The organism is Rhizobium sp. 768_B6_N1_8 (assembly GCF_051811225.1).
Classification (GTDB): Bacteria; Pseudomonadota; Alphaproteobacteria; order Rhizobiales; family Rhizobiaceae; genus Rhizobium.
In genome coordinates this window covers 4206817-4264487 of sequence record NZ_JBPWPV010000001.1, presented here as the reverse complement: position 1 = coordinate 4264487, position 57671 = coordinate 4206817, and the positions used below count along the sequence as shown (strand labels likewise).

Here is a 57671-nt window from a genome sequence, read left to right as displayed (position 1 = left end):
ATTGTCGAGGAAAACATCTATGTGATGCTGCTGACCCACGGTCATTTCCAGCAGTTCATCGAGGGCGATATCGCCGATACGACGAAGGGCAAGGAAGTGCTGACCTGCCTTTCGGCCGGTAGCCGCGACGAGGTGGATGATTACCTCAAGAAGGCGCTGGCAGTGGGCGGCAAGCCCTGGAAGCCGATCCTCGATATGGGGCCGATGTATGGATGCAGCTTCCAGGACCTCGACGGCCATGTCTGGGAAATCATGTACATGGACATGTCTGCTGCCGGTTGAGCCGGTCTTTTCAAAGGTCTTTCGCGGACTCCGGCGTCTGGAACCGGATTGTCGGGGTCCGCTTTCCTCACTTTTCCTTGATTCGCCCGCGCCGCGTCATGCGGCATAGAGTGCCGCTCAGCTGGGGATCGTGCCGATCAATGGCGACAAGGAAGAGTTACATGTCTTGCAAATCCTATACCAGAATATTGACGGCGCTTGCCGCCAGCGGCTTCGTCGTGCTTAGCCTTTCGCAGGCGGCGATTGCTCAGGAAAACCAGCGCGTGCGCGTTCGTGGCACGATCGAGAGTCTCAACGGCGACACGCTAACCGTCAAGACCCGCGAGGGCAGCGATGCGACGGTGGCGCTCAAGTCCGGCTGGAAGGTCTCGGGTATCAGGAATGCTTCTGTCGATGATATCAAGGTCGGCGATTTCGTTGGTGTCGCCTCCTTGCCGAAGGGCACAGGTCCCGATGGCGCGATCGAGGTGCTGATCTTCCCGGCCGCGATGAAGGGCACCGGCGAAGGCAGCCGTCCGTGGGACGTGCAGCCGAACAGTTCGATGACGAATGCGACCGTCAGCAATGCGGTCAAGGCTGTCGACGGCCACACGATCACGCTCACCTATCAGGGCAAGGAAAAGACCATCTCGATTGCCGAGGGCACGCCGATCGTTACCTTTGCGCCGGCAACGAAAGATGATCTGAAGCCGGGCGCCGGCGTTATCGTCATGGCGGAAAGGGCAGCCGACGGCAGTATCTCGGCCGCTCAGGTCGCCGTCGGCATCAACGGCGTGATGCCGCCGATGTAAGCTCTCCTGGAGCAATTTCAGCCAAACCGCCGCACACTTCTTCTACTGGAATTGATCAGAGCGCCGGGGCACGAGCTGTCGCGGCGCTTGATCCTGCGACGGATGCTACCGGTTCTTCATCGGATTTCGAAGGCAGCGCCAGCAGATGCAGTATGCGCGGATGCAGCGCTTCCAGATAGGTCTCCGAGCGGCCGATATAGATCATGCCGGTGTCCGGCATCGTGGTAAGCAGCTTCGTCATAGTGCGCTGCCATTCCGGCTCCATGCCTTCGAGCACTTCGTCGAAGACGGCCCAGCGCGGCTTGACGAGGAGCAGGCGGGCAAAGCCGATAGCCTTCTGTTCATCGGCATCGAGAAGCTTGTCCCAGCGCGCGCGGCTATCGAGGCGGGCGACCAGGGAATGCAAGCCGGCAGCCTCAAGTGCGGCTTCGATGGCCGCGGTGTCATAGGCTTCGGGTTTTTGGGGGAATGCGATCGCCTCGCGCAGCGTTCCACCCGGCACATAGGCAACCTGGGGGATGAACAGGATGTCGTCAATCGGCGGCAGGCCTATTGTGCCTTTGCCGCAGGGCCAGAGGCCGGCCATGGCCTGGAAGAGCAGGCGGCGGTTCACGCTGTGATCGCCGTTGATCATGACCTTTTCGCCGGCCCTGATCGTCACATCCGTTTCGCGCATCTGGAAGCCGCCGCAATCGTCGATATCCTCGCCAAGCTTGGCAACGATGACGATATCCTTCAGCGTCAGCCTGTCGGGCGCGGTTTCCTCGTAGACGATTGCGTCCTTCAAATCGAAGTCATCATCCATCTCCTGAAGCGCCTGGCGGAAATCGGTGACGCGCATCAGCGTGGCGCGCCATTCGGCAATCGGGCCGAAGTTGGCGACATACCAGCGCAGCGCCGTATTGACCTGGTTGAAGGCGCCGACCGACATCATCAGCTGGCCGAATGTGAGGCCGCCGGAGAAATAGGCGGGGGCTGCAACAATGATCGGGATAACGATAACCAGCCAGCCATAACCCGCCGAGACCCAGGTCAGGTTGGTATTGGCCATGGCGAGCCGCTTGATGACGGTAAGGACGTTGCTGATATCGCCGTTGATGCGTTTGCGCTCGTTCTCTTCGCCACGCGCCACTGTTATCGCCGGCATATTCTCGTTGGCATGCATTAGCGCAAAGCGCAGTTCGGCTTCCTTCGAGAATCGGTCGGCATTGAGCTTGACGAGCTTGCGGCCAACGACCTGGCTCAATAGCGAGGCCGATGCGGCGTAGAAGATCGCCGCCCAGACCATGTAGCCGGGGATGGTGAAGCTGTGGCCGCTGATATGGAAGATGAAACCGCTCGAAAGCTCCCACAAGACGCCGATGAAGCTGACGAGCAGAATGGTCGATTGCAGGAGGCCGAGAGCGAGGTTGGTGGTGCTTTCGGCAAGATTGCGGGAATCTTCGTGAAGACGCTGGTCCGGGTTAACGCCGAGGATGCCGATGGTGGAGAGCTTGAGGGCGCGCTTGCGCTCCAGCCACTGATCGACGAGATCGCGTGAGAGGCCTTCGCGCATGTAGAGGGCGGTCATCTGGTTCAGCCATGCCTGCAACACGTTGAGCAGCAACAGCGCACCGGCGATCATCGCGAAGACTTCGAGCTGGCGGAAGAACTCGCCGAGATCACGACGCTCGAGGGAATCGTAGAAAGGGGCGTTCCATTCGTTGAGGATCACCTGTCCATAGGCGGTCATCAGGATGATGACGACAAGCAGGATCGCAAGTCCCACGACCTTGCCGCGAACCTGCGAATTCCAGAATGCGGAGAACATCACTCCAAGCCGATATGTCAGGCTGAGATCATACCCCACCCGGTCCTGACTCTGGATGCCCTTCCCCCCTTTGACGTCATTTTTCATTATTTTTTCCAAAATCGCCCATCACACCATTAATAACATGGGGGCGTTACTGGTCCATCAACAGATTCCACCACCCATAAAGAAAGCGTGATGGCTTGTGCAGCTGTCTCTATTGACAGTTGATTCGCAGCGCGACTGGCGCTAATTAGGATGCCTCGTGGTGATTTGGCCGGCCGGCTTGCAGCCACGTTAAATAAATCGCTAAAGGGCCGCGTGCGGACCGGTAGCGATTCTTTCGCCGCCGGTTTTTTATTTTGATCGAGTTGACCGCAATGCCCATCAAGATCCCCGATACGCTGCCTGCCTTCGAAACCCTCGTGAACGAGGGCGTGCGGGTGATGACCGAAACGGTGGCGATCCGCCAGGATATCCGCCCCTTGCACATCGGGCTGCTCAACCTCATGCCGAACAAGATCAAGACAGAAGTGCAGATGGCGCGCCTGGTGGGCGCTTCGCCGCTGCAGGTGGAATTCTCGCTGATCCGTGTCGGCAACCACAAAGCTAAGAACACGTCTGAAGAACATCTGCTCGCCTTCTACCAGACCTGGGAGGAAGTGAAGCACCGCAAGTTCGACGGCTTCATCATCACGGGCGCGCCGATCGAGACGCTGCCTTACGAGGACGTTACCTATTGGAAGGAAATGCAGCAGATTTTCGACTGGACGCAGACAAACGTCCATTCGACCATGAATGTCTGCTGGGGTGCGATGGCGGGGATTTATCATTTCCACGGCGTGCCGAAGTATGAACTGAAGGAAAAGGCCTTCGGCGTTTACCGCCACCGTAATCTCAAACCCTCTTCCGTTTATCTCAACGGTTTCTCTGATAATTTCGAGGTTCCGGTGTCGCGCTGGACCGAGGTGCGCCGGGCCGACATCGAGAAGGTCGACGGCCTCGAGATCCTAATGGAATCGAGTGAGATGGGCGTCTGTCTCGTCCACGAGCCGAAGGGTCGGCGGCTTTATATCTTCAACCATGTCGAATATGATTCCACATCTCTTTCGGACGAATATTTCCGCGACGTGAATGCTGGCGTGCCGATCAAGATGCCGCACAACTACTTCCCGCATAACGATCCGGCGCTTGCGCCGCAGAACCGCTGGCGCAGCCATGCGCATCTGCTTTTCGGCAACTGGATCAATGAGATCTACCAGACGACGCCCTACGATATCGAAGAGATCGGCTCGGACATCTGAGCGCCACCGGTCCAGTTTAGAAATGATCCGGTCGCATTTCTGCGACGGCATTTTGTTTTCCGGCCCTGCCCGGTTGCGGTTTGCGGCGAATGGGGGCAGGTTCCGGTTCCTGAATTCTAGGGATGGAGTAAGCGTCGATCATGACGGACAAGTTGGAACGGGAAGTTTTCGGACAGACGAAGGACGGGGAGACCGTCCATCGCGTCGTCATCCGCGGCGGCGGACTGACGGTCAAGGTATTGAGCTGGGGCGCAGTAATCCAGGATATCAGCCTCGAGGGCCATAATGCCCCGCTGGTGCTCGGCTTCGAGGATTTAGGCAGCTACCTCGCGCATTCGCCTTTCTTCGGCGCGACACCGGGACGCTGTGCCAACCGCATCGGCGACGGCAAGTTCACGCTCGACGGCAAGGACTACCAGCTCGAACTGAACGAGAAGGGTGTCACGCATCTTCATGGCGGCAGTAACAATATCGGTACACTCGTTTGGACGATCGTCGAGCACGAGACCGACCGTGTCGTGCTGAAGATCGTCGATCCCGATGGCCGCGCCGGTTATCCCGGCAACTGCACGATCCAGGCGACCTATCGCGTGCATGGCAATGGCGAGCTTTCCGTCAACTACGAGACGACGACGGACCAGCCGACGATCGCCAATGTCTGCCAGCACTCCTATTTCAATCTCGATGGCCGGGAGGATGCGCTGGCGCACGACATCATGATCGCTGCCGACCACTATCTGCCGACCAATGAGAAGCAGATACCGACCGGCGAGATCCGCTCTATCGAAGGCACCGCGTTCGATTTCCGCGCGATGGCGCCGATGAAGCGTTTCGCCGGTCAGGAGCAGGCGCTCTACGATCATAATTTTTGCTTCTCGAGCGAGCGCACGGCCAAGCGCTCCGTCGTACTTGCCCGCAGCCTGCATTCCGGCGTCTCGCTGGAAGTGCGCACGACCGAGCCTGGCGTACAGTTCTATGCCGGCTTCAAGCTCGGCGTGCCGGTGCCGGGTCTCGGTGGCCGCAAGTATGCGCCATTCGCAGGCTTCTGCCTGGAAACGCAGATCTGGCCCGACGCCATCAATCATGCAGGCTTTCCGAACGCGGTTCTGCGTCCAGGGGAGGTGCTGCGGCAGGAAACGGATTACATCTTCACGAAGAACTGAGATCACCCATCCGTCAGGATCAATGAAAACCCTCGCGGTGTCCCGCGAGGGTTTTTCTTTTTGGTGAAGCGAATCCGACTTGCCGATTGGTTCTAAATAGGTTCTATTATGCGTCCATGGATAGAACCAGTCTGATAGCGGAACTGAATGGTCGTGGGCTGCGCGATGAGGCGGCAACGGGGCCGCTTTACAAGCGGCTGGCGCAGGCGCTCACGGGCCTCATTCAGGAAGGTCTGCTGAAGCCCGGAACAACGCTGCCCGGCGAACGCGATCTGGCGGAAGCCCTGAAGCTTGGTCGCGTGACGGTTCGGACAGCCTATCGCGATCTCATGACATCGGGTGCGCTGGAATCGCGCCACGGCAGCGGCACCTTCGTTTCAAGCAAGGTGGAGCGCATGGAGCAGTCGCTATGGCGGCTTTCCTCCTTCTCGGCGGACATGCGCTCGCGCGGACGCTCGCCGGCGGCGAAGATCCTGTCGCGTACCATCAACAATCCGTCTCCCGAAGAATCCTTCCTGCTCGGCCTCGGTGTCGATGAGCCCGTGCTGCGGCTCGACCGCCTTCGTCTGGCTGACGGGCTGCCCCTCGCCATCGAACGCGCGGTCGTGCCGGTCAAGTTTCTCGGCGAGGATGCCGGCGGTGAAGGCTCGCTCTATGATGCGCTCGCCCAGAGCGGCCACAAGCCGGTGCGCGCCATGCAGCGGCTGACCGCCGTCACGCTCGATCCTTCATCGGCGGCTATCCTCGATGTCAAGGCCGGTGCGCCGGCGCTTCTGATCGAACGCGTTTCACGCCTGGAAGACCAGCGCGTCGTTGAATACACCCGCTCGCATTATCGTGGTGACGCCTATGATTTCGTCGCCGAACTGAGAATTGGAGATGACCTATGAGTGAGAACCAGTCGTTGATGCTGCAGGAGGCGGGCCAATCGCCCGAAGTGGTCGCTACCCTGCTCGAAAAAGAAAAGCCGGTCTTCGCAGAAATCGCTCGGCTGTTCTCGTCCGCCCGCCCGAGCGTCGTCACGACAGCGGCGCGCGGCTCTTCCGACCATGCTGCGACCTTCTTCAAATATCTGTTCGAGATTACCTGCGGCGTGCCGGTCGCCTCGATTGGGCCGTCTATTGCTTCCGTTTATGGTGCCTCCCTGCATCTGAAGGGCGGCATCCATTTCACCGTTTCACAGTCGGGCGCGAGCCCTGACATCGTGGCGCTGCAGGAGGCGGCCAAGAAGGGCGGGGCGACGACGATTGCCGTCGTCAACGTCACTGACAGCCCGCTCGCCAAGCAGGCCGATCTCGTTCTTGGCCTCAATGCCGGTGCTGAAAAGAGCGTTGCGGCGACCAAATCCTTCATCGCATCTGTTGCCGCCCTCGCTGGCGTGACGGCTGCGATCAGCGGCAAGGCCGATCTGCAGGCGGCGCTCGAGAAGCTTCCGGCCGCTCTTTCCGCGACGTCCGGCATCGAAACCAAGGCAGCCGAGGATGTGCTGTTCAATGCCGCCTCACTTTATACCGGCGGCCGCGGCACGGCTTTCGCCATCGCTCTCGAGGCGGCCCTGAAGGCCAAGGAGACAGCTGGTCTTCACGCTGAGGCCTTCTCTCTTGCGGAACTGATGCACGGCCCGATGCGCCTCGTACAACCTGGCTTCCCGATCATCGGTTTCGTGCCTGAAGATGCCGCCTACGACAACAATGTAAAGGCGCTGGAGCGTCTGCAGAAGCTTGGCGCTACCACCGTGCCCTTTTCGACGAAGCCGCTCGCCGGCGTCAATCTGCAGGTTCCGACGACCGGCAACGGTCTCGTCGATCCCCTGGTTTCGCTACTCGTCTACTATCGCCTGATCGAGTCCGTCACCCGCCGGAAGGGCTTTGATCCGGACAAGCCGGCCAACCTTCTCAAGGTGACGGAGACCGTCTGATGACCCGCAAGATCTTCACCGGCGCGCGTATCTTCGATGGCGAACGTTTCCATGATGAACGGGCGCTAATCGTCAAGGACGGACGCGTCGAGGCGATCGTCGGCCCGAATGATCTGCCCGAGGGCGAGGTCGTGATACTGGCAGGCGGCGTGCTGTCTGCCGGTTTCATCGATGCGCAGGTCAATGGTGGTGGCGGCCGCATGCTGAACGACGAGCCGTCGCCGGGTTCGATGTATATGATCGCCGACGGGCATCGGCCGTATGGAACGACGGCGCTGCTGCCGACGCTGATTACCGATACGGCAGAAGCGACGGCCGCCGCGATCGAGGCGGCGAAGATTGCGGTGAAGACCAACCGCGGCGTTGCCGGCCTGCATCTGGAAGGTCCGCATCTGGCGCCGGCGCGCAAGGGTGCACATCTCGCCGAGCTGATGCGTCCGGTCGAGGACAAGGACGTCAAGGGCTTTATCGCCGCGCGCGAGGCGATCGGCACGCTGCTCGTCACCATGGCGGCGGAACAGGTGGCAGTTTCGCAGGTGCGCGAACTGAGCGAAGCGGGCGTCATCGTCAGCATCGGCCATTCCGACAGCACCAGTGAGGCGGCGGAAGCCCGCTTCGATGCCGGGGCTCGCGGTGTGACGCATCTCTTTAACGCCATGAGCCAGCTGGCGCACCGCGCGCCGGGGCTCGTTGGTGCGGCGATCGATCATCCGGCGGTCTGGTGCGGTATCATCGCCGACGGCCATCATGTCGATCCGAAGGCGTTGCGCACGGCGCTGCGTGCCAAGCGCGGCGAGGGCAAACTTTTCTTTGTGACCGACGCCATGTCGCTGGTCGGCTCGCAGATGGATACGTTCACGCTGAACGGCCGCACCGTGCGACGCGAAAGGGGCGGCTTCTGTTCGAAACTGGTCCTTTCGGACGGCACGCTAGCGGGTTCGGATGTCGACATGGCTTCAACGATCCGCTACGGCGTCACCTATCTGGAACTGACGCTTGCCGAGGCACTCAGGATGGCGACGCTCTATCCGGCGCGTTTCCTTCGGCTTGCCGATCGCGGCCACCTTTCGCCAGGCGCGCGCGCCGATCTCGTGCATTTCACCGATGCAATCGAAGTGACGGCGACCTGGCTAAACGGCGAAGCGGCTTGAAGGAGAGCGGCGGATGAGTGACATCACGGACGCGTATTTCTCCAATCTGATCGGCCGGCTGGAAGAGTTGAAGCGGGCACTGGCCGAACCAATGGCGCAGGCCGCCGCCGCGATCCTTGAGGCTGCCCGTGGCGACAAGCGTGTCTATGTCTTCGGCACCGGCCATTCGCATATGCTGGCGGAAGAGGTGCATTACCGTGCCGGCGGACTTGCCTTTACCGTGCCCGTTCTCGTCGGCTCGGCCATGCTGCATGAGGGTGCGGTCATCAGCTCGGTCTATGAGCGCACCCAAGGGCTGGTGCGGCCAATGCTGGAGCGTTACGGCATGCAGCCGGGTGATGTGATCATCATCGCCTCCAATTCAGGCGTGAATGCCGCGCCGATCGAGGCGGCCGACTACGCGCGCGAGATCGGCGCCAAGGTGATCGCCATCACCTCGATCGCCTATTCGACGGCGATCGCCAATGGGCGCCGGCGGCTTGCCGATGTGGCCGACGTGGTGCTGGATAACGGGCTGCCGCCGGGTGACGCCGTTCTTGATCTCGATGGCACGGGCCTTCGGGTCGGGCCGGTCTCGACGGCTGTGGGCGTCACCGTCATCAATGCCATCTTTGCGGATGTCGCCTCCGAGCTTTCGAAATCGGGCGATGCGCCTGTTTACCTCAGCGCCAACATGCCGGGCGCTGCAGAAATCAATCAGAAGCTGGTGAAGAAATACCGGCCGCGTAACCCGCATCTCTGAGCGGGAGGCCGGCGTTTTTGCCGGTCTTTGTCTATTGGCGCTGCCGGAAGCGAATGAGTATTTCCGATCAAATGAAAACGGCCCGAAGCGGTTGCTTCAGGCCGTCCGAATGTCTGGAAACTGATGCAATCAGTTCTTGGCGCGCTCGACGTAGGAATTGTCTTCCGTTGCAATGACGACGCGGGTGCCGGCATCGATATGCGGCGGAACCAAAGTGCGGATGCCATTCGACAGGATCGCCGGCTTGTATGAGGAGGATGCCGTCTGGCCCTTCACGACCGGTTCGGTCTCAACGATCTCGAGGGTGACGTGGCGCGGCAGTTCGAGCGCCAGCGGAATACCTTCGTGGATCGACAGGATGCAGGTCATGCCTTCCTGGAGGAAGGCCTTCTGGTCGCCCATGGTGTCAACGTCGACGACGACCTGATCATAGGTGGCCGGGTTCATGAAGTGGAAGCCTTCGCCGTCTTCATAAAGGTACTGGAAGTTCACATCTTCGACGAAGGCGCGCTCGACCTGCTCGGTGGTGCGCCAACGCTCGGAAACCTTCACGCCGTCAACGATGCGGCGCATGTCGACCTGGGTAACCGGCGTGCCCTTGCCCGGGTGGAAATTCTGAGCCGTGAGAACGACGTAGAGCTTGCCGTCGACATCGAGAACGTTGCCCTTGCGGACCGAAGAGGCGATGACCTTGACCATAAGACTTCCTTGTAAGTCGGCTTTCGGCGTCGTAGAGGACAGTCAGAATGGCCCTGAAGACGCAAAATGTTTTTTCTTCGGGGCGGCACTAACCTAAAATCGCGTAAATAGCCACCCCATCCCGGCCGAATCCGGCAAGGAAAGCGTTGAATGAACCTCACGAGCGCCACAGCGTCTCCCTGGTGGACACCATCAGTGCATGCCGATCGCCGCCCGTTCCTTATCGGGCGTAACGCGATCCAGTCAGCGCTGCGAGGTTATTTCGCCCGTGAGGATTTCATCGAGGTCGATACTGCGACGCTGCAGGTGTCTCCAGGCAACGAGGCGCATCTGCATGCCTTTGCGACGCAAGCGCTGACGACGGACGGACAGGCTGCGCCCTTCTACCTGCACACGTCGCCGGAATTTGCCTGCAAGAAGCTTTTGGCCGCCGGTGAAGAACGCATCGCCTGCTTTGCGCATGTCTATCGCAACCGCGAGCGCGGGCCGCTGCATCATCCTGAGTTCACAATGCTCGAATGGTATCGGGCGGGCGAGAGCTATGAGAGCCTGATGATGGATTGCGTGCGTATGCTGGCGCTCGCTGCCGAAACGGTGAAGACCGCAACGCTTACCTATCGCGGCGCTGAGTGCGATCCCTTCGCCGGGCCGGAGCGCATCAGCGTTGCAGAAGCGTTCGGTCGCCATGCCGGCATCGATCTTCTGGCTTCTGTATCTGCTGACGGCTCGACCGAACGCGAGCATCTTGCCGCGGAAATGCGGCGGGTCGGCATGCGCGTTGCCGATGACGATCATTGGGCTGATCTCTTCAGTCGGGTGCTGGTGGAGAAGGTCGAGCCTTATCTCGGCTTTGGCCGTGTCACCATTCTCGACGAATATCCTGTTTCAGAAGCGGCTCTTGCGCGGCCTTCGGCGCGCGATCCGCGCGTAGCGGAGCGCTTCGAGTTCTATGCGTGCGGGGTCGAGCTTGCCAACGGCTTTGGCGAACTTACAAATGCCGCCGAGCAGCGGCGCCGTTTCGAGATCGAGATGGCGGAGAAGATGCGGGTCTATGGCGAGACCTATCCGCTCGACGAGGATTTTCTGGCGGCGCTGGCGGTCATGCCGGAAGCGAGCGGCATCGCGCTCGGCTTCGACCGGTTGGTGATGCTGGCGACAGGTGCATCGCGGATCGATCAGGTGCTCTGGGCGCCGGTCGCGGAGTACGGCCGATGAATGTCATGCGTCCGATCAAGAGCGTCGACGATCTCGTCAGGGCGGGGCTGGTCGAGGACACGGAGCGACTGGCGCTCGATGAGGTCGCCGCGCGCTATGCCATCGCGCTGACACCTGCCATGGCAAGGTTGATCGATTATGCCGATCCGGCCGATCCGATTGCCCGTCAGTTCGTGCCCGATGTGGCGGAACTCGTTACCACGCCCGAGGAACGGGCCGACCCCATCGGGGACCATGCGCACAGCCCGGTCGAGGGCATCGTGCATCGCTATCCGGACCGCGTGCTGTTGAAGGCCGTGCATGTCTGCCCGGTCTATTGCCGCTTCTGCTTCCGGCGCGAGATGGTGGGGCCGCAGGGGCTCGGCATGCTCGATCCGGCGGCGCTGGCTGCAGCCGTCGACTATATCCGCGGGCATGGCGAGATCTGGGAAGTGATCCTGACCGGCGGCGATCCGCTGGTGCTTTCACCAAGGCGTCTCGGCGACATTCTAAGCGAGCTTGCTGAGATCGAGCATGTGAAGATCGTGCGCTTCCACACGCGCGTGCCCGTCGTCGATCCGCAGAAGATTGATGCGGAGCTGATTGCGGCGCTGAAAGCGAGTGGCAAGACTGTCTATGTCGCGCTTCACGCCAACCATCCGCGTGAGCTGACGACTGAAGCACGCGCCGCCTGCGCCCGGCTGGTGGATGCCGGCATCGTCATGGTCAGCCAGTCGGTGCTCCTGAAGGGCGTCAATGACGATCCCGACGTGCTGGCAGAACTTATGCGGGCCTTCGTCGAGACGCGCGTGAAACCTTATTATCTGCATCATCCGGACCTTGCGCCCGGCACCAGCCATTTCAGGCTGTCGATAGAAGAGGGGCAGAAGATCGTTGCCTCGCTTCGCGGCCGCATCTCCGGTCTCTGCCAGCCCACCTATATTCTCGATATTCCCGGTGGTTACGGCAAGGCTGTCATCGGTGCGAGCGCTGTGAAGACGACCGGGGAGGGCTGCTACTCGGTGTCGGACTATCGCGGCGGCGAGCATTCCTATCCTCCTGCCGGTTAACGCAAAAGCGTGCTCCCGGCGTACCATTTCTGCACTCGATACAGCCGGGGCCATTTACTGCCGGTCGTCTCGGGCCACATCAAACTATTGATAGGAATGAAGTATTAGGCCTCAAGCGGGCATTATTTGTAAAATACAAAGTATGAATGATAGTCATATTTAACTAATTACATTAGCGGAATTTTCTGTTTTCCGCACTAAAAGCACTCCCATGAAAAGGCGATGAATGCCGGCTCAGGATCATGAAAATCTGGAGTTAATGGGATGAACAAGACAATCCGCGACCTCGTAGCCAAGTTCGGTAAGCTTCCTGTTCCTGTTGATCAGGTTGCCGACGATGCGGATCTCTACGCTGCGGGTCTGACGTCCTTCGCCTCGGTGCAGCTCATGCTTGGCATCGAAGAGGCATTCGATATTGAATTTCCTGACAATCTCCTGAACCGCAAGTCCTTCGCAAGCATCTCGGCGATCGCCAAGACGGTCGATCTCATCCGGGATAGCCGAAAGGTCGCCTGATGAACTTCCCGGTCAAGATCACGGAAGACAGCCTGGTCGCAAGGGCTGCCCGCGTCGCAGAAATTGCGGCAAAACATGCGGATGCCGTCGATTTCGAAGGCCGGTTCCCGCAGGAAGCCGTCAACGCGATGAAGACCGAGCGCCTGCTCGGCATCCAGATTCCCCGCCATCTCGGTGGCGAGGCCGCTTCCATCACCCAGATCGCCGAATTGTGCTCGATTCTTGGCCAGGCCTGCGCGGCAAGCGCGATGGTCTTCGCCATGCACCAGATCAAGCTTTCGAGCCTCGTCGAACACGGCGTCGACAGCGAATGGCATAGCGCCTTCATGCGCCGTATCGCCGCCGAACAACTTCTGATCGCTTCCGCCACCACCGAAGGTGGGATCGGCGGCAATCTGCGCAACAGCATCTGCGCCATCGAAATCGACGGCGATATCTGCAGGCTGCAAAAGGATGCGACCGTCATTTCCTACGGCTCGCATGCCGATGCAATTCTCATCACCTCGCGCAGCCATCCGCAGGCCGCTTCTTCCGATCAGGTGCTGACTGCCTTCCTTAGGGATCAGTACACGCTCGAAAAGACGCATATCTGGAACACGCTCGGCATGCGCGGTACCTGCTCCGACGGCTTCCTCTTCAAGGGCGAAGCGCCGGCCGCACAGATCCTGCCGAAGCCCTTCGCTGAAATCGCTGCGCAGTCGATGCTCGCCTCCTCGCACCTGCTCTGGAGCGGTGTCTGGTACGGCATCGCGGTCGATGCCGTTTCCCGCGCACAGGGTTTCGTGCGTGCCGCTGCCCGCAAGTCTCCCGACGCCACGCCGCCCGGCGCGCTTCGCCTCGCGGAGGTTTCCAACCTCCTGCAGATGGTGAAATCGAACGTCGTTGCCGGCCTCAAGGCCTATGAGGATGCCAAGGTTGACGGCGACAAGCTCTCGTCGATGGGTTTTGCCGTGGCGATGAACAATGTGAAGATCGCCTCTTCGGAAACGATCCTGGAAATCGTCAATCATACCATGCTGATCTGCGGCATCATGGGCTACAAGAACGGTACGCCCTTCAGCCTCGGACGTCATCTGCGCGATGCCCATTCCGCACAGCTCATGATCTCGAACGACCGCATCCTCGGCAATACGTCGAGCATGCTCCTCGTCCATAAGCAGGACACTAGCCTACTGGGGTAAAGCCATGGATATGCAGACTTCGTTTCTGGACCGGCTCTTCGAGTCTGGTCTGCTGATCGATACCGGCGTTGACGGTCTTTATGGCCGCAGCGGCCAGTTCGAAGATGTCATCGCTGCCTTCGAGCGGCTGATCGACAAGTTCGGCGGCGGCGATGGCGCCGAAGCGATGCGCTTTCCGCCCGGCATGAACCGCGCGCTCTTCGAAAAGAGCGGCTACATGAAGAGCTTTCCGCAGCTTGCCGGCACGGTGCACAGCTTCTGCGGCGCCGAGCTCGACCATATGAGCCTGCTGCAGTGCATGGAAGTCGGCGAGGACTGGACCAAGGACCAGAAGGCGACCGACATCGTGCTGACGCCGGCAGCCTGCTATCCGCTTTATCCGACGGTCGCCAAGCGCGGCAACCTGCCGGCCAAAGGCGGTCTCTTCGATCTGCAATCCTATTGCTTCCGTCATGAGCCTTCCAAGGATCCGGCCCGGCAGCAGCTTTTCCGCATGCGCGAATATGTCTGCATGGGCACCGAGCAGCATGTGACCGATTTCCGCCAGAGCTGGATGGACCGCGGTGTCGAAATGATGAAGCAGGTCGGTCTCGACGTGACGATCGACGTTGCCAACGACCCGTTCTTCGGCCGTGCCGGCAAGATGATGGTCAACAACCAGCGCGACCAGAACCTGAAGTTCGAGCTCTTGATCCCGATCACCTCCTCTGCAAACCCGACGGCCTGCATGAGCTTCAACTATCATCAGGACTCGTTCGGCGTGAAGTGGGGCCTGAACCTTGAAGACGGCAGCGTGGCCCACACCGCCTGCGTCGGCTTCGGGCTGGAGCGCATTGCGCTCGCGCTCTTCCATCATCACGGCCTTGACGTCAAGGAATGGCCGGCAAGTGTGCGGAAAGTCCTGTGGGGCTGAGCGGCTCGATGACATCGGTCTTTGCGGGTATCGATCCCGATACCTACAAGGCGCATGCGCTGCATTCCGGTGAGCGCATGTGGCCGGAGACCAATTGCTACATCGATCTCTGGATCGAGGTTCTCTCGACCTTCGGTGTTGCGCCGGAAGCGATGCTCGGTTTCACGTTGACCCAGGATTTCGAGGGCGACCAGTTCACCTTCTTCAAGGTGCCGCTGGAGGATCTCGAAGCGCTCTACGGCATTCGCGCCACCGAGCTTGCGATCTACGACCGCGTCGAGCGACATATCGAGGTGCAGATCGCCCGCGGGCGGCTCTGCCTCATCGAGATGGATTCCTTCTACATGCCAGATACGCGCGGCACCGCCTACCGGCAGGAACATGGCAAGACGACGGTTGCGATCAACCGGCTGGACTTTGCCGGCAAGCGTGTCGACTACTTCCATAATGCCGGTTATTTCCGCATCGAGGGCGAGGATTTCGACGGCTTGTTCCAATCCCATCTGACGGATGAGGATGCGCCGTTCCTGCCCTATACCGAATTCGCCAAGTTCCCGGAACGCCCTGTCGGCGAAGCACATCTGCGCGAGGTTTCGCGGCGGCTCCTGGGCTTCCATTTCCATCGCCGCCCAAGCGCCAATCCGATCCGCGCCTTTGCCGAGGTCTTTCCGTTGCAGGTTGAGGCAGTAGCCGATCGGCCCTTCGGTTTCTTCCACAAATATGCCTTCAACACGCTGCGGCAGGTAGGTGCGAATTTCGAACTCGCGGCCGATCATCTGACTTGGCTTTCAGCCGGCGAGTTTGGTGTTGCGGCCGGAGAGGCGCGCCGGATCTCGGAAGTGGCGAAGTCGGTTCAGTTCCAGCTTGCCCGCGCCGTCACCCGCCGCAAGTTCGAGCCTTTGAAAGCGGCACTTGATCCGGCAGCCGATGCATGGGATTCGATGATGGCATCGCTCGCGGAGCGAGTCTGAGGCCGGAGATCTGACCATGCGGGGGCGGTTGGCAAGCATCGGGGCTGAGGAAAGCTTGCTTTCCGAAGGGTGGAATCTGGTTCTGACCGAGCCTGGCGCCTGCGCGACACCCCACGACATCCATCTTTCGGCGCAGTTCATTCCTGCACCTGTTCCCGGCACCGTTGCAGCGGCGCTCGAAAGAGCAGGGCTGTTCGACCGGGAAAATCCACAGCCGCTGAACACCAAGGATGCCTGGTACCTGACCCGCCTCTTCGATACGGAGCCGGGTGAGGCGATCCTGCGTTTTGAGGGGCTGGCGACGATCTGCCATGTTTTTCTCAACGGCCAGGAAATCCTCTTTTCCGAGAGCATGTTCACTGCGCACGAAATGCCGGTGACGCTGACAGGCGGTGATGAACTGGCGCTCTGTTTCCGGGCGCTTGGCCCTCGTCTGTCGGAGCCGGGGCCGCGTGCTCGCTGGCGACCGCAGATGATTACGCCTCAAGGGCTGAAGAATGTCCGCAACACACTGCTCGGGCATATGCCCGGCTGGTGTCCGGAGATCCATGCCGTTGGGCCGTGGCGGCAGATTTCGCTCGTGCGCCGGGGCGTGGCCTCGGTCGATCATGTTTCGGTGCGCGCGGTGTTGGAGGAAAACGGCGCGGGGCGACTCAGCGTTTCGCTTTATACCGCTGGCGAAGAGCCGGTGATGCTGTTGCGTTGCGCCGGCGCCGAGCAGGGTTTCGAGAAGATCGGCGATCGGCATTATTCGGCGATTCTCAAGCTTTCCGACATCGAGGCGTGGTGGCCGCATACGCATGGTGTGCCGCATCTCTATGATGTGACGCTGGTTATCGATGGCGAAGAACATTCGCTGGGCAAAGCCGGCTTTCGTCGTATCGAGGTTGAGCATGGCGCTGATGGCAATGATTTCGCGCTTGTCATAAACGGCGAGCAGGTCTTCTGCCGCGGCGCGGTCTGGACAACGGCCGATATCGCACGGCTGCCTGGCGAGCGGGCCGATTACGAGCCCTTCCTGCGGCTTGCTGCCGAGGCTGGCATGAACATGATCCGCATCGGCGGTACCATGGCCTATGAAACGCCTGACTTTTTCGCGCTCTGCGATGTGCTCGGGCTGATGGTCTGGCAAGACTTCATGTTCGCCAATTTCGACTATCCGAAGAATGACAAGGCTTTTATCGGCCATGTACATACCGAGGTGGAAGAGTTTCTGCATGGCGTACAGCTCTCGCCCTCGCTTGCCGTGCTCTGCGGCGGCAGCGAAATCCACCAGCAGGCGGCGATGTTCGGTCTGCCCCCGGATTTCTGGAGCGGGCCGATCACCGACGAGATCATCCCGGCGATCTGCCAGCGCATGCGGCCGGATGTGCCCTATGTGCCGAATTCGCCCTATGGCGGGGCGATGCCCTTTTCGCCCAACGCCGGCGTGACGCATTATTACGGCGTCGGCGCCTATATGCGGCCACTCGAGGATGCGCGCCGCGCCGAGGTGCGCTTTGCGGCCGAAAGCCTCGCCTTTGCCCATGTGCCGCAGCAGCGGACCTTGCAACGGCATCTCGACGTGCCCCCAGTTCACAGTCCGCTCTGGAAAGAGCGGGTGCCGCGCGACCGCGGTGCTTCCTGGGATTTCGAGGATATCAGAGATTTCTATCTCGGGCTTCTCTACGATCTCGATGCGGCCAGGCTCCGTCGAGAAGACCCCGAGCGTTATCTCGATCTTTCGCGCGCTGTGACGAGCGAGGTGCTGGAGGAGACTTTTGCCGAATGGCGACGCAAGGGATCGTCCTGTAATGGCGCGCTCGTCTGGACCCTGCAGGATCTGTTGCCAGGTCCCGGCTGGGGCGTGATCGACTCAACCGGCGAGCCGAAGCCTGTCTGGCATGCAATGCGCCGCGCCTTCCGTCCGGTGCAGGCGGTTTTTACGGACGAGGGGACGAACGGCCTCTATGTCCACGTCATCAACGAAACGGATAAGGTGGTCGCTGTCGAACTCGATGTCGCCTGCCTGCGCGAGGGGCGCCAGCAGGTCGCGAGCGGCAGCAAGGCTTTCAATCTCGACCCGAGAAGCGTGGAGCGTATCGCTTGCACCGATCTCTTCGGCGGCTTCTTCGATGCGACCTATGCCTTCCGTTTTGGCGCGCCGTCGCATGACGTCAGCGTTGCCTGGCTGCGGTCGACGATGGACGGAGCGTTGCTCGCACAGGCTTTCCATTTTCCGCGAGGCCGAGCCAAAGCCTTCCACGACGCGACGATCGAGGCATCTTTCATGCGTGAGGGCGATGATTGGTTCATCACGCTTGCGACCGACAGGCTGGCCCAATCTGTCCATATCGATGTCGAAGGCTACCGGGCGGAAGAGGACTGGTTCCATCTGGCACCGGGCCCTGCCAAGCGAGTGAAGCTCATCGCCGCTGCGGGCACTGATGGCGATGCATTGCCGGCAGGCGAAATCAGGAGCGTCGGCGCCGCGCGCCGTTTCGCGCTTTAAGGGCTAGGGAGCGGTCATGACCATCAGAGTGCAGGCGGAAGAGGCTCTGCGGGGCGTCTATCGGAGCGTGCGCGGGCATCTGCTGCAGCGGCTTATCGTCAAATCGCGGCTTGCCTTCAATCCGCGCCGGCCGGTTGAGATTGTCGGCTATCTGTCGATGGCGGCGGGTGTAGGCGAATCCGCGCGACTTTGCGTTGGTGCGCTTTCGCGGGCGGGCCGTGAGATCATGCTGGCTGATGTCAGCACGCATCCGGATGAAGGCAAGCTGGTGGAGTGGGCATCTACACAGGTTTCCGACGGCCAGCCGGGAAGCCGCATATGGCATCTCAATCCGCCCATGCTGCCGCGCGCGATCCTGAAGAAAGGCCTCGGGAATTTCACTCGTGCCTTCAACATCGGCTACTGGGCCTGGGAGCTTGAAGTGGTGCCGGCGGAATGGCGCAATGCCATGCACTATATGAGCGCCGTCTTCGTTCCCTCCGAATTCACCAGGCGAGCAATCGCGCCGCATACGACTGCACCTGTCATTGTCGTGCCGCACCCTGTTACCGAGCGGCCGGCGGCTGACGGTATCAGGCAGAAATTCGGAATTGCCGAGGATGCTTTCCTCGTATCGTTCATCTTCAGTGCCGGCTCCTCGATCAACCGCAAGAACCCGCAGGCGGTGATCGAAGCCTTCAGGCTCTTCAGCGCCGAATGCCCCAATGCCTTCCTGCTGATGAAGGCGAGCGGCAACCCGGCCAGGGACGAGACGCTTCGGGCACTCATGCAGTCCGTGGAAGGCGACCGCAACATCCGGATCGTTACCGACAATCTGGCGAGTTCGGAGATCAACGGCATTATCCGCGATTCCAATGCCTATCTTTCGCTGCACCGCTCGGAGGGCTTCGGCCTGACGGTGGCTGAAGCGATCATGCACCGCACGCCCGTCATCTCGACAGGATGGTCGGGCACGGCCGATTTCTGTGATCCCGACAATACCTGGCTGGTCGAGCCGTCGCTCATTCCCGTCGTCGACAGCCATCCGGAATTTGCCGATCTCAAGAATGCCGTCTGGGCCGATCCCTCGCCAGTGGCCGCGGCAGCGCATCTGAAGAGCATCTATTCCGATTCTGATGGTGCGAGGCGAAAAGCGGAGGGGGCTCGGACCTATCTGATGCGCCATCTTGCCGAGCACAGTTATGACAAGGCGCTTTCGAGGCTTTCGACGATGCAGGCGAGCTAAGCTGAGTGCCTCACTCCCCTTTATTTTAACGTTTCCAATTTAGAGATGGCTTGTTTTTCGGCCGCGATGCGGCTTCTAGCGGATGGACGGATGTCGAAGGGCATTATTGCAAACTCGGTGATGAATGCGGCGGCTGGCATGCTGCTTCTGGTGACGGGATTCGTATCCTCGATCATAACCGCACGCCTGCTCGGCCCCGAGGCCAACGGTATCGTCGCCTTTTCGCTCTGGCTCGTTGTCACAGGGGCCTCGATTGCTGAGCTCGGCTCCAGCATCACGCTTCTGAAGACGCTGCCGCAGCTTTCGGCGCAGGGCTACAGTTTCGAGCAACGTAGGGGATTTGCCTCGATCCTGGTCACCTTCATGGTCTGCTCCACGTTGGTGCTGCTGGGGCTCTATGCCCTGTTCTTCCTGACATCGGAGGAAATGCACTGGGCTGATACCGCGCCGTCGGTGGCGCTTGTGACAGGCATTCTCTTCTTCGTCCAGGCGATTGGCTCCTTCGTCAAATTCTACCTCATCGGCGAAAAGCGGCTTGGCACCTTCTTTCAGCTGACGCTGATCGTCTCGGTCTTTCAGCTTGTGGGTGTGGCGGTCGGTGCCGTTTTTTATGGGGTGCTGGGCGTGCTCGTCGGCTATGCGCTCGGCCAGCTCGTGCTTTTCGTCGCTACCTTGCCGATCCTCTTTACCCGTCGTGACCGCTGCGGCGTCTCGCTCAAATATCTGGCTTCGTCGTCGGTCATCCTGTCGATGCAGTTCATCATCGATTCGATCTTCCTCAACCGTATCGAACTGCTCTTCCTGCAGCAGTTCTGGTCGGTGGAAATGGTCGGTTTCTATGCTGCCGGCCTGTCGATCGCCAATATCGCGCTGCAGCTTCCCATCCAGATGAGCGGCAGCCTGCTGCCCTATTATTCTGAACGGCGGCATGCCAGCGCCGACTCGAAATTCCCGGTCGAGGCCTTTGCCGCCGTCATCCGCAGCATGGCCTATATTGTGCTGCCGATGAGCCTCGGGCTTGCTGCGATCTCTACTGAACTTGTGCATGTGGTCTTCGGCGAAGCCTTCGACCGAAGCGGCGGAGTAGTCGCCCTGCTTGCGCTTGTCGCGCCTGCCTACACTCTCATGCAGGTTCTCAGCCTGTACCTGCTTTCAATCGACAAGGCCAATGTACGGTTGAAAATCAGTGTGATAGGTGGCCTCCTGATGGTAGTGGGTTGTTTACTCATCGTACCTAGTCTTGCCGCCGAGGGTGCCGCGCTTGTGCGCATAGCCGTATTTGTTGCGATGTCGGTAATGATGGTCAGGCAAACGGGATTCGGAACTCAGCTTTCGGGCCTTTATCTCAGCCTTACGAAGATTACTCTCGCGGCGGTATTTTGCGGCTGCGGTGCCATCACTGCACTTGAGCTCATCCAGGGTCCGATTGGTCTTGTCGCGGCGATCATCGCTGGCACATTTACTTATTTTGCTGCGTTGAAAGTCCTGCGCGCCGTTCCGGCCGAAGATATCCAGGTGCTGCGCTCGATCCTCGACAAGATGCCGGCGCTGCTGAAGGGACCGGCAAGGCGCGTGGTCAATTTCATCACCCCGCCGACCCGAGAAGGAGAAGCGAAGAAGCCGGTCAACGAAGAATTCTCGCGTGAACCAGCAGAAGGCGCCGGCCGTGCCGCTGCTCTTCCCGTTGTCTTCGATGGCACGATTGGTCTGTTCATGCCCGAAAAGCCTGATGTCGCAAGACGCTCGGCTGCCGTCCTCTTCGTCAGCCCATGGGGTTTCGAGGAAATGTGCACGCGGAAATTCTATCGTGTGGCGGCAGAGCATTTTTCCGATATCGGTGTACCGAGCCTGCGGTTCGACTATACGGGCACGGGTGACGCACTCGATTTCGGAAATCAGACGCCGAGCCTGGAAATCTGGAAGAACTCCATCCGCGCGGCCGCTGTAAAGCTGAAGACGCTCAGCGGCTGCTCGCAGATCATCCTTGTCGGCCAGGGTCTCGGCGGCACGCTTGCTCATTTGACTGGCCATTCGATCGAGGGCGTCGACAGTGTCGCGCTGCTTGCGCCTATTCTAAGCGGCAGGGGGCATCTGCGCGAAATCAACATGTGGTCGCGGATCATCCATGCCGACCTCGGTCTCGGCAAGGAGCATGCGCCGAGCGCCCAGGTGCAGATCGCCGGTCTGACCTTGCCCGACGCGATTGCTGCGGAAATCGGCAAGCTCAATATCAGTTCACCGCAGGGCCTGGCGGCGCCGAATTACCTCATCCTCGAACGCCCGGTTCGGGGTGACGATACGGCCTTCGCCGACGCCCTGAAGGCGCTCGGCGGCAATGTCGAGCAGCGCGTTTTCGAAGGTTATGACGAGCTGGTCACGAACCCGCTCTTTGCCAAGACGCCGATGGCAGTCATCGCGCTGCTCACCGAATGGCTTGTCGAGACAACCGTGTCTGCCGCATCCGCGGGGCACTCTCCGCAGGAAGTCGGAAACCAGTCGCTCGCGGGTGATGGTTTTGAGGAAATTCCGGTTCGATTCGGAGCCTTCCAGCATCTGATCGGCGTCATCAGCCGGCCGCAGGGCGAGATCAAGGGTAATGCCGTGCTCTTTATGTCGACGGCCTATGACCGGCATGCCGGCTGGGGTCGTACGACTGTCGATATGGCGCGTGCGCTCGCTCGCCAGGGCGTCGTTTCACTCCGCTTCGATTCCGCCAATGTCGGCGACAGCGTTCCGCGCCCGGATGCGCCGGAACAGGTTCTCTATTCGGCGACACAGACGGAAGACGCGCTCGCCTCGCTGGATCTCTTGGAAAGCTTTGTCGCCGGACCGATCATGGTCGCAGGTCGCTGCAGCGGCGGCTATGTGGCCCTGCGCGCGGGCATCGAGGATGAGCGTTTGAAGGCGATCGTTTCGATTAATCCCTTCGTCTACTACTGGGATCCCGAGATGCCGGTGCGGCGCGAGCATGTCGTCTCTGTTCCGCGCAGCGTCGACGACTACGGTCAGCGGATGATGCGGCTCGACACGGTCAGACGGCTGTTCCGCGGCGAGGTCGATGTCTTTGCGGCCCTGCAGAACATCTTCATCGCGATCGGCCGCCGGCTTTCGCCGCGCATCGCGCCGCTTGTCGAACTCATTCCAGGCCGCCGTCATATCGCGCGGCAAGTGCGCCAGTCCTTTGCGGCGCTTGGCAGGCGCAAGGTGCCGCTGACGCTGATCTACAGCGAAGGCGATGTCGGTCTCGACCACATGTATTTCCATTTCGGCCCGCGCGGGCACAAGTTTACACGGCATCCGAATGTGCGGGTGGTGATGCTGCAGGATGCTGATCACAACCTGACGCCGCCGGAATCGCGCAAGCTGGTGCTGGACGAGATCGTTCGGTTAGCGAAGGCCTGAGAATTTCCTGCTTTGTTGGAGCACTTCCCGCAAAACTGCGCAGCGGTTTTGTGTTCGGAATTGCGCTAGGCGGCAATGCCGATCGACCGGTAGAGGTCGATATAGCGTTCGGCGACTGCGTCCCACGAATAAGCGTGCGCGGCCTGAACAAGGCTCTCCCGCAGTGCTGTACCCTCGGCGCTTACTTTCCGGTAGGCTTCCTCGATCGCGTCAGCGGCCCGATCCGGCTTCATGAAGTCGGCGAGAATGATCTGCTCGTGCCGCCCGGCAAGTACGCGGTAAGCCTCATTGGAGTTCAGGACTGGCTGCAGGCCGGCACTCATCGCTTCCAGCGCGACGAGGCCGAAGCCCTCATATTCCGAGGCGGAAGCGAAAAGAGAAGCTTTCGCGATGATCTCGCGGATCGTTTGATTATCCGGCGAAATAGTCAGAGTGACGGCCGTGTCCAGCGACCTTGCGGTGATCTCGCGCCTGAGATTGGCGGCATTGAGATCGGATTCGGCGCCGATGATATCGAGACGCCAGCCGGGATTGCGTTCGACGAGCGCTGCCGTTGCATCCAGTAGCAGATCGAGCCGTTTGTTTACCGAGAAGCGCCCGATAGTGACGACGCGCCGTTCGGGGGTGCGCGAGGAGGCATCGGCGAATTTGCCGATATCGGCGCCATTCTCGATGGTAATGCCATCGGGGACGATCTGGATGAACTGGCTGAGATCGGACGCGCTGCAGCAGACTACGCGGCGATAGGCGCTCGCCGAGCGCCGTGTCAGCGTCCTGAACCAGACCTTCTTGATCGCCAGGAATTTCTTCGTGTGAAAGAAGCCGCCATGGGTCGTGACGACCATGGGCTTGCGGTGCAGGAACCTGCCCCAGGCGAGTGCATCGAAGAAGAAGTCGATCGCATGGACATGGATCAGGTCGGCATCGCCGATATGACGGAACACCTGCGGCGCCAGCGGATAGCGGCTGCTGCCCGACCAGGGGATGCGCACGATCTCGATGTCGTCGATGATTTCGCGCGCCGGCAGCTTGTTTTCAGGTGCGGTAAAGAGGGAATTGAGCGTGACGACGCGAACGCGGTATCCGCGTTTCAGGGTCTGGCGGGCGAGATTGGCGACCACATCTTCCAGGCCGCCGCGGTTCGGCAGAAACTGGCGCACGACGTGCACGATGAGAGGCGCAGCATCAAGCTGCGGCCTTTTTTCGACGGTCACTGTCATGGAGACGGACATTTCCCACCTATTCTCTGTGGGAATGACCAGCCACGCCGGCCGTTAAGGTGCGGTATATGAAGATGCACCCCGAGCGGCTTTATTAACAAAAGGGTTAACTGGTTCAGAACGCCTTGAAGGTCAATGTCGTCAGCGAACGGACGATGCCGGGGATGTTGGCGATGTTGTCATTGATGAACTTGCCGATATCCTGGCCTTCTTCGATGTAGACCTTGAGCAGCAGGTCGTAATTGCCTGATGTCGAATAGAGCTCCGAGACCAGTTCGGTCTTGTAGATGGCGTCGGCGACCTCATAGGTCTTGCCTGGAGCACACTGGAGCTGGACGAAGATCGGCTTCATGGGAATTTCCTGCATCGAATTCTGATGGCGCGCATAATGGTCGAAACCGCTGCTGCGATGCAAGCCTTCCTTACATTTCAGGACCCGAACGGGCTTCGGAGACAATCCAGTCGCGGAAGGCGGCAAGCGGAGCGTAATCTGCGCGTTCCGGCGGAAAAGCGAGATAATAGCGTTCGCGGCTTTCCATCTCGCGGTCGACGGCGGGGATGAGATCGCCGCGCTTCAGTTCTTCCTGGATGAGGAAAGTCGGCAGCAGGGCAACACCGAGGCCGGCGATCGCTGCCTGCGCTGCCGTCGCAAACTGGTCGAACAGCATGCCGTGCACGCTTTCGAAGACGACGCCGTTGTCGGCAAACCAGCGTTCCCAGGCGTCGGGCCGGGTTGTCAGATGCAGGAGGGGCGCTGTCAGCAGGTCTTCCGCGCGGGAGATCGCGTTGCGTTTGAGGAAATCCGGGCTGCAGGCGGGCAGCGTGCGTTCCGACATCAGAAAGGCGAGTTCCGCGCCCGGCCAGTGGGGATGACCGAAGTGGATGGCGGCATCGATGGTATCGAGCCGGAAATCGAAGGAGGAGAGCCGGGTCACGAGGTTGATCGTGACGCCCGGATTGGTGGCGAGAAAGCGGCCGAGGCGCGGCGCCAGCCAGCGCGTGCCGAAGGTCGGCAGAATTGCGAGGTTCAAAGTACCGCCATGCGGGTTAGCGCGGAGGTTTAGCGAGGCGCTGGAGATACGGCGGAGTGCCTCGCGGATCTCACGCGCGTAGGCGTCTCCGGCAAGAGTAAGTCGCACGGTCTGGCGTTCGCGCAGGAAAAGCTCGACGCCGAGTTGCTCCTCCAGCGCCTTGATCTGGCGGCTGACGGCGCTCTGTGTCAGGTCGAGTTCGCGGGCGGCTGACGTAACGCTGCCGGTGCGGGCGACCGCCTCGAAGGCGGCGAGGTGCGAGATCGACGGCAAAAAACGTCTTGGTGAGAGCATGATCATTCCATTTCAGAATGAACTATTTCCGAAACGTCGATATTCACCGCTTCGGCGGCCTTGTAAAGAACTTCATCCTGCAAAATCGGAATGAACGCGGAGTTTCTTCATGCCCGGCGCTTTCGTCTCCACGGATCGCATCCGTTCGCTTTTCACCGAAGCCATGTCGCAGATGTACCGGACGGAGGTGCCGCAATACGGCACGCTGATCGAGCTCGTGGGAGAGGTCAACGCCGAAGTCCTCGCAAAAGACCAGGGACTGAGCGAGCGGCTTCGGCGCGCAGGCGAGCTCGAGCGCATCGATGTCGAGCGTCATGGCGCGATCCGTCTCGGAACGGCCGAAGAGCTGTTTACGATCCGCCGGCTCTTTGCCGTCATGGGGATGCAGTCGGTCGGTTACTACGATCTCTCGGTCGCCGGCGTTCCCGTACATTCCACCTGCTTCCGGCCTGTCGATGAAGCGGCGCTGAACGTCAATCCGTTCCGCGTCTTCACCTCGTTGTTGCGCCTGGAACTGATCGAAGACGAAGAGTTGCGCGCTGAAGCCGCGGCAATCCTCGCAAGACGGCGCATCTACACACCGCGCGCCATCGTCCTCATCGAACAGCATGAGAAAGCCGGCGGTCTGACGGAAGCGGAAGCTGCGGAGTTCGTTGCTGGGGCGCTGGAAACCTTCCGCTGGCACGGCGAGGCGACGGTCAGCGCCGAGACCTACAAGCGTCTGCATGATGCCCACCGCCTCATTGCAGACGTCGTCAGTTTCAAGGGGCCGCATATCAACCATCTGACGCCGCGCACGCTCGATATTGATGAAGTGCAACGGCGCATGCCGGAGCGCGGCATCACGCCCAAGGCCGTCATCGAAGGCCCGCCGCGACGCAATTGCGATATCCTGCTGCGGCAGACGAGCTTCAAGGCTCTGGAAGAACCGATTGCTTTTGCCGGCGAGGCCGGGACGACATCAGGCACGCATACGGCCCGCTTCGGCGAGATCGAACAGCGCGGCGTGGCGCTGACGGCCAAGGGCCGGGCGCTCTATGATCGGCTGCTTGCCTCGGTGCGCGGCGAAGTGCAGGTCGGCGCATCCGGCGCCAAGGCCGGCGACTACGATGTCGAACTTGCCGAGCGTTTCAAAGCACTGCCGGACAGCTGGGACGAGCTGCGGCGCGAGGGGTTTGCCTTCTTCCACTATTCGGCGACGCCCGAAGGTATTGCGGCCAAGGGACAGCTGCCCTCCGATCCGGATGCGTTGATCGCCGAGGGCTATCTGCGGTTCGATCCCATCATCTACGAGGATTTCCTGCCCGTCAGCGCGGCCGGTATCTTCCAGTCGAACCTCGGCACGGACCAGCAGCAGAATTATGCGACACGCTCGAATCGGGATGCCTTCGAGGAGGCGCTCGGCGCGAAGGTCCAGGACGAGCTCGCGCTCTATGCCGAGCGGCAGGCCGCCTCGCTCGACATGGCCATGGAAAAGCTCTGCCTTTCCGGCCTGAAGCTAAAGACGGTCGCCTGATATTTGGCCGCTTCCGCAAGGGCGGAGGCGGCGCTAGAGTGCCGATTTCGATCCTGACTGGACTGTCTGATGCTCAATGATCCGCGCTCCCACGGCCTGTGGGAAAAGACTGCTCCCCAGCCACCCGTCACCTCTGTGCTGGAAGGCGCTATCGAGGCCGATGTCGTCATCGTCGGTGGCGGTTATACGGGTCTTTCTTCCGGCCTGCATCTGGCCGAAGCCGGATCGCGGGTCGTGCTGCTCGAGGCCAAGGAGATCGGTTTCGGCGGCGCAGGTCGCAATGTCGGCCTCATCAATGCCGGCATGTGGGTCATGCCTGATGACCTGCCCGGTGTGCTCGGCCCGGTTTATGGCGAGCGTCTGCTCGACCTGCTTGGCAACGCGCCACGGCTGGTGATGGAACTGATCGAAAAGCATGGCATTGCTTGCGAGCTCGAAAAGCAGGGTACGCTGCATTGCGCCGTCGGTCCCGATGGGTTGAAGGAAGTCGAGGAGCGCTACAAGCAATGGTCGGCGCGCGGCGCGCCCGTCACATTGCTCAATGCGGATGAGACGGCAAAACGCATCGGTACGAATGCCTATGCCGGATCGCTGCTCGATATGCGGGCCGGCACGCTGCAGCCACTTGCCTATGCGCGCGGGCTTGCCCATGCGGCGCAGAAGGCGGGTGTCGTGTTGCATACGGCAAGCCCTATTATCGCAACCGAGCGGCAGGGCAGCCGCTGGGTGGTGAAGACGGCGCGCGGACAGGTCACGGCAAACTGGATCATTGTAGCGACGGATGCCTATAGCACTGGACCCTGGGAGCAGGTGCGCAACGAGCAGGTGTTTTTGCCCTATTTCAATTTTGCCACCGTGCCGCTCGGCGACAATCTGCGCCAGTCGATCCTGCCCAATCGCGAGGGTGCGTGGGATACAAAGGAAATCCTCTCCTCCTTCCGGATGGATCAGGCCGGCCGCCTGGTCTTCGGCAGTGTCGGGGCGTTGCGCAATACTGGCCTTTCCGTGCACAAAGGCTGGGCGAAGCGCTCGCTGAAGCGGCTTTTCCCCGAGATCGGCGATATCGAATTCGAGTGCGAATGGTACGGGCAGATTGGCATGACCGACAATGCACTGCCGCGCTTCCACAAATTCGCTCCCAATGTCATCGGCTTTTCGGGCTATAATGGCCGCGGGATCGCGCCCGGGACAGTGTTCGGCCGCACTTTGGCGGAGCATATTCTTGGCCGGATGGCCGAAGCGGATCTGCCTTTGCCACTGACCGATCCGCGTGAGCCGAGCTTCCGCGCACTCAAGGAATTATGGTACGAAGCCGGCGCTCAGGTCGCCCATTTCGCCGATGCCCGTTTCTGAGAACAACAAGAATGGAACCAAGACAATGACCATCGCCGTCCTCGATCTCGCCACCGAAACCGCCAAGCTGCTCGCCGATCTCGGCGTCGATGCCAACAGATATACCGGCGGTACGCTTTCGGTGACATCACCGATCACGGGCAAGGAAATTGGAAAGCTTAAGGAGCATTCTGTTGCGGACGCCAAGGCGGCGATCGACGCGGCGCACAAGGCGTTCCTCGAATGGCGTGCCGTTCCGGCGCCGAAACGCGGCGAGCTGATCCGCCTGCTCGGCGAAGAGCTGCGGGCCTCCAAGGTTGCACTCGGCCGCCTGGTCTCGATCGAAGTCGGCAAGATCACCTCCGAAGGCCTCGGCGAAGTGCAGGAAATGATCGATATCTGCGATTTCGCAGTCGGCCTTTCCCGCCAGCTCTATGGCCTGACGATCGCCACCGAGCGCGCCGAGCACCGGATGATGGAAAGCTGGCATCCACTTGGCGCCATCGGCATCATCTCGGCGTTCAATTTCCCTGTGGCTGTCTGGTCGTGGAATGCAGCACTCGCCATCGTCTGCGGCAATTCCACGGTCTGGAAGCCTTCGGAAAAGACGCCGCTGACAGCGCTTGCCGTCCAGGCGCTGTTCGAGAAGGCGCTGAAGCGTTTTGTTGCTGAAGGCGGCAAGGCGCCGGCAAATCTCTCGACGCTCCTGATCGGCGGCCGCGAGGTTGGCGAAGTGCTGGTCGACCATCCGAAGATCCCGCTCGTTTCGGCCACCGGCTCCACGGCCATGGGCCGCGCCGTAGGCCCGCGCCTGTCGCAGCGCTTTGCCCGCGCAATCCTGGAGCTTGGCGGCAACAATGCCGCAATCGTCTGCCCGACGGCCGATCTTGATCTGACGCTGCGGGGCGTTGCCTTCGCGGCCATGGGCACGGCCGGCCAGCGCTGCACGACGCTGCGCCGTCTCTTCGTGCATGAGAGCGTCTACGACCAGCTCGTTCCACGGCTGAAGAAGGCCTATGGTTCGGTGACGATCGGCAACCCGCTGGAAACAGGCACGCTGGTCGGCCCGCTGATCGACGGGCAGGCCTTTGACAAGATGCAGACGGCCCTCGGCCAGGCAAAGGCCGCCGGCGGCGCTGTCGTCGGTGGTGAGCGCGTCGAGAACGGTTCGGCAGAAGCCTTCTATGTTCGTCCCGCACTCGTCGAAATGTCTGAGCAGACCGGCCCGGTCGAGCAGGAAACCTTCGCGCCGATCCTCTACGTCATCAAGTACAGCGATTTCGACGCTGTGCTGGAGCTGCACAACGCTGTGCCGCAGGGTCTGTCGTCCTCGATCTTCACCAACAATATGCGCGAAGCGGAGACCTTCCTGTCTTCGCGTGGTTCGGATTGCGGCATCGCCAATGTCAATATTGGTCCGTCCGGTGCTGAGATCGGCGGAGCCTTTGGCGGCGAGAAGGAGACAGGCGGCGGCCGTGAATCCGGTTCGGATGCCTGGAAGGCTTACATGCGACGCTCCACCAACACCGTCAATTACGGCAAGACGCTGCCGCTGGCGCAGGGCGTCAAGTTCGACGTCGAATAAGCTAACGCATTGGAATCTAAGAAGCGACGCCTCGCCGGCGTCGCTTTTTTTGACGAAATCCGGATTTATTCCCCGCGAAGATGAAAGATTGAGTCAAGATAATGTGATGTTATTTTTGACCTCGAAACTTGAAGTAATCAGTCAACAAAAATATACGCCTGCCATCACCCTTGGGAGCTCGGGTGACATCGCCACGGAGGCCATCATGAAAATTGCTCTTAACCGTCTTTCCGGCGCGCTTGCGCTTGCCGCTTCACTTCTCGCAGCCACCGCGCTCGCAGGCAGTGCCAATGCGCAGCAGTCCGAAGGCATCGTCGTCTATAATGCCCAGCACGAAAGCCTCGGCCGCGAATGGATCGATGCCTTCACCAAGGAGACCGGCATCAAGGTCACCATGCGCCAGGGCAGCGATATGCAGTTCGCCAACCAGATCATCCAGGAAGGCGATGCTTCGCCCGCCGACGTTTTCCTCACCGAAAACTCGCCGGCCATGACGCTGGTCGATGGCGCCGGCCTGTTTGCGCCCGTCGATAAGGACACGCTGGAGCAGGTTCCGGAGCAGTATCGCCCGGCCGACGGCATGTGGACCGGCATTGCCGCGCGCACGACCGTTTTTGCCTATGACAAGACGAAGCTGACCGAAGACAAACTGCCGAAGTCGATGCTCGATCTGCAGGACCCGGCCTGGAAGGGTCGCTGGGGCGCGGCTCCCGCAGGCGCCGACTTCCAGGCAATCGTTGCCGCCTTCCTGCAGCTGAAGGGTGAAGACGCCACCAAGGCCTGGCTGAAAGGTCTCAAGGACAATGCCACCCCCTACAAGGGCAACAGCGTTGCCATGAAGGCGGTTAATGCCGGTGAAGTCGAAGGCGCGATCATCTATCACTACTACTGGTTCGGCGATCAGGCCAAGACCGGTGAGAACAGCAAGAATGTCGGCCTGCACTATTTCAAGAACCAGGATCCGGGCGCCTTCGTCAGCGTTTCGGGCAGCGGTATCCTGAAGTCCACGCAACACATGAAGGAAGCTCAGGCTTTCCTGAACTACCTCACCAGCAAGGCTGGCCAGACCGTGCTCAAGGACGGCGATTCCTTTGAATACGCCATCGGCAAGGATGCGGCCTCCAACGACAGGCTGGTGCCGCTTTCCGACCTCAACGCGCCGAAGGTTGAAGCCTCGACCCTCGACAGCAAGAAGGTCGTGGAGCTGATGACGGCCGCCGGCCTTATCTAACCTTTCTGCCGCAGTCTTCTTCCAGCCAAAACTATTGCTTTTGGCTCAAGAAAACCTTAGGGCATGACGAAATCTGGCAACCGCTCCTCAAAGGCGGTTGCCTTCCTTTTTCAGCGTGTGAAGGCATCGGCCTTGCTGCAGGACAATAGATTGCTCGCATCCGGCAACGAGGCGCCAAGGACCTCGCGAATGGTTTTGCCGCGCTGGCGCGTGCCGCACGCTTCCGTCGTTCTCGTCGCATCGATCGTAGCGATTTTCAGCCTCGTGCCGCTCGGCTTCATCGGCTGGGTAACCTATGATGTCGGCTGGGGAACGGTAAAAACGCTGGTCTTTCGCCCGCGTGTCGGCGAGCTTCTCGTCAATACGGTTCTTTTGGAATCGATCACCGTTCCGCTGTCTATCGCGCTTGCCGTCACACTTGCCTGGCTGACGGAGCGGACAGATATCCCGTTCGCACGGCTCTGGGCATGGCTGGCCATCGCCCCGCTTGCCGTGCCGGCCTTCGTGCATTCCTATGCCTGGGTGAGCCTGCTTCCAGGCATGCGCGGGTTGCAGAGCGGCGTATTCGTTTCGGTGCTTGCCTATTACCCCTTCCTCTATCTGCCGGTTGCCGCGGCACTCCGCCGGCTCGATCCCGCCATCGAGGATGCCGCTGCTTCGCTTGGCCTCGATCCTTGGCGGGTCTTCTTCCGCACGGTCTTGCCGCAGCTTCGCCTGGCCATCTGCGGCGGCTCGCTGCTGATCGCGCTGCACCTGCTGTCGGAATACGGTCTGTTCGTGATGATCCGCTTCGATACCTTTGCGACCGCGATCGTCGATCAGTTCCAGTCTTCCTACAACAGCCCGGCTTCCAACATGCTCGGCGGCGTGCTCGTCGCCTGCTGCCTGTTCCTGCTCGGCCTCGAGATCCTGCTGCGCGGCAATGAGCGATATGCACGCGTTGGCTCCGGCTCAGCGCGCCCGGCAGACCGTCGCCGGCTCGGCTGGTTCGTAGTGCCCGCCGTGGCTCTGCCGATCGTCCTCGCAGCGCTGACGCTCGGCGTGCCGCTGATCACGCTCGGCCGTTGGCTCTATCTCGGCGGACTCGGCATCTGGCGCATCGAGGTGGCGAGTGCCTTTGCACAGACGATCGTTCTCGCCGTCGCCGGTGGCGTGCTGACGACGATCGCTGCTGCCCCTATGGCCTGGCTCTCGGTGCGCGCGCCGGGCCGCCTCCAGCGCATCCTCGAAGCCTGCCACTATTATGTCGGTTCGCTGCCCGGTGTCGTCGTGGCGCTTGCGCTTGTCTCGATCACCGTCCGTCTCATCCTGCCGCTCTACCAGACCTTTGCAACGCTGCTCGTCGCCTATGTACTGCTCTTCCTGCCGCGCGCCATGGTCGGCCTGCGCGCCAGCATTGCGCAGGCGCCTGTCGAGCTGGAGCGGGCGGCAATGGGGCTTGGCCGCACGCCGGGACAGGCCGTGCGCCAGATAACCATGCGGCTCGCAGCGCCGGGGGCCGCCGCCAGCGTGGCGCTCGCAGCACTCGGCATCACCAATGAACTGACGGCGACGCTGATGTTGTCGCCAAACGGCGTCGATACGCTGGCGACGAAATTTTGGTCGATGACCAGCGAGATCGATTATGTCTCTGCAGCACCCTATGCCTTCATGATGGTCGTGCTGTCGCTGCCACTCACCCTTATGCTCTATGCCCAATCGAAACGGACTGCCGGCCAATGACGCTGCTTACGATCGACGCTATCAGCAAGCGTTATGGGCCGGTTCAGGCCTTGAAGGATATCTCGCTTGAAGTGCAGGCGGGCAGCCGTACGGCGGTTGTCGGTCCCTCCGGTTCCGGCAAGACGACGCTGCTGCGCATCATTGCCGGCTTCGAACAGCCTGACGCCGGCCGGGTAACGCTCGATGGTGAGGTGCTCGCTGACGGGCCGGCATGTGTTCCTGCCCACAAGCGCGGCATCGGCATCGTCTCGCAGGATGGCGCGCTCTTTCCGCATCTGAGCGTGGCCGAGAATATCGGTTTCGGTTTCGAGCGCGGCGCGCCGGATCGCGAGAAGCGAATTCGCGACCTTCTGGAAATGGTGGAGCTGGAAAACAGTATGCTGGATCGCCGCCCGCACCAGCTTTCGGGCGGCCAGCAGCAGCGTGTGGCGCTTGCCCGTGCGCTCGGCCGCCGGCCGCGCCTGATGCTGCTGGATGAGCCGTTTTCGGCCCTGGATACGGGGCTGCGCGAAAACATGCGCAAGGCGGTGGCCCGCGTGTTGCAGGCCGCCGGCATCACCGCCGTCCTCGTGACCCACGATCAGGGTGAGGCCCTGTCCTTTGCCGATCAGGTTGCGGTATTGCGCGAGGGGAGGCTTGTGCAGGCCGGCACGCCGCAGACGCTCTATCTCAAGCCGCGGGATCGCGAGACGGCGCTTTTCCTTGGCGATGCGGTGATGCTGCCGGCGATCATCAAGAATGGTTTTGCCGATTGTGCGCTCGGCAGCGTGCCGGTTGAGGGAGCCCATCAGGGCAAGGCGGAAATCATGCTGCGGCCGGAGCAGATCCGCGTCGTTGTCGGTGAGGACAATGCGAAATATGGCGGGCGTGTCGTGGATGTAGAATTCGGCGGCGCGACCTGCACGGTGGCGGTGTCGCTTGCCGCTGTCGCCCTGCCGCCGATCCTCATCAAGACATCGAGTGTGGCGTTGCCGGCGCGGGGCGATCTCGTTCGCCTCGATATCGCCGGCAAGGCGCATGTCTTTTCGCGTTAGGTTCAGCCCGCCTTCAGAACCAGTTCCTGCGGCTCTTCGCCGGCCAGCCAGCCGCCGGTGAAGCCAGCGCGCTCGAGGCCGAGGCGGATGACCGGCGACTTGCGCATCAGCTTCCAGATGAAGTCTGAGCGGTCGTTCTCGATCGTCATGACGAGAAGGCCCTGGTCTATGGCCACGGTTCGGTCATCGACCCAACCCTCAGGCCGCTTGGTCTGGACTGTTGGGTTGAAGCCGCCAGGGAAGCCGCCTTCCAGGAGCAGGTTCGGATAGGTCGTCAGCAGCGCCTTGGTGCCGTCCAGGGCAGCCTGCCGGTCGTAGGGCAGGCAGCCGAGCGCTGCCCAGGGCGCGATCGTGCCGTCATCGGGGCCGAGCGGAGCACCGCGGGCAGCATAACCCAGTACTTTCGGGCTGCGGCCACCGCGCATGCGCCGCGTCGGCGGCGGGCCATCGCAAGCCGTGAAGCCCCAGATATCCTTGCTGTAGCCGACGAACTGGCCGGGATTGCGTTCCGCGTAGTCGCGCTGGACGTTGATGACGACCTGCGTGTTGCGGAAATAGTCCCAGTTCCGCTCGACCATCGGCTTGTCCTGGATGCCTCGGAAATCGATCCAGGCATGGGAGAAGAGATGGATGAAGAGCGGGCCGGCATAGAGATAGGGCTGCTCGTTGAAGATCATCCACGAATAGCTTGCCGTGAAGGCGTCATAACTCGATTGCGGGATCGGGTAGGTCGGTGATGCCAGCGCCAGTGTGTAGAGAATGATCGCTTCATCGAAGCCATGGTAGCGCCAGCGCAGAAAGCCCGAAGAGGGCTTCCAGCCCATCGAGATACAATCGCCCTTGTTCAGCGCCCAGCGCCAGTCGACGCGCTCATAGATGAATTTTGCGAGCGCGCGAATCTCGGTCTCGGTTTGATCCTCGCCGTCGAAATATTGCGCGGCGGTCAGGATACCGGCGACGAGCAGAGCAGTATCGATGGTCGAAAGCTCGCTGTTCCAGGCGCGGTTGCCGGTATCCACGTGCAGGAAGTGGTAGAAGAAACCGCGATGCCCGGTCGCGTGGCGTTCCGTGCCCTGCTTGGCGTTGGCGAAAAAATGCAGCGTGTTGAAGACGCGTTCGGCAGCTTCCGCGCGGCTGATCCAGCCGCGCTCGACGCCGACGGGATAGGAGGAAAGTCCGAAGCCGACCGCGGCGATGCTCGCCGGCACGCCGGGGATCGACGTATCCGGCACAAGGCCGTTTTCAGAATTGGAATACTTCAGGAAATATTTGAACGCTGAATGCTGCAGCCTATCGACTAGCGCGGCATCAATGTCTTCAATCCGTTGCAGCATGTGCTCCTGCCCAACTGTTCTATCGCCCCATGCTTCAACATGGTGGCTGCCCCCAGGCAAATCAAACCTTTTTGATTCGCAAGGATAAGAGAACACAAACGTCGCCGATTGGCGTTAATAATTCCCACTGAAATAATATCTGGAATAAATGATATAAGCGATGCAGCAAAAGGGATTAAACCGCACCCCCCGTATGTGGTCCGTTCCGTGCAATACCTACCATCCCTAAACTGTCCGTTGAGCCTCCTGGACTAGCTCAGGCGGCTTCCTCCATCCGCACCATATGGCCTGCTACGACCTCGCGGAACTGACGCTTCGGAGGCACGTAACCCACGGGGCGGACGGGGCTTTTCAGTTCGTCGGTGCCGAGGTTGCGGCGAATGCCGCGGCGGGCGGGATCGGGCACCGGAACAGCCGCCATCAGCTTCTTGGTGTAGGGATGCTGCGGATTGCGGAAGAGCTCTTCGCGCGGGCCGATCTCGACGATCTCGCCGAGATACATGACCGCAACGCGGTGGCTGACGCGTTCGACCACCGCCATGTCGTGAGAGATGAAAAGGAAGGCGAGGTTGAGGCTCTGCTGCAGATCCATCAGCAGATTGCAGACCTGCGCCTTGATCGAAACATCGAGGGCGGACACGCTTTCATCCGCGACGATCACCTTCGGGTCGAGCGCAAGAGCGCGGGCGATGCAGATGCGCTGGCGCTGACCGCCGGAAAATTCATGCGGGTAACGCTTCATCATATCCGGCTTCAGGCCGACGCGTTCGAGCAGGTCGGCGGCCTTTTCGCGAGCCTGGGCACGGGTGCCTAGACCATGTTCGACAATGGGTTCGGCGACGGCAGCCCCTATCGTCATGCGCGGATTGAGGCTGGCGAAGGGGTCCTGGAAGATCATCTGGATGCTGCGGCGCATCTGACGCAGGCTGATCGCGTCGAGGTTCAGCACGTCATAGCCGTCAAGGCTGACGGAGCCGGCGTTCGGCTGCACCAGGCGTGTGATCGAACGTCCAGTGGTGGATTTACCGCAGCCGGATTCGCCGACGAGCGACAGCGTCTCGCCCTGGAAGAGTTCGAAGGACACATCCTCCACGGCGTGGATGGCGCCGGTCTTGCGGCCGAGGAGACCGCCGCGAATATCGAAGCGGGTAACGAGGTTCTTCACTTCGAGGATCGGCGTCTTGCGGCGGTCGACGGTTTCGGCCACTTCCACCGGCTCGCGGCGTTCGCCAGTCGCCGTGTCGATCACCGGGAAACGCAGCGGCCATTTGCGGCCATCCATCGAGCCGAGCCGCGGCACGGCAGAGAGCAGGGCCTGCGTATAGGGATGTTTGCCGCGATTGAATATATCGTCCGTCGTGCCGGTTTCGACCGCTTCGCCGCGATACATGACGATAGTGCGATCGGCGATCTCGGCGACGACGCCCATGTCATGGGTGATGAAGAGAACGGACATGCCTTCCTCTTCCTGCAGCACCTTGATGAGATCAAGGATCTGGCCCTGGATGGTGACGTCGAGCGCGGTGGTCGGTTCGTCGGCGATCAAAAGCTTCGGCCTTGATGCGAGTGCCATGGCAATCATGACCCGCTGGCGCATGCCGCCGGAAAACTGGTGCGGATATTCATCGAAGCGGGATGCGGCGTTCGGAATGCGCACCTTCTCCAGGAGGCGGATCGTTTCGGCTCGTGCGTCAGCCTTGCTGATATCGCCGTGGCAGGTGAGTGCCTCGGAAATCTGCCGGCCAATGGTGAAGATCGGGTTCAGGCTGGTCATCGGTTCCTGAAAGATCATGGCGGCATCCTTGCCGCGCACGGAACGCATCTCCTTGTCGGAGAGGGAAAGGATATCGCGCCCGTTGAGCGTGATGCTCCCCTCGACGCGGCTTGAGCCTTTGGCGAGCAGGCGCATGATGGAAAGCGAGGTGACGCTCTTGCCGGACCCGCTCTCGCCGACGATGGCGACCGTTTCCCCCGGCATGACATCGAAGGAGACATTGCGGACGACGGATCTCCACTCGCCGTCGGCGAGAAAGGAGGTTGTCAGGTTCCGGACGGAAAGAACCGGAGAGACGGGTGCTGCAGGCTGATCACTCATATCGTTCCCTTATTCTTTTTGTGCCGGAGGGGCTTTCAGGTCTTCAGAGGCGTGGCGAAGGAGGCCGACGGCCGTCCTTCCGCAAGGCGCACCGCTTCCAGCGCCGCGATCTTTTCATCGATCTCGCGCCTGTCAATCATTCCGTTCGGGTTCGCTTTGGTCGCCATCGTTTCGGCGACATGCATGTAGCGCTCCTGGGCCACCGCATAGAGCCGGCGCAGTTCGGCGAGCGGATCGGGATGATCGTCCGCGCGGATGCTAAGCCAGGGATAATCCTGATCGCGGTGGACGAGGAGAGCGGCAGACTGCTTGCCACGCTTGTCGCCGCCGGCATCTTCGCCGGCCTGCATGGCTTCGAGCAGGCGCTCGATGAAGGGCTTATCCAACGCCTTCTTATAGGTAGCAAGCGTCTCGGCGACGACATTGGGGCCGGCCAGCATATTGCCGGCGACGGAAACATTGTCGTCGATCAGATGACCGGCCCAGTCGATGCATTGGGCGCCGGTGAAGGCGGCGTTGCGGCCGCGCGCATCGATCAGGTGAAGCTGGCGCTGGTCTCGGCCGGCATCACGGGCGGTCAGTTCGGTGATGATCTCATCCGGCGCCTTGCCGGTAGCAAGCAAAGCGAGCCCATCCGTACCGTAGAGCGGGCTTACGAAAGCCTGCGTCGCGACTGCGCCGATGCCGCCGCGGATATGCGGCACCAGCCCGCCGACCGCAAAGAAGCGGGTGGCGACGGCAATGCCGAGATAGCCTGTCTCAGGATCACGGGCGACGATGGACCAGGTCATACCTACCTCCCGACCGCATAGGCCTGCATGAGGCGCGGCGTGGCGGCGGCACGCAACAGCCCGTCGGCATCGCGGCGGGCTGCTGTCAGGCGACCGATGGTCCAAGGCTCGGCGACGGTGAGCTTGTGGCCGCGGGCACGCAGACTGTCGAGTACTGTAGCGCTGAAATTGCCTTCCACCATCAGACCACCCGGTTCACGTGTGCGCGGATAGAAGGAGCCGGGGAAATGCGAGGTGTGGAAGAGCGGCTGGTCGATTGCCGCCTGCAGGTTCATCTTGTGGTGCACATAGCGCAAGAAGAAGGAGAGCTGCCACTGTTCCTGCTGGTCGCCGCCGGGCGTGCCGAAGGCGAGCGTCGGGCGTCCTTCATAAAGGCCGAGCGAAGGCGTGAGCGTGGTACGGGGGCGCTTGCCAGGAGCAAGCGATGTCGGCAGTCCGGGCTTCAGCCAGAACATCTGGGCCCGCGAATTCAAGCAGAAGCCGAGGCCCGGAACGATCGGCGAGGACTGCAGCCAGCCGCCCGAGGGGGTGACCGAGACCATGTTGCCTTCACGGTCGATGACGTCGATGTGGACGGTGTCGCCGCGCTTTTCCGTCAGATGCGCCATGGTCGGCTCGTAGACGGCGCCGGTCTTGGAGTCTGCGCCGAGCATGTCCATCGTTACATCATATTGCTGCTCGAAACCCGCCACCTTGCCGGGGCGAAGATCGAAGGAGGCTTCGCCCGTGATGAGCTTGCGGCGGGCGGCGGCGTAGGTGTCCGACAGAAGATGGTCGAGCGGTATATCGGAGAAAGCGGGATCGCCATAGTAGACCTCGCGGTCGGCAAAGGCGAGCTTCATGGCCTCGGTGACAGTATGGACGAAATCGGCACCGTCTGGCGCCATCGAGGCGATGTCCATATCCTTGAGGAGCGACAGCGTCTGCAGGAAGACAGGACCCTGGCCCCAGGGGCCGATCTTGGCGACCGTCCAGCCGTGATAGTCATAGGTCTGCGGCTCCTCGATCGTCGCCGACCAGTTCGCCATATCGTCTGCCATCAGCACCGCCTTGTGGCGACTGCCGCTTGCATCCATCACTTCGGCCGTCTTCAGATAGTTTGCGATCTTTTCGGCAACGAAGCCGCGGTAAAAGGCGTCGCGGGCCGCTTCGATCTGCGCCTCGCGGCCCTGCTTTGCTTCCGCTTCGGAAATGATGCGCTTCCAAGTTTCGGCGAGAACCGGGTTCTTGAAGTTGGAATGTGGCTCGGGAACCGAACCGCCCGGCACCCAGGTCTCATAGGAGGTCGGCCATTCCTTTTCGAAGAATTCGGCAAGACCCGTGATGGTGGCGGAGACGCGCGGCAGCATGGGATGGCCTTTTTCGGCGTAATAGATTGCCGGCTCCAGCACGTCGCGCACGCTCAGCCTGCCGTAGTCGCGCAGCATCAGCATCCAGCCGTCGAAGGAGCCGGGAATGACGGTTGCAAGCAGGCCGTCGCCGGGGATCAGCTTCAGGCCCTCGGACGTATAGTGCTCGATAGTGGCGCCTGCCGGGGCAGGGCCCTGAGCACAGATGACCTCGACCTTGTCCTTCTTCTTCGAATAGATGATCGCCGGCATGTCGCCGCCGGGGCCGACGAGGTGCGGCTCGAGGATCTGCAGGGTGAAGCCGGTAGCAACCGCCGCATCGAAGGCGTTGCCGCCCTTTTCCAGGATGCTCATGCCGACGGCCGAAGCGATCCAGTGCGTTGAGGTGACGACGCCGAATGTGCCCAGAATTTCGGGGCGGGTCGTAAATGCGGTCATTTCATATGTCCTTTCGAAGAGTCATGCTTCGCGCGGATCGAGCGCATCGCGCAGCCCGTCGCCCAAGAGATTGAAACCGATAACGACGAGGAAGATGGCAATGCCGGGCCACATCGCCATCCACGGCGCCTGGCTCAGGAAGTTCTTGGCAACGTTCAGCATCGAGCCCCAGCTTGGCGCCGGCGGCTGCTGGCCGAGGCCGAGGAAGGAGAGGCTGGCTTCGGCGATGATGGCGGTTGCTATCGTCAGCGTCGCCTGCACGAGGATCGGCGCGAAAACATTCGGCAGGATGTAGCGGGTGATGATGCTGAAATGGCGAAGACCGATGGAACGCGCGCCTTCGATATATTCTTCGGTCTTGACCGCCAGTACCTGGCCACGCGTCAGCCGCACGAAGATAGGCATGGCCGAAAGGCCGATCGCGATCATCGCATTGCTGAGGCTCGGGCCGAGGAAGGCGGCAAGCGCGATCGCGGTGATCAGGAAAGGCATCGCCAGGAAGGCTTCGGTGATGCGGGAGATGATCATGTCGATCCAGCCGCCGAAATAGCCTGAGATCAGGCCGAAGGGCACGCCGATGAGAACGGCGATCGCCACGGAAAAGACGCCGGCCATCAGCGAGGCCTGCGCGCCCCAGATCATGCGCGAGAGAATATCGCGGCCGATGTCGTCGGTGCCGAGCCAATGGGCTGCTGACGGCGCCTTGCGGATCGTCGACCAGCTCGTGGCGTTCGGATCGGGGAGCGGCAGGAGCGGCGCGATGATGGCAAGGATTGCGAAGAAGGCGATGATGGCGAGGCCGACGAGCGCGCCCTTGTTGGCTTTCAGCTTGCGCCAGGCGCGGCTCGGCGAACGCTGCTCTGCAGACGTGGCGGGCGCGGCTGCGACTTGATCGACTGCGGTCATAGCGAAGCTCTCATGCGCGGATTGAGAAGAACATAGAGCACATCGGCCACAAGGTTCATCAGGATAAAGCCAATCGCCGTGCAGATGACGACGCCCTGGACGACAGCATAATCGCGGTTAAAGACGGCATCGACGATGAGTTTTCCGAAGCCTGGAATGGTGAAAATCTGCTCCGTAAGAACCGCACCGGCAAGCAGCTCGCCAAAGAGCAGTGCAGTGAGTGTGACGATCGGCAGGAGGGCATTGCGGAAGCTGTGCTCCAAGACCACGGATCCTTCCGAAAGCCCCTTGGCGCGGGCAGTGCGGATATAGTCGGCGCTCAAGACGCTCAGCATCGCCGACCGGGTGTGGCGCATCAGTGTGGCGGCAAGTGCATTGCCGAGCACGAAGGAGGGCATCAGCATCGTCTGGATCGAGCGCAATGGATTGGAGAAGAAGGGTTCGTAGCCCGAGGCCGGAAGCCAGCCAAGATTAACTGAGACCAGCAGGATCAGCATGATGCCGAGCCAAAAGTTCGGGATCGACAGGCCGGTGAGTGCGATGAGGTTGGCGAGATAATCAATAATCGTGTTTTTCTTGACCGCGGCCAGGATGCCCATGGGGACGCCGATGACGAAGGCGAAGATCATCGACATGATCGCAAGCTGGATGGTGACCGGCAGCTTTTCGGCAACGAGTTCGAGCACCGGCTGGTTGGTGCGCAGCGAAATGCCAAGATCACCCTTCAGGGCCGAGCCCAGCCAGTAGAAATACTGGTAAGGAACGGGGTCGTTGAGGTGATATTTTTCCCGCAGGAATTCCAACACCTGTGGATCACGCTCTTCGCCGGCCATGGCTAGAACTGGATCGCCCGGCAGAAGTTTCTGCAGCGAGAAGACAAAGACCGAAATGATCAGCAAAGTTGGAATGGCGACCAACAGCCGCTTGGCGATAAACCTGTACATGGGCGCTCCGATACCATCAGCGGAACGCGGCGAGGGTCGTCGCGTTCCTGAAGCGTGTGGCTATCAGCCTTCCTTCTTCACACCGACGAGGCGGATCATGCCGTCGGGCGATGCGACGAAGCCGGTGATGTTCTTGTGCAGCGCCCAGATCCAGGACTGGTGGCCAAGGAAGATGATCGGCAAATCGTCATTGAGGATTGCGGTTGCAGCATCATATTTCTGCTTGCGCACGGAATCGTCAGGAGACTGGCGAGCCTCGTTCAGCAGCTTGTCGACGTCAGCATTGCAATATTTGCTGTCGTTCAGTCCGGCGCCGCAGGTGACGAACTGCTGGATATTGCCGTCAGGATCGACGCGGCCGGACCAGTCGGAGCGGCTGAGCTGGTAGTTGCCGGCGGTCTGCTCATTAAGCAGGGTCGCAAATTCCGTCGCTTTCAGGCTGACATCGAAACCGGCTTCGGCGACCATGGACTGGATGATCTGCATCATCTGCATCGTGACCGGGCTGTTCGGAACCTGCATTTCGACCGGCACGCGGTCGAAGCCTGCAGCCTTGACGAGGGCCTTTGCCTTCTCGACGTCACGAGCCTGAACCGGGACGTCCTTGTCGAACCACGGGCTGCTCGGCGGGAAGGGCTGGTTGCCGGCTACGCCGGTGCCTTCGAAGACGATCTGCATGGCAGCATCTCGGTCGATTGCCAGCGAGAAGGCCTGGCGCAGACGCTTGTCCTTGCCCAGCGGGTTGTCGGCGCGCGCACCATTGCCGACATTGGCATAGATGCCGAGCCAGCCGGTATTGACGACATCCTTGTAGACGAGGTTCGGATCGCTCTTGACCGTCTCGGCGTCGGTTGCGGCCAGGCGTTCGATCATGTCGAGATCGCCGGAACGCAGGTTGGCGAGGCGTACGGTCGAATCCGGGATCGGCAGATAGGTAAGCTTGTCGATGAAGACATTGTCCTTGTTCCAGTAGTCCTGGAACTTTTCGAGCACGATACGGTCCTGCTGGACGCGTTCGACGAATTTGAAGGGGCCCGCGCAGACGGGATGGTCGCCAAACTTTGCGCCGAGTTCCTTTGCGGCCTTCGGCGAGACGATCATGCCGGCGCGGTCGGAAAGTTGGGCCAGCAGGGTGACGTCGGGGCTCTTCAGCGTGAACTTGACTTCGTATTCGCCTGTCGCCTCGACCTTCTGGACGGAGCTCAACTCGCTCTTGCGACGCGATTCCGGCAGGGTCATGTTGCGCTCGATGGTGGCGACGACGGCTTCAGCATTGAAGGGCGTTTCGTCCTGGAACTTCACGCCCTGGCGAAGCTTCATGGTGAGCGCCTTGCCGTCGGCCGACCAGTTCCATTCCGTCGCAAGCTGCGGCACGATCTTCAGGTCGGGCGAGACGTCGACGAGCTTGTCGCACATTGCGGTATAGACGATGCGGCCGACGAAGGTGCGCGACTGCGCGGGATCAAGCACGTCTGCATCGTCCTGCAGGCCGATCTTCAGTTCGACCGCGAAAGCGGGAAGCGCAAAGAGCGCTGCCGCTGTGGCTGTGGTCAGCAATCTGGCGAATTTCATTTCATTCTCCTCTGTTATGTTTTTGTTTCACGTTTGTCGTGCCGAGCCGGCGGTTATCTCCGCCGTGCTTTTTCCCCGCTCAGGTGGGCTCCTTCTCGACCTCCGTTTCGGTGTGGTCGAGAGAGGTGATGCGGATGAGGCTTTCCTGCAGCGTAAGCAGGTGCTGGCGCATGGCTTCGCCGGCTTTTCCCGGATCGCGGGCGGCGATAGCATCGACGATGGCTGTGTGCTGGCCATGGGTGACTTCGCGCGTGCGGCTGGCGCTGCGGGCGCGCTCGCGGATCGTCTGCCAGGCTTCGTCCTGGCGCACTCGGTTGATGACGTCGAAGATCGTCAGGAAGAATGTATTGCCGGCGCATTGGGCGATCTGGCGATGCAGCGCGCCATCCCAGAGTTCGCGGCCGTCGGCATCCGTGCTTTCGTAGATCTTCTTCACCAGATCATACATGCGCTCGACGTCGGCGGCCTTGGCGCGCATGGCCGCAAGCTGTGCAAGCTGCGGTTCGACGCGCAGGCGCACTTCCATGATTTCCATGAGATCGGTGTCGGCGATGATGGAATCGACATGGTTGCTCCAACCGTCCGGCCGCTTGCCGGCAAAGGTGCCGGAGCCTTGCCGGCGCCAGATGCGGCCTTCGGCTTCCAGCACTTCCAGCGCGCGCCGGATGGAGCGGCGACTGACGCCGAGGATTTCGGAGAGCGTACGTTCGGTTGGCAGCTTGCCATCGGCATCGAGACTATCCGACTGCAGGAGAGCTCTCAGCTTCTCCAGCGCATAGTTCGAATTGCCTTGCGTTTCGTCCATGATTGGCTGAACCAATTTAATATTGGTTCAATGCAAAACCAAATCCGGCGGATCGTCAAGCGCTTTTTTGTGCAGATAAATATCTGCCTGTTTATTGGTCGAATGGCCTGGATTTGCGGCAAATCAAACGGCAGGCGCACGTCTTGACGAGAACCGCACGCCAGGCAAGCGTGCGGTACCAAAAATCAATTGGTTCGCCTTTCAAGCCTCAGCGGTTCGCGGAGCGCGCAGAAAGGAAAGCCTGCGGCTCGAAGCTGAAATCCTTGTCGAAAGGATAGGTCGGGTGCTCTTTGCGCAGGCGCGGCAGGCGCTCGACGAACTGGTCGACGACGCCGGCCGAGAGCGCCATCAGTTTGGGATTGGCGATCGGTGCGAGTTCCGGCGAGAGATAACCCGACTTGACGACGACGATCTTTGCCGTGTGCGGATCAAGACCGAGGCGGGTAAAATCGGCGATGTTGTGATAGGGGCGGCGCTTGGCGGAGAGCACCAGATCGATGCCATCGATCGAGACGACGGCCTGGCGGTCGGCCGCGTCAGCGGTCTCGTGCAGGAACTTCACCATGAAGCGTCCCGTCACCGGCTTGCTGCCCTTGGTATCGAGCGAGGCGCCGACCGTCAGCTCCAGAGTGGCGCCGACGCCCTCAGCATAACAGGTCTCGGTGGCCGCCTTATCGGCGATGCCGGCGAAGACGACACCGGTGGCGCCCTTCGCAATCAGCTCGGCCAATACGTCAGCACGATCGCCCACACCGCCGCCGGTCGGATTGTCGCCGGATTCGGCAAGCACGACGGGGCCGGTGGGGCTGGCGATCGCCTTGGCAACGCATTCCTCGATCGAGCCGGTCTCGCAGCCGAACACGAATTCCTCACGGACGTCCCAATAGGCCTTTGCCAGACGCTTTGCCTCGCGCTCCAGCACCGCGCGGTCGGTGCCGGTCATGATGGCGGCGGCGGTGGCGCGGGGTTCGTCAGCCCAGACGTAGCCGACCATCAGCGAAGCATCCCAGACGCCGTCTAGCGCGTCGATGCCGGGCAGTTCGGCGTAAAGGCTCTTTGCCGGTTCATCGACGGTGCTGGTGCGTTCGCCCGGCAGGACGGCGGGGATCGGCGCCCAGAGCAAGGTGGGCTTCACGCCGGTCTTCAGGCTTTTCACCAGCATGGAGACCGAGCGTCGCATGGTCTCCTCGACATCGATATGCGGCGCAGTGCGATAGGTGGAATACATATCGAGCGCATCGAGGATGCGCTGGGTGACGTTGCCATGCAGGTCATAACTGGCCGAAACCGTGCAGTGATCGCCAACAAGCGCGCGGGCAGAACTGATCCAGTCGCCTTCTGCATCCTCCATGCCCTCGACATACATGGCGCCGTGCATGGCGAGATAGAGGCCGTCGAGCGGCAGCAGGGGCTTCAAGCGTTCCAGGAACTCAGTCTTGAAGGCCTCATAGGTGTGGCGCGCGACCGGGCCGCCGGCAATGGCACGAGCATGGATCGTCGGCAGGAATTCGGCGTCGTAGTCCCCAAGGAAGGCGAAATAGGGGGCTGCCAACAGTCCCTCGCCGCGCACCACCCGGAAATCCTTCTCCTCGTTCAGGACGGGATTGTATGTGCTGCATTCGATGTGAATGCCACCGACGGCGATGCGCATGGGAAACCTCAGCTTAAATTGGGACCAATCAGGAAATTATGGGCGGCGATGCTGGCGGCGCCCCGCGCCCAGACGTCACTATCGACGCGACGGGTGCGGATCGGCGTCTGGCCGGCATAACGCGGAAGAACATTGGCTTCGATCGCCTGCTGCACGACCGTGCCGAACAAGCCTTCGAAGGAACCTTCGACATGGGTGACGAGGATCATGCCCGGATCGTTCATCTGAATCAGATGCGAGATCGCCAGGCCAAGAGCCGCGCCGGCCTTGTGGATGATGGAAATCGCTTCGGCCGTGCCGTGCGATGCTTCCTCTTCCAGTTCCGACAGCGAGGTGCATTTCAGGCCGGCGGCTCTGGCCATCTCCTTAATCGCTTTCATGGAGGCGATCGTATCCAGGCAACCGCGTTTGCCGCAACGGCAGGGTGCACCGCCGGGCTCGATCGTCGCATGGGCGATTTCGCCCGCACCGCCATGATTGCCGCGATAGAGCTTGCCGTCGATGAAATGGGCACAGCCGATGCCGTCTCCCAGCGAAACGACCGAGAAATTCGGCGTGTCGCGGGCAATACCGAACAGTTTCTCGCTGACGGCGACGGCCTTGGCGTCGTTTTCGATGAAGGTATCGACGCCGCTTGCGTGGCGGATGATTTCGGCAAGCGGCACATCTTGCCAGCCAAGCAGGGTGGACTGCACGCAGGTTGCCTGCTTTTCATCGACGAAACCGGACAGCGCCACGCCGATGCCGGCAAGCTTCGAGCTTGCCTGCGGGTGGCCCTTCAGGATTTCCGGCAGGCCGTAGGCGATGGCATTGGCGATGACCTTGGGATCACGGGAATGGGGCAACTGCTGACGGGCGATGATATTGCCGTTGAGATCGCTGAGGATCATTGGAGCGGGATCTTCAAGAAGCGAGATGCCAATGAAGAAGGCGCATTCGGGTTTCAGGTCGAGCAGCACGGAGGGCCGGCCCTGGCCGTAGATGGTCTCCGTCTCGTGCAGCACGCCGCGATCGATAAGCTCGCGGGCAATGCCGCTCATCGCCGCTTTGCTGAGCCCGATCGCGGAAGCAAGATCGGTCCGGCTTAAAGGGCCCGACTCGCTTATGACCCGCAGGAGCTCGCGCTGCGACGAATTGAACATACAAATTCCCGATCTGCCGACGTGCTATTTTGCCTTGACAATAAGTTTACAAAATGAACCAATCAACCAAAATAAATTACAAAATTGATCAAAGCCGACCTGAGAGCCGGTTTCAAGAATCAACAAGAGGGTGAACCAATGGAAATCATTCGCAAGAGATTTATCAGTACTCGACATTTCGCATTGAGCTGCGCTGTTGCCGGAGCGCTGTTTGCGCCGTTTTCGGCCTTCGCTTCCACGCTGACGGTCATGCAGACAGAAGCGCCGCGCTCGATGGATCCGGGTGATCAGACGGCGACGTTTACAGCCGCGGTTCTGGACCCGATGTATGAGGGCCTGCTTTCCCGCGCCAAGGATTTGAGCCTCCAGCCGGCGCTCGCTACGGAATGGTCGAGCGATGCCGCCGGCATCGTCTGGACCTTCAAGCTGCGCCCGGGCGTGAAATTTCATGACGGCACGCCGTTCGATGCAGATGCCGTGGCGAAGAATTTCGCCCGCCATCTCGACACCAAGCGCGGCCTTGCCGCTAGCGGTCGTCTGCGCACCTTTATCGACAGCGTTACGGCCATCGATTCCTCGACCGTGCAATTCAAGCTCAAAAAGCCTTACCCGGCCTTTCTCGCGCTGCTGACCACAGGCGCCTGCCTCATGGTCAGCCCGACCTCGGATGCTGCCGGCACGATCGGCAGCAAGGCCGTCGGCACCGGCCCCTATAAGCTGCAGGAATACAAGTCCGGCGAATATGTGCTGGAAACGAAGAACACCGACTGGTGGGGAGGCGCGCCGAAGGGTGCCGACGAGATCAAGTGGACCTGGACGGCCGAGCCGTCGGTCATGAACATGGCGCTGCAGACGGGTGATGCCGATATCGTCAACCCGCTGCCGGCGGCCTTTGCCAAGCAGCTCGCAACCAATCCGGACATGAAGGTCAACAAATCAGACGGTTCGGCCGTGTTCTGGGTATCTCTCAACACCAAGCTGAAGCCGCTCGACGATGCGCGCGTGCGCCAGGCTCTGAACTATGCGACCGACCGCGACGGTCTCGTCAAGGCGATCATGCAGGGCAATGCTACGCCGGCAAATTCGCCCTTGGCGCCGGTCACACCCGGCTATGACAAGACGCTTGCGCCATACACCTATGACGTCGACAAGGCGAAAAAGCTGCTCGCCGATGCCGGCTATCCTGATGGCTTCTCGATGACAACCATCGTGCAGGAGCCCGAGGCACGCATCGGCGAACTGCTGCAGGCCATGTGGGCGAAGGCCGGCGTGAAGCTTGACGTGCAGCGCATGGAAAGCGGCGTCTGGGCGAAGGCGGCCTTTGCCGATCCGGCCGGCAAGGCGGCTGCTAATACGGGTTCGGTGATCGCGTCGTGGTCTTCGGGCGTCAATGGCGCCGACCTACAGTTCCGTCCGCTCTATTATTCGGCAAGTGCTTCGCCTGCCAGCGCCAATCTCGGCTTCTTCAACGATCCGAAGCTCGATGAGTTGATCGACAAGGCAGCCTCGACGCTGGACGAGACGGCGCGTAATGCGATCTATGTCGATGCCCAAAAGGAGGTCAACGAGCAGGCACCGCACGTTCTCCTCTATACGACGCAGGATCTCTATGCCGCCCGCAACAATGTGAAGGGCGCCTGGGTCATCCCGGGCGGCCAGGTCGTGGTCAAGGAAGCCACCAAGGACTGATGCGTAACCGGGCGGGCCGCGCAATGCGCCGTCCGCCTGCTTCACTGACAATGACGGTCCGATGAAAGCCTATATTCTCAAGAAGCTGCTCGCATTGCCGCTGATCCTGATCGGCGTGTCGCTGCTCATCTTCATCGCCATCCGCGCGCTTCCCGGCGATCCGGCCCGCATGATGGCCGGCCCCGAAGCCACGCAGGAGGCGGTCGATAATATGCGCGCCCGCCTGGGGCTCGATCGCAGCATTGCCGAACAGTATGGTTCGTTCGCCTATGGCGCCGTCAGGGGCGATCTCGGCATGTCCCTCAAGTCGAAGCTGCCTGTCGTCGATGAAATCGCCGAGAGGATGCCCTTTACGTTGGGTCTTGCTATCACCGCCTATCTGCTGGCGATTGCGATCGGCGTGCCGGCCGGCATGATCGGCGCGATCTACCGGCATGGCTGGCCGGACCAGGCCGTGATGTTGCTTGCCATCGCCGGCGCTTCCATTGCCAATTTCTGGCTGGCGCTGATGGCGATGAACACGTTCTCCGTCAGTCTCGGTTGGTTGCCGCTTCTTGGCGCCACCTCGTGGAAGAGCTTCATCCTGCCGTCGATCACACTCGCGGTGCTGCCGATGGCTGTTATCGCCCGCATGACGCGCTCCAGCATGATCGAAGTGCTGGCACAGGATTATATCCGCACGGCGCGAGCCAAGGGTGTGGCACCCAGGTCGATCTACTGGAGCCATGCGCTGCGAAACGCGCTGATCCCGATCGTCACTATCGTGGGGCTGAATTTCGGCAGTCTGATCGGCGGTGCCGTCGTCACCGAATCGGTCTTCAACTGGCCTGGCATCGGCCGCTTGCTCGTCGATTCGGTGCGCTATCGCGACTATCCGGTCATCCAGGGTGTGACGCTCGTCGCTGTCACGGGTGTCGTCGTCATGAATTTCCTGGCGGAAATGGCGATCGCCGCGCTCAACCCGAAGATAAGGTTCGACTGATGGCAATGAGCGAAGCGGAAAAGGTTTCGACCGGCAACAGCGGCTTGCGCTGGCTTGCGACGCATAAGGGCATCACCATCGGCGGCGGGTTTATCGGCATCATTGTGCTGATGGCGATCTTTGCGCCACTCATCACCTCGGCCGATCCTTATTCGCAGGATCTGCTTTCGACCATGCTGGAACCATCCTGGGAACATCCCTTCGGCACCGACGATAACGGCCGGGACATTTTCGCCCGCGTGCTCTACGGCGCTCGCATTTCGCTGCTGGAGGTCATTCTCAGCGTCGGGCTTGCCATCATGGTCGGCGTGCCGCTCGGCATTGTCTCGGGCATGACGGGGCGCTATGTCGACCAGGCAATCATGTGGTGCATGGATATTCTCTTCGCCTTTCCAGGCATCGTACTCGCCATCCTGATCGTCAGCGTGCTCGGCACCAGTCTCGTTAACCTGCTGATTGCCATCGCGATCTTCTCGGTCCCAGTTTACGCGCGGCTCAGCCGTAACCTGACGCTCGGCCTCAAGGCGATGGACTATGTGGAGGCGGCAATTTCGCTCGGCGTTTCGCGCCATCGAATCATGACGCATTACATCCTGCGCAACGCGATCGGCCCGATCATCGTGCAGTCGACGCTGACGGCAGGCACCGTCATCCTGTCGGCCGCAAGCCTGTCATTCCTCGGCCTCGGCGCGCAGCCGCCGCTTCCGGAATGGGGTGCGATGATGAGCGACGGCCGCAACTATCTCGGTCTCAACATCTACATGTCGCTCTTTCCGGGTCTCGCGATCATGGTCACCGTGCTCGGCTTCAACATTCTCGGCGATGGCCTGCGCGATCTACTCGATCCGCGAAAATAGCAAATAAACGCAATGCGCAATGTGTTGCGCGGTAAGCAGGACCGATTGTCCAGGAGTCGAGCCTCGTTTGGAGCCCTGCCTGCGATGTATCACCATCGCCACGGAGAAGGCCGTGCTCATCCGTTCTCGCATCATTCTCCGTCGCCCGGCCCAGGAACCCTGCGCCAGATCCTGGCATTGCAAAATCGCTCGATGGAGGAAACAGACGAAAAAATCCTCGCTCTGTTGAAAAAGCTGGGCCTGGCGCATCCTCTCACACCTGGCGACCTAGACAGCGAGCAAGACTGGTCCACTTTGCTGTCGCCACGCGAACAAAGGCTCGTTGCACTTGCAAGCGCGATTATCGCAGCTCCATCCCATATTCTGCTGAGAAGGCCGATGCCATCTTCGGCTACGAACTTCTGCCCGACATCGTCGGGCTCCTGGCGGAACGAGGGATTGCGTGCGTCAACTTCGCCGAACCGGGTGCTCCACGCGCAGCCTATGATGCTGTTCTCGAATATCGTTCGGACGGCTCTTGGAAGTGGATCGACCAAAATCGGAAGGAGTGACTATTCCAGGGGCTGGGATACCTTGTTCATGATCGACTCGTCCTTCATCGAGCCATCGGATCAGAGCCGGTGGCGGAGGTTGAACAGCTGAGCTCGCGAGCGCCGTCATAACCAGCCGTCTGAAAAGCCCGCTCGTCTTAGCCCGACGACGACCGGCTCGCATCGACGCATGATGTTCCACAGCAAGCCCGTTCGGTAGTTTTCGATCATCAGGACGACAGGCCCTTGGTCGATGCCGAAATGGTAGGGGCTGACCCACCATCCTTCATCCTTGTCTTCCATCGTATATGTCTGATTGAACGATGGTCTGAATCCATAGAGGCGCGTCATGCCAAGCTGCATTCGAGCAAAGTTTCGCACGGTTGGGACAACGATTTCCGGAGCGAATGGCAGCGAGGCGACCACGACCCACGGAGATACGGTTCCGTCATCCGGTCCATAGGGTGCGCCACGCGCAACGTAGTCGAAGAATTCCCTGTCGATGCCGTCCACGTTTCGCTTTGTCCAACCGGGTCCATCACTTGCTGTGAAACCCCAGCAATGTTCGCCGTAGCCTTTGAAGTTCAGCGGATTGCGGATTGCATATTCCTGCTGAACGAAAGTGGCGTGTCAGCTGTTCCGGAAGTAGTCGCTGTCATGCTCGCGCATGAACGTGTCGCGAATTTCGCGAAAATCGATCCACATATGCGAAAGCTGATGCGTAAAGAGCGGGCCGGAATAGAGCAGTTCGCGACCAAAGATGTTTCGCCATTCGTAGCTCTCCGTATAGGCCCTGTAACTCTCGGGCGGCAGCGGGTGGCTGGGCGAGCCGAGTCCGAGAATGTAAAGAAGCAGACCTTCGTCATAGCCGCGCCACCGATAGGGAATAAATCCGTTTTCCGGCCGCCAGCCATGGGTGAGGGTAGCCCCGTTGTCACGCGCCCAATTCCAGTCCACGCGCTCATAGAGCGATTTGGCGAGTGCGCGAACCTTTGCCTCGTCTTCGGTGTCTGCGTCAAAATAGGCCGCGACGGTCAAAGCACCTGCGAACAGGAAGGCCGAGTCGATGGTTGACAACTCGCACTGCCAAACCCGTCGTCCTGTCTCAATGTCCAGGAAATGGTAGAAGAAGCCCTTGTAGCCGGACGCGTCAGGTTCCGGTCCCTGGTGGCAGGACATCAGGAATTCCAGTCGACGCCGGGCAATCTTAGCGGCAAACTCGCGAATGACGATGCCGCGCTCCACGACGACAGGAATGGTGGCAAGCGCCATGCCGACGGCAGCAATACTTGCCGGTGCGCCGGCCTGTGTCTTGTCCCGAACCAATCCGTTATCCGGATTCGTGCAATGCAGATAGTAGAGCAATGTCGTGAACTGAAGACGACCGAGATCCTCCTCCGTCGGCATTCGGTTCAGTTCGGGATCGGTGGACAGTAACTCCGACATGATAGGTTAACCGAGGAGATCAGATGGTTTCGTCGAGCATCTGGAGGCGGCCTCGATAGGACGCCTGCCGGCATGATCGTTTGCGCGCAACGCGTAGCCTAGGCATTGTCTCCCTCTGTGGAGGTCGCAGCCTTCGCTTTCTCCGCACTCTTGACGCCCCATGTCCAGCCGCTGATCTGCGGCATGTCATCACCGTGCGCTTCGATATATTGGCGATGCTCGATCAGCCTGCCGCGGATCGCCTGCTTGAAGTAGGCCGCGCGCGCGCCAAGTTGCGGCAGCCGATCGATCACGTCTTCTACGAGATGAAAGCGATCGAGCTGGTTCAGAACGACCATGTCGAACGGTGTCGTGGTTGTTCCTTCCTCCTTGTACCCTCGAACATGCAGATTCTTATGGTTGGTCCGTCGATAAGTCAGCCGGTGAATCAACCAGGGATATCCGTGGAACGCGAAGATGATCGGCTTGTCCTTTGTGAAAAGCGCATCGAAGTCAGGGTCCGAAAGCCCATGGGGATGTTCGCTTGAGGGCTGCAGCTTCATCAGATTGACTATATTGATGACCCGCACCTTCAATTGGGGGAGGTGTTCTCGGATCAGCTGGACGGCAGCGAGCGTTTCCAGAGTCGGCACATCGCCACAGCAGGCCATGACCACATCCGGTTCCGAGCCTCGGTCATTGCTGGCCCATTCCCAGATGCCGAGGCCTTCGGCACAGTGTTTGATGGCCTCATCCATAGTCAGCCATTGGGGCGCGGGCTGCTTGCCGGCCACAACCACATTCACATAGTTGCGGCTGCGCAGACAGTGGTCGGTAACGGATAGAAGTGTATTGGCGTCCGGCGGAAGATAGACCCGGATAACCTCTGCCTTCTTGTTGATCACATGGTCGATGAAGCCCGGATCCTGATGAGAAAACCCATTGTGATCCTGCCTCCAGACATGCGAACTCAGGAAGTAGTTCAGCGAGGCGATCGGTCGCCGCCAGGGAATGTGGTTACACACTTTCAGCCACTTGGCGTGCTGATTGAACATCGAGTCTATGATGTGAATGAACGCCTCGTAGCAGGAGAAGAAGCCGTGACGCCCGGTCAACAGATAGCCTTCAAGCCAGCCCTGGCATTGATGCTCGCTTAAGACCTCCATGATGCGGCCGTTAGGGGAAAGGTGGTCGTCCTCGGGATAGATCTCGGCCATATAGCAACGATCGGTGACCTCCAGCACGTCCTGCCAACGGTTGGAATTGTTCTCGTCGGGGCTAAATAGCCGAAAGTTATTGTTGCGAAGGTTCAGCTTCATCACGTCGCGCAGGAACTTGCCCATGACGCGAGCGGATTCTGCGGTCACCGTTCCGGGTTTGGGCACCGAGACGGCATAATCGCGGAAATCCGGCATCTTCAGATCGCGTAATAACAAACCACCGTTTGCGTGCGGATTGTCACTCATCCGGCGATGTCCCGTCGGTGCCAGGGCAGCCAATTCAGCCCGCAGCCTTCCGTCGCCGTCGAAAAGTTCTTCGGGTCTGTAGGTCTTCATCCAGTGTTGAAGCACCCTGATATGGTCCGGTTTGTCCATATCGCCCATCGGAACCTGGTGCGAGCGCCAATAGTCTTCGCATTTCTTGCCGTCGATTTCTGACGGGCAGGTCCAGCCCTTCGGTGTGCGGAAGACGATCATCGGCCAAGCCGGGCGGGTAACATTCCCCTTGTCCCGCGCTTCCGTCCAGATTGTCTTGATCGTCGCGACGGCGGTGTCCATGGCTGCGGCAAGCTGCTGCTGCACCTGATCGGGCTCATGGCCTTCGACGAAGAGAGGCGCATACCCCATGCCCTCGAAAAACTTCTCCAACTCCTCCCTGGGAATACGGGCAAGGAAACAGGGATTGGCGATCTTGTAGCCATTGAGATGCAGGATCGGCAGAACGCATCCGTCGCGAGCGGGATTGAGAAACTTGTTGCCATGCCATCCCGTGGCGAGGGGGCCGGTTTCGGCTTCCCCGTCACCGACGACACAGGCGACGATCAGATCGGGATTGTCGAAGGCTGCGCCATAGGCGTGGCTGAGTGCATAGCCGAGCTCGCCACCTTCATGGATGCTCCCCGGTGTTTCGGGAGCGACGTGGCTCGGGATGCCGCCGGGAAAGCTGAACTGCTTGAAAAGCCGTTTCATGCCCTCCTCGTCCTGGCCAATATTCGGGTAGAATTCGCTGTAGGTTCCCTCCAGATAGGCATGTGCAACGAGCGACGGTCCACCGTGGCCGGGGCCGATTACATAAATCATGTTGAGATCGTCGCGCTTGATTACCCTGTTAAGGTGCACATAGAGCATGTTCAGGCCCGGCGAAGTTCCCCAATGGCCGAGCAGCCGCGGCTTGATGTGCGCGCGTGCGAGGGGTTTTTTGAGCAAGGGATTGTCGAGCAGGTAGATCTGCCCGACCGACAGATAGTTCGATGCGCGCCAGTAAGCGTCCATCAGGCGGAGTTCCTCGGCTAAGAGCGTTGCTTTTCCATGCGACGCTACCGAGGCTGTTTTTTTCATCACTGCCGTGTCGGGCGAAACCATCTGAGTCTCCCAATCAAAATGACATTGCTGAATCTCATGAGGCCTTTTTCATGAAGGCCGGGGCAGTCTCATGTCGGCGCTGTGGCACTATTGAGGAGGAGATTCCGGGAAATGCTCCACCACGCCGCGGACACCGTTGACGCCCTCCGCCAGAATCCGCGCGGCCCTGCGGCGAGCCGCCGTGTCGACGTTACCCCAAAAATGCACGATCCCGTCAGTGACCGTGACGGACACGTCCAATCCCTCCAGGCCGGTATTTTCACCGAGCCGAACGAGAATGCTGCGGCGAATGGCTTCGTCCCCAGCTGCTGTATCATCCGGTTTTGCGGAGTAGATTACCTGCAGGAGGTCGGCGCGGCTGACGATGCCGACCAGTTTACCGTCCCGCAGAACCGGAATGCGCTTGATGCCATGGTCCTGCATGAGGCTGGCGACACGCGAAAGGGGGGCATCCTCGTCAATTGTTACAGGATCGGGCGTCATGACGTCACCCACTCTCCAGCCGCATCGCTTGACGAAGGCGTTCGCTCTCTCATCGGCGCCAACTCCCATGTCCGCCTTCAGGACGAATGCGCCACTCGACAGTTCCGTTCGGCGGATCAGATCGCCCTCGCTGATGACGCCCAGCAAGCGCCCACCGTCGTCAACGACAGGAGCGCCGCTTATGTGCTGATCGGACATCAGCTTGGCTGCATGCCGAACGCTATGGTCAGGTGATAATCCGACGACCTTTGTCGTCATTACATCTTTGACCAGCATGTCGATATAACTCCGGCTATATCCTCTCAAGATACTACAGTTAGCTGTCGCTAATTTAAATCCATCATTGGGTTCGGCAACAAGCGTTCACCATGCGTCGTGAGGAGACAGAACGACGCGGACCCTGTCCGCCTGCGCAAGGTGTGGAAAAACCTAGCCAGATACCGCCGTCGTTTGCATTGAGTAGGATCAATCGGGGCCGAAAGTTGTGAAGGAAACCGTGACCGATGGTTTTATGAGGATCGATCTGCGGTGGTGGTGCAGCCGGAGCGTTGGGCAGGAAGGCACCCGAAGGATATCAGTCTGAGTGAAAGCGGACCCTGTTAGCGAGATCGCGGGTACCGTCAGTATCCCATCAAAGGTGTGAAGTAGCCGATCGGCTACGTCAAAAGAGGCCTGAGAGCGTGGCCACACATGGAACCCAACATCTTCATTGATATGAGAAGGAAACTGGAGCGGGCGAAGGGATTCGAACCCTCGACCCCAACCTTGGCAAGGTTGTGCTCTACCCCTGAGCTACACCCGCTCAAATCCGCACTGGTCCGGGGTAGTAAGTAGCGGACCGTGGGCGCCACCTTGCGGCGACGGGCGCTATATCGCCCAAACGATTTTCAAATGCAACAGGGAAATGACGGAAAAACGAAGAAAAGTTCTAGCGGTGGAAAACCGGCTTCGGAAACGCCGCGAAAGCAGGGCAAAGCGTCGGTCCTGAAGATTGCCAAGCTCATGAGGCAGGCGTAAGCAGACAGTCCAATCTGCCTCTCTCCTGTCTGATGGAATGACGATGACCGAAAACAAGCCCAAGACTCGCCAGGATCTTCTCGCCTTTCTCGACGGCCTTGGCATTGTCCACAGCACCAAGGACCATGCGCCGGTCTTCACGGTGGCCGAATCGGTGGCGCTGCGGGATGAGATCCCGGGCGGGCACACCAAGAACCTGTTCGTGAAGGACAAGAAAGATCGTTATTTCCTGCTGACCGTGGAAGAAAATGCCGCCGTCGACCTCAAACAGGTCCATACTCTTATCGGTGCTTCAGGCCGCGTCTCTTTCGGCAAACCCGAGAAGCTGATGGAATATCTTGGTGTCATTCCGGGCGCTGTCACCGCACTCGGCGCGATTAACGATGCCGGCAACAATGTCACCTTCGTGCTCGATGCGGATCTGATGCATGACGAGATCATCAACTGCCATCCGCTTTCCAATGATGCGACGACCTCGATCGCGAGCGCCGATCTGATACGATTCATGGAAGCGACAGGGCATAAGCCGCTTGTCTTGAAAGTGACGTCCTGACATACGATTTTAGCGCTATCAGAGACGCCGGCAGATCGGCGCGGCGGGAGATACCTATGAGCGGCAGCGACAATCCTTATAACGGTTCCTTTGGCAACCAGATGTCGGCAACGGCAAATTATGGCGCGGTACCTCAGCCAGCGGCGGGTGGCGGCTATATCAAGGACACGACGACGGCGAATTTCACCAAGGACGTCCTCGAGGAATCGCGCAACCAGCCGGTGCTGGTCGATTTCTGGGCGCCATGGTGCGGCCCGTGCAAGCAGCTGACGCCGGTGCTGGAAAAGGTTGTCAATGAAGGTCAGGGCCGCGTCAAGCTGGTCAAGATGAACATTGACGATCATCCCTCGATCGCCGGCCAGCTCGGCATCCAGTCCATTCCAGCCGTCATCGCCTTCGTCAACGGCCGCCCGGCCGATGGCTTCATGGGCGCTGTACCGGAAAGCCAGGTTCGCCAGTTCATCGATCGGCTTGCAGGTCCTGAGGGTGCGGATCAGGCTGCCGAAATCGAGGGTGTTCTGGCACAGGCTGGCGAGTTGCTTGCTGCCGGCAACATCAATGAAGCGGGCCAGCTTTATGGCGCGGTCATGCAGGCCGATCCGGAAAATGCCAAGGCGCTTGCCGGCATGGCCGAATGCCTGATCGCAGCCGACCAGCACGGTGAAGCCCGCCAGATGCTGAGCGAGCTGCCGGAAGAGCTTGGCAAGGATGCCGGCATCCAGGCGGTCCTGAAGAAGCTCGACCAGATCGAAGAAGCCC

45 protein-coding genes, 1 tRNA gene, 1 pseudogene and 1 riboswitch (2 of these 48 only partly in view) are annotated in these 57671 nt (G+C 60.5%); of the genes and pseudogenes, 28 read left to right on the top strand and 19 right to left on the bottom strand.

Annotated features, from left to right (window positions below):
• On the top strand, window positions 1-282 hold the 3' portion of the coding sequence (locus AB8B33_RS21700) for a VOC family protein (protein WP_439016844.1). 117 nt of this gene lie to the left of the window's left edge; the window shows 282 of its 399 coding nt (coding positions 118-399); the start codon falls outside the window, past its left edge; its stop codon occupies window positions 280-282.
• A 161-nt stretch (window positions 283-443) separates the two neighbouring features.
• Window positions 444-1073 (top strand): DUF5666 domain-containing protein, encoded by a 630-nt coding sequence (locus AB8B33_RS21695; RefSeq protein WP_310385203.1) that lies wholly within the window; start codon window positions 444-446, stop codon window positions 1071-1073.
• Between the two features lie 55 nt (window positions 1074-1128).
• Here AB8B33_RS21695 and AB8B33_RS21690 read toward each other — a convergent pair whose 3' ends face one another.
• A complete protein-coding gene (locus AB8B33_RS21690) occupies window positions 1129-2970 on the bottom strand; it encodes an ABC transporter ATP-binding protein/permease (RefSeq protein WP_113319827.1) in 1842 nt (613 codons plus the stop codon).
• A 147-nt stretch (window positions 2971-3117) separates the two neighbouring features.
• Window positions 3118-3195, top strand: a riboswitch (SAM riboswitch).
• Window positions 3196-3242: 47 nt separating this feature from the next.
• On the opposite strand from AB8B33_RS21690, the gene metA reads away from it, so the two are divergent.
• The 6 genes from metA to AB8B33_RS21660 all read left to right on the top strand — a co-directional run bounded on the left by metA (window position 3243) and on the right by AB8B33_RS21660 (window position 9140).
• On the top strand, window positions 3243-4166 hold the full coding sequence (gene metA / locus AB8B33_RS21685) for a homoserine O-acetyltransferase MetA (RefSeq protein ID WP_113319826.1): 924 nt from the start codon (window positions 3243-3245) through the stop codon (window positions 4164-4166).
• Window positions 4167-4306: 140 nt separating this feature from the next.
• Window positions 4307-5329 carry an aldose epimerase family protein gene (locus tag AB8B33_RS21680; protein WP_113319825.1) on the top strand — a complete coding sequence of 341 codons (1023 nt, stop codon included), beginning with the start codon at window positions 4307-4309 and terminating at the stop codon, window positions 5327-5329.
• Window positions 5330-5445: 116 nt separating this feature from the next.
• Window positions 5446-6219 (top strand): GntR family transcriptional regulator, encoded by a 774-nt coding sequence (locus AB8B33_RS21675; RefSeq protein ID WP_113319824.1) that lies wholly within the window; start codon window positions 5446-5448, stop codon window positions 6217-6219.
• A complete protein-coding gene (locus AB8B33_RS21670; protein WP_310385192.1) occupies window positions 6216-7247 on the top strand; it encodes an SIS domain-containing protein in 1032 nt (343 codons plus the stop codon). The genes AB8B33_RS21675 and AB8B33_RS21670 overlap by 4 nt, the downstream gene beginning before the upstream one ends.
• Window positions 7247-8398 (top strand): N-acetylglucosamine-6-phosphate deacetylase, encoded by a 1152-nt coding sequence (nagA, locus tag AB8B33_RS21665; RefSeq protein ID WP_439016842.1) that lies wholly within the window; start codon window positions 7247-7249, stop codon window positions 8396-8398. Before AB8B33_RS21670 ends, nagA begins: the two co-directional genes overlap by 1 nt.
• 13 nt (window positions 8399-8411) lie before the next feature.
• On the top strand, window positions 8412-9140 hold the full coding sequence (locus AB8B33_RS21660) for an SIS domain-containing protein (RefSeq protein WP_037101955.1): 729 nt from the start codon (window positions 8412-8414) through the stop codon (window positions 9138-9140).
• A gap of 129 nt (window positions 9141-9269) precedes the next feature.
• Here the strand turns inward: AB8B33_RS21660 and efp are convergent, their stop codons facing one another.
• The gene (gene efp, locus AB8B33_RS21655; RefSeq protein ID WP_037101953.1) at window positions 9270-9839 is read right to left on the bottom strand and encodes an elongation factor P; all 570 of its coding nucleotides are present in this window, start codon (window positions 9837-9839) and stop codon (window positions 9270-9272) included.
• A 150-nt stretch (window positions 9840-9989) separates the two neighbouring features.
• On the opposite strand from efp, the gene epmA reads away from it, so the two are divergent.
• From epmA to AB8B33_RS21610, 9 genes are all read left to right on the top strand, one after another.
• Entirely contained in the window at window positions 9990-11054 is a 1065-nt protein-coding gene (gene epmA / locus AB8B33_RS21650; protein ID WP_439016841.1) for an EF-P lysine aminoacylase EpmA, read from the top strand.
• Window positions 11051-12103: a lysine-2,3-aminomutase-like protein gene (locus AB8B33_RS21645; protein WP_439016839.1), complete on the top strand. Its 1053-nt coding sequence runs from the start codon at window positions 11051-11053 to the stop codon at window positions 12101-12103. The genes epmA and AB8B33_RS21645 overlap by 4 nt, the downstream gene beginning before the upstream one ends.
• A gap of 264 nt (window positions 12104-12367) precedes the next feature.
• Window positions 12368-12619: an acyl carrier protein gene (locus AB8B33_RS21640; RefSeq protein ID WP_112564399.1), complete on the top strand. Its 252-nt coding sequence runs from the start codon at window positions 12368-12370 to the stop codon at window positions 12617-12619.
• Window positions 12619-13800 carry an acyl-CoA dehydrogenase family protein gene (locus AB8B33_RS21635; RefSeq protein ID WP_439016838.1) on the top strand — a complete coding sequence of 394 codons (1182 nt, stop codon included), beginning with the start codon at window positions 12619-12621 and terminating at the stop codon, window positions 13798-13800. Before AB8B33_RS21640 ends, AB8B33_RS21635 begins: the two co-directional genes overlap by 1 nt.
• A 4-nt stretch (window positions 13801-13804) precedes the next feature.
• Window positions 13805-14713 carry an amino acid--[acyl-carrier-protein] ligase gene (locus AB8B33_RS21630; RefSeq protein ID WP_439016837.1) on the top strand — a complete coding sequence of 303 codons (909 nt, stop codon included), beginning with the start codon at window positions 13805-13807 and terminating at the stop codon, window positions 14711-14713.
• A gap of 8 nt (window positions 14714-14721) precedes the next feature.
• Entirely contained in the window at window positions 14722-15684 is a 963-nt protein-coding gene (locus AB8B33_RS21625; RefSeq protein ID WP_439016836.1) for a DUF1839 family protein, read from the top strand.
• 16 nt (window positions 15685-15700) lie between these two features.
• Window positions 15701-18175, top strand: a complete 2475-nt coding sequence (locus AB8B33_RS21620) for a glycosyl hydrolase 2 galactose-binding domain-containing protein (RefSeq protein WP_439016835.1) — start codon at window positions 15701-15703, stop codon at window positions 18173-18175.
• Window positions 18176-18221: 46 nt separating this feature from the next.
• On the top strand, window positions 18222-19400 hold the full coding sequence (locus AB8B33_RS21615; protein WP_439017284.1) for a glycosyltransferase family 4 protein: 1179 nt from the start codon (window positions 18222-18224) through the stop codon (window positions 19398-19400).
• Window positions 19401-19490: 90 nt separating this feature from the next.
• A complete protein-coding gene (locus AB8B33_RS21610; RefSeq protein WP_439016834.1) occupies window positions 19491-22802 on the top strand; it encodes an oligosaccharide flippase family protein in 3312 nt (1103 codons plus the stop codon).
• A gap of 65 nt (window positions 22803-22867) precedes the next feature.
• On the opposite strand, the gene AB8B33_RS21605 is transcribed toward AB8B33_RS21610, so the two are convergent.
• The 3 genes from AB8B33_RS21605 to AB8B33_RS21595 form a co-directional block, all read right to left on the bottom strand.
• The gene (locus AB8B33_RS21605) at window positions 22868-24034 is read right to left on the bottom strand and encodes a glycosyltransferase family 4 protein (protein ID WP_439016833.1); all 1167 of its coding nucleotides are present in this window, start codon (window positions 24032-24034) and stop codon (window positions 22868-22870) included.
• Window positions 24035-24137: 103 nt separating this feature from the next.
• Entirely contained in the window at window positions 24138-24374 is a 237-nt protein-coding gene (locus AB8B33_RS21600; RefSeq protein WP_007825394.1) for an Lrp/AsnC ligand binding domain-containing protein, read from the bottom strand.
• A 70-nt stretch (window positions 24375-24444) separates the two neighbouring features.
• Window positions 24445-25353, bottom strand: coding sequence for a LysR family transcriptional regulator (locus tag AB8B33_RS21595; protein ID WP_439016832.1), 909 nt, complete (start codon window positions 25351-25353; stop codon window positions 24445-24447).
• Between the two features lie 103 nt (window positions 25354-25456).
• Between AB8B33_RS21595 and hglS the strand changes: the two genes are divergently transcribed.
• The 6 genes from hglS (at window position 25457) to AB8B33_RS21565 (ending at window position 33767) form a co-directional block, all read left to right on the top strand.
• Complete coding sequence (gene hglS, locus AB8B33_RS21590; RefSeq protein WP_439016831.1) at window positions 25457-26863, top strand: 2-oxoadipate dioxygenase/decarboxylase HglS; 1407 nt, start codon at window positions 25457-25459, stop codon at window positions 26861-26863.
• Between the two features lie 69 nt (window positions 26864-26932).
• Window positions 26933-28216 (top strand): NAD(P)/FAD-dependent oxidoreductase, encoded by a 1284-nt coding sequence (locus AB8B33_RS21585; RefSeq protein ID WP_439016830.1) that lies wholly within the window; start codon window positions 26933-26935, stop codon window positions 28214-28216.
• Between the two features lie 25 nt (window positions 28217-28241).
• Window positions 28242-29780: an L-piperidine-6-carboxylate dehydrogenase gene (amaB, locus tag AB8B33_RS21580; protein WP_439016829.1), complete on the top strand. Its 1539-nt coding sequence runs from the start codon at window positions 28242-28244 to the stop codon at window positions 29778-29780.
• 205 nt (window positions 29781-29985) lie between these two features.
• Window positions 29986-31011 carry an iron ABC transporter substrate-binding protein gene (locus AB8B33_RS21575; RefSeq protein WP_439016828.1) on the top strand — a complete coding sequence of 342 codons (1026 nt, stop codon included), beginning with the start codon at window positions 29986-29988 and terminating at the stop codon, window positions 31009-31011.
• Window positions 31012-31074: 63 nt separating this feature from the next.
• Window positions 31075-32733, top strand: coding sequence for an ABC transporter permease (locus AB8B33_RS21570; protein ID WP_439016827.1), 1659 nt, complete (start codon window positions 31075-31077; stop codon window positions 32731-32733).
• Window positions 32730-33767 (top strand): ABC transporter ATP-binding protein, encoded by a 1038-nt coding sequence (locus AB8B33_RS21565; protein WP_310385156.1) that lies wholly within the window; start codon window positions 32730-32732, stop codon window positions 33765-33767. The genes AB8B33_RS21570 and AB8B33_RS21565 overlap by 4 nt, the downstream gene beginning before the upstream one ends.
• A gap of 2 nt (window positions 33768-33769) precedes the next feature.
• Here AB8B33_RS21565 and AB8B33_RS21560 read toward each other — a convergent pair whose 3' ends face one another.
• From AB8B33_RS21560 to AB8B33_RS21515, 10 genes are all read right to left on the bottom strand, one after another.
• On the bottom strand, window positions 33770-35101 hold the full coding sequence (locus tag AB8B33_RS21560) for a glucoamylase family protein (protein ID WP_007825384.1): 1332 nt from the start codon (window positions 35099-35101) through the stop codon (window positions 33770-33772).
• 256 nt (window positions 35102-35357) lie between these two features.
• A complete protein-coding gene (locus tag AB8B33_RS21555; RefSeq protein WP_439016826.1) occupies window positions 35358-37196 on the bottom strand; it encodes an ABC transporter ATP-binding protein in 1839 nt (612 codons plus the stop codon).
• A gap of 35 nt (window positions 37197-37231) precedes the next feature.
• Entirely contained in the window at window positions 37232-37987 is a 756-nt protein-coding gene (locus AB8B33_RS21550; RefSeq protein ID WP_439016825.1) for a DUF1028 domain-containing protein, read from the bottom strand.
• A 2-nt stretch (window positions 37988-37989) separates the two neighbouring features.
• Window positions 37990-39774, bottom strand: a complete 1785-nt coding sequence (locus AB8B33_RS21545) for a gamma-glutamyltransferase family protein (RefSeq protein WP_439016824.1) — start codon at window positions 39772-39774, stop codon at window positions 37990-37992.
• Between the two features lie 21 nt (window positions 39775-39795).
• On the bottom strand, window positions 39796-40680 hold the full coding sequence (locus tag AB8B33_RS21540) for an ABC transporter permease (protein ID WP_439016822.1): 885 nt from the start codon (window positions 40678-40680) through the stop codon (window positions 39796-39798).
• On the bottom strand, window positions 40677-41624 hold the full coding sequence (locus AB8B33_RS21535) for an ABC transporter permease (protein WP_113319804.1): 948 nt from the start codon (window positions 41622-41624) through the stop codon (window positions 40677-40679). Before AB8B33_RS21535 ends, AB8B33_RS21540 begins: the two co-directional genes overlap by 4 nt.
• A 63-nt stretch (window positions 41625-41687) precedes the next feature.
• On the bottom strand, window positions 41688-43196 hold the full coding sequence (locus tag AB8B33_RS21530; protein WP_439016821.1) for an ABC transporter substrate-binding protein: 1509 nt from the start codon (window positions 43194-43196) through the stop codon (window positions 41688-41690).
• A 79-nt stretch (window positions 43197-43275) separates the two neighbouring features.
• Window positions 43276-44001: a FadR/GntR family transcriptional regulator gene (locus tag AB8B33_RS21525; RefSeq protein WP_113319802.1), complete on the bottom strand. Its 726-nt coding sequence runs from the start codon at window positions 43999-44001 to the stop codon at window positions 43276-43278.
• Window positions 44002-44209: 208 nt separating this feature from the next.
• The gene (locus AB8B33_RS21520; protein ID WP_439016820.1) at window positions 44210-45652 is read right to left on the bottom strand and encodes a M81 family metallopeptidase; all 1443 of its coding nucleotides are present in this window, start codon (window positions 45650-45652) and stop codon (window positions 44210-44212) included.
• Between the two features lie 8 nt (window positions 45653-45660).
• The gene (locus tag AB8B33_RS21515; protein WP_113319800.1) at window positions 45661-46794 is read right to left on the bottom strand and encodes an ROK family transcriptional regulator; all 1134 of its coding nucleotides are present in this window, start codon (window positions 46792-46794) and stop codon (window positions 45661-45663) included.
• A gap of 138 nt (window positions 46795-46932) precedes the next feature.
• Here AB8B33_RS21515 and AB8B33_RS21510 point away from each other — a divergent pair, with 138 nt between their 5' ends.
• The 3 genes from AB8B33_RS21510 to AB8B33_RS21500 all read left to right on the top strand — a co-directional run bounded on the left by AB8B33_RS21510 (window position 46933) and on the right by AB8B33_RS21500 (window position 50322).
• Entirely contained in the window at window positions 46933-48483 is a 1551-nt protein-coding gene (locus AB8B33_RS21510) for an ABC transporter substrate-binding protein (protein WP_439016819.1), read from the top strand.
• A 61-nt stretch (window positions 48484-48544) separates the two neighbouring features.
• Complete coding sequence (locus AB8B33_RS21505) at window positions 48545-49465, top strand: ABC transporter permease (RefSeq protein WP_439016818.1); 921 nt, start codon at window positions 48545-48547, stop codon at window positions 49463-49465.
• A complete protein-coding gene (locus tag AB8B33_RS21500; protein WP_439016817.1) occupies window positions 49465-50322 on the top strand; it encodes an ABC transporter permease in 858 nt (285 codons plus the stop codon). Before AB8B33_RS21505 ends, AB8B33_RS21500 begins: the two co-directional genes overlap by 1 nt.
• A gap of 656 nt (window positions 50323-50978) precedes the next feature.
• On the opposite strand, the pseudogene AB8B33_RS21495 reads toward AB8B33_RS21500, so the two are convergent.
• The 4 genes and pseudogenes from AB8B33_RS21495 to AB8B33_RS21480 form a co-directional block, all read right to left on the bottom strand.
• A pseudogene (locus AB8B33_RS21495) lies at window positions 50979-52298 on the bottom strand (glucoamylase family protein).
• A gap of 98 nt (window positions 52299-52396) precedes the next feature.
• Window positions 52397-54859: a phosphoketolase family protein gene (locus tag AB8B33_RS21490; protein ID WP_439016816.1), complete on the bottom strand. Its 2463-nt coding sequence runs from the start codon at window positions 54857-54859 to the stop codon at window positions 52397-52399.
• An 87-nt stretch (window positions 54860-54946) separates the two neighbouring features.
• Entirely contained in the window at window positions 54947-55618 is a 672-nt protein-coding gene (locus AB8B33_RS21485; protein WP_439016814.1) for a CBS domain-containing protein, read from the bottom strand.
• A gap of 451 nt (window positions 55619-56069) precedes the next feature.
• A tRNA-Gly gene (locus tag AB8B33_RS21480) sits at window positions 56070-56144 on the bottom strand.
• Window positions 56145-56402: 258 nt separating this feature from the next.
• On the opposite strand from AB8B33_RS21480, the gene AB8B33_RS21475 reads away from it, so the two are divergent.
• Both AB8B33_RS21475 and trxA read left to right on the top strand, forming a co-directional pair.
• Complete coding sequence (locus tag AB8B33_RS21475; protein ID WP_113319793.1) at window positions 56403-56912, top strand: prolyl-tRNA synthetase associated domain-containing protein; 510 nt, start codon at window positions 56403-56405, stop codon at window positions 56910-56912.
• A 56-nt stretch (window positions 56913-56968) separates the two neighbouring features.
• Window positions 56969-57671: the 5' portion of a thioredoxin gene (gene trxA, locus AB8B33_RS21470; protein ID WP_439016813.1), read on the top strand. The gene runs 269 nt beyond the window's last position; the window shows 703 of its 972 coding nt (coding positions 1-703); its start codon is at window positions 56969-56971; its stop codon lies off the right edge, out of view.

Coding starts and splice junctions, on each gene's coding strand:
- AB8B33_RS21695 (WP_310385203.1), top strand. CDS start 444: ATGTCTTGCAAATCCTATACCAGAATATTGACGGCGCTTGCCGCCAGC.
- AB8B33_RS21690 (WP_113319827.1), bottom strand. CDS start 2,970: ATGAAAAATGACGTCAAAGGGGGGAAGGGCATCCAGAGTCAGGACCGG.
- metA (WP_113319826.1), top strand. CDS start 3,243: ATGCCCATCAAGATCCCCGATACGCTGCCTGCCTTCGAAACCCTCGTG.
- AB8B33_RS21680 (WP_113319825.1), top strand. CDS start 4,307: ATGACGGACAAGTTGGAACGGGAAGTTTTCGGACAGACGAAGGACGGG.
- AB8B33_RS21675 (WP_113319824.1), top strand. CDS start 5,446: ATGGATAGAACCAGTCTGATAGCGGAACTGAATGGTCGTGGGCTGCGC.
- AB8B33_RS21670 (WP_310385192.1), top strand. CDS start 6,216: ATGAGTGAGAACCAGTCGTTGATGCTGCAGGAGGCGGGCCAATCGCCC.
- nagA (WP_439016842.1), top strand. CDS start 7,247: ATGACCCGCAAGATCTTCACCGGCGCGCGTATCTTCGATGGCGAACGT.
- AB8B33_RS21660 (WP_037101955.1), top strand. CDS start 8,412: ATGAGTGACATCACGGACGCGTATTTCTCCAATCTGATCGGCCGGCTG.
- efp (WP_037101953.1), bottom strand. CDS start 9,839: ATGGTCAAGGTCATCGCCTCTTCGGTCCGCAAGGGCAACGTTCTCGAT.
- epmA (WP_439016841.1), top strand. CDS start 9,990: ATGAACCTCACGAGCGCCACAGCGTCTCCCTGGTGGACACCATCAGTG.
- AB8B33_RS21645 (WP_439016839.1), top strand. CDS start 11,051: ATGAATGTCATGCGTCCGATCAAGAGCGTCGACGATCTCGTCAGGGCG.
- AB8B33_RS21640 (WP_112564399.1), top strand. CDS start 12,368: ATGAACAAGACAATCCGCGACCTCGTAGCCAAGTTCGGTAAGCTTCCT.
- AB8B33_RS21635 (WP_439016838.1), top strand. CDS start 12,619: ATGAACTTCCCGGTCAAGATCACGGAAGACAGCCTGGTCGCAAGGGCT.
- AB8B33_RS21630 (WP_439016837.1), top strand. CDS start 13,805: ATGGATATGCAGACTTCGTTTCTGGACCGGCTCTTCGAGTCTGGTCTG.
- AB8B33_RS21625 (WP_439016836.1), top strand. CDS start 14,722: ATGACATCGGTCTTTGCGGGTATCGATCCCGATACCTACAAGGCGCAT.
- AB8B33_RS21620 (WP_439016835.1), top strand. CDS start 15,701: ATGCGGGGGCGGTTGGCAAGCATCGGGGCTGAGGAAAGCTTGCTTTCC.
- AB8B33_RS21610 (WP_439016834.1), top strand. CDS start 19,491: ATGTCGAAGGGCATTATTGCAAACTCGGTGATGAATGCGGCGGCTGGC.
- AB8B33_RS21605 (WP_439016833.1), bottom strand. CDS start 24,034: ATGTCCGTCTCCATGACAGTGACCGTCGAAAAAAGGCCGCAGCTTGAT.
- AB8B33_RS21600 (WP_007825394.1), bottom strand. CDS start 24,374: ATGAAGCCGATCTTCGTCCAGCTCCAGTGTGCTCCAGGCAAGACCTAT.
- AB8B33_RS21595 (WP_439016832.1), bottom strand. CDS start 25,353: ATGATCATGCTCTCACCAAGACGTTTTTTGCCGTCGATCTCGCACCTC.
- hglS (WP_439016831.1), top strand. CDS start 25,457: ATGCCCGGCGCTTTCGTCTCCACGGATCGCATCCGTTCGCTTTTCACC.
- AB8B33_RS21585 (WP_439016830.1), top strand. CDS start 26,933: ATGCTCAATGATCCGCGCTCCCACGGCCTGTGGGAAAAGACTGCTCCC.
- amaB (WP_439016829.1), top strand. CDS start 28,242: ATGACCATCGCCGTCCTCGATCTCGCCACCGAAACCGCCAAGCTGCTC.
- AB8B33_RS21575 (WP_439016828.1), top strand. CDS start 29,986: ATGAAAATTGCTCTTAACCGTCTTTCCGGCGCGCTTGCGCTTGCCGCT.
- AB8B33_RS21570 (WP_439016827.1), top strand. CDS start 31,075: ATGACGAAATCTGGCAACCGCTCCTCAAAGGCGGTTGCCTTCCTTTTT.
- AB8B33_RS21565 (WP_310385156.1), top strand. CDS start 32,730: ATGACGCTGCTTACGATCGACGCTATCAGCAAGCGTTATGGGCCGGTT.
- AB8B33_RS21560 (WP_007825384.1), bottom strand. CDS start 35,101: ATGCTGCAACGGATTGAAGACATTGATGCCGCGCTAGTCGATAGGCTG.
- AB8B33_RS21555 (WP_439016826.1), bottom strand. CDS start 37,196: ATGAGTGATCAGCCTGCAGCACCCGTCTCTCCGGTTCTTTCCGTCCGG.
- AB8B33_RS21550 (WP_439016825.1), bottom strand. CDS start 37,987: ATGACCTGGTCCATCGTCGCCCGTGATCCTGAGACAGGCTATCTCGGC.
- AB8B33_RS21545 (WP_439016824.1), bottom strand. CDS start 39,774: ATGACCGCATTTACGACCCGCCCCGAAATTCTGGGCACATTCGGCGTC.
- AB8B33_RS21540 (WP_439016822.1), bottom strand. CDS start 40,680: ATGACCGCAGTCGATCAAGTCGCAGCCGCGCCCGCCACGTCTGCAGAG.
- AB8B33_RS21535 (WP_113319804.1), bottom strand. CDS start 41,624: ATGTACAGGTTTATCGCCAAGCGGCTGTTGGTCGCCATTCCAACTTTG.
- AB8B33_RS21530 (WP_439016821.1), bottom strand. CDS start 43,196: ATGAAATTCGCCAGATTGCTGACCACAGCCACAGCGGCAGCGCTCTTT.
- AB8B33_RS21525 (WP_113319802.1), bottom strand. CDS start 44,001: ATGGACGAAACGCAAGGCAATTCGAACTATGCGCTGGAGAAGCTGAGA.
- AB8B33_RS21520 (WP_439016820.1), bottom strand. CDS start 45,652: ATGCGCATCGCCGTCGGTGGCATTCACATCGAATGCAGCACATACAAT.
- AB8B33_RS21515 (WP_113319800.1), bottom strand. CDS start 46,794: ATGTTCAATTCGTCGCAGCGCGAGCTCCTGCGGGTCATAAGCGAGTCG.
- AB8B33_RS21510 (WP_439016819.1), top strand. CDS start 46,933: ATGGAAATCATTCGCAAGAGATTTATCAGTACTCGACATTTCGCATTG.
- AB8B33_RS21505 (WP_439016818.1), top strand. CDS start 48,545: ATGAAAGCCTATATTCTCAAGAAGCTGCTCGCATTGCCGCTGATCCTG.
- AB8B33_RS21500 (WP_439016817.1), top strand. CDS start 49,465: ATGGCAATGAGCGAAGCGGAAAAGGTTTCGACCGGCAACAGCGGCTTG.
- AB8B33_RS21490 (WP_439016816.1), bottom strand. CDS start 54,859: ATGGTTTCGCCCGACACGGCAGTGATGAAAAAAACAGCCTCGGTAGCG.
- AB8B33_RS21485 (WP_439016814.1), bottom strand. CDS start 55,618: ATGCTGGTCAAAGATGTAATGACGACAAAGGTCGTCGGATTATCACCT.
- AB8B33_RS21475 (WP_113319793.1), top strand. CDS start 56,403: ATGACCGAAAACAAGCCCAAGACTCGCCAGGATCTTCTCGCCTTTCTC.